Source organism: Flavobacterium sp. 9R (genome assembly GCF_902506345.1).
GTDB lineage: Bacteria > Bacteroidota > Bacteroidia > Flavobacteriales > Flavobacteriaceae > Flavobacterium.
In genome coordinates this window covers 3,360,353-3,418,023 of record NZ_LR733413.1, presented here as the reverse complement: position 1 = coordinate 3,418,023, position 57,671 = coordinate 3,360,353, and the positions used below count along the sequence as shown (strand labels likewise).

Genomic DNA, 57,671 nt, shown 5'->3' with positions numbered 1-57,671 from the left:
GCCTCCAGAGGATTTTTGACCATTCATGTCCGCAAGAATTGCTAATCGAACTCTGATAGTTGAATCTTTTACCCATTCTACGAAAGAACGGTATTCACTATTCGTAATTTCGGTTTCGTCCATATAAAACGAACGTACGGTAACGGTTTTAGTTGGTGCATCGTCAATAGCGGCAATATCATGCTCTGATTTACCCATAATAAAAGAACCTCCTGGAACTAATGTCATTCCGTAAGGTTTTTCTGGGTGCCACTTACCTCCTTTAACACCTACTAATTCTCCTTTATCGCTTGATTTACCACAGCTTATTAACAAAGTCAAAAAAGCCGTAAACACAATGATTTTCTTCATATAAATTTGGGGGGTTAACTATTCATCTTTTAAAGTTTGTAAACCTATTTATTATTTTTTAAATAAACAATTTTTACAAGTAACAAATCCGTTTTTTTTTTAACTACTTTTAAACACTGTTTTTACGCTGTGCTTTCCACCATCTCTCGGGCAACTCTTGATTACAAGCAGCCAAATACTCTTCATAAGAACATGGTAACAACGTATTTCTTTTTAATTTATTATTCCCATTAGTCAAAAAAGGAATTTCTATCCACCACCTGTCCGTTTTATTACTTTTATAGAACACTAACTCTTCTTCTTCTAAAGGTACAATATACTTAAGGTAATTATCTTTACTTCCAAATGGATACTCTCCTGAACGAAACTGATAACCTTCAATAAAATACCATATAATTTGCGCAATTAAAACCGCCTCTTGAGCTGTACTCGTATGATTGAATATTCCAAATAAAGATACTTTATCACTTATTCCTGCATATCGAGACAAAGAACATATCTCCTTACCATTAAATCCATTCGGCGCGAAAATATTAAAATTTCCCGAATCTGAAGACTTTACAGAAGTTAAATCTAAACTTACCACATCAGCATCCCTAAAAACAGGCTCTGCGAGCGCAATATTATTCGAAATTTCTCCTAATCTATAGGCATCAAAGTATAATTTCTCTATAATATCGATCTCTTCTTGAGAGTTATAATAGGTCTGATAACCAATATTACAATAGTTAAATAGATTATTAGGAGAATCGATAACCATTTTTGTTAAATACGAAGTGCTTGATAAGCGATCCGTTTCTTTACCAAAATCAAACTTATTATCTATCGCAACCAAATTAACCATTTGTTCCAACTCGTCATAAGCTCTATAAAGCGCATAAGTTAGGTCTTGAGAACCACCAATAACAATTGGAACAATTCCTTTTTTAATCAAACTAGCTACTACTTTTTTAACAGCAAAATAAGTATCCATTGTTGAATTACCAGCTAAGATATCTCCCAAATCAGCGATTCCCATTTTCCAGTTGCCCACAAACAACCCATAGAGCGACTTACGAACTGAAGTTAAATCCACAACAGTCGCTACTCCTTCATCTCCTCTATTCTCAAGCACTCCAATCAAAGCGATTTTAACCTCACTTAAATCAGGAAACGCATCATCAGTATGCAATGCCATAACACCACCAATGTGCTGAGAAGACAATTGGTTTTTATAATCTACGATTTCATTATCTATAGGTACAAGAAAATCAAACTCCATAGTTTACTTTTTTTTAGCTACTGCTTTTTTAGCAGGTGTAGATTTCTTTGCTGTTGCCTTTTTTGCAGGAGCTTTTTTCGCAGGTGTTTTCTTTGCAATCATTTCCTGAACTTCGGCTAAAGTCAGTTTCGACGCATCAACATCTTTACTTAATTCGATTTTTATCTTACCTTTAGTAATAACTGAACGTCCCCAGCGTGCTTTCTCAACTAAAATTCCTTCGTCTTCCCAATTGTGAATGACTTTATCAATATTCTTTTGTAATTTATCCTCAATTAGAAACTCAATATCCGCTTGAGACAAATTATCAAAATCAAATTTTTTCGAAACATTTATAAAAATGCCATTCCATTTGATAAAAGGTCCAAATCTTCCAGTTCCTTTTTGTACACTTTCTCCTTTATAAACAGCAATAGGCGCATCGGCTAAAGCTTTTTCATCAATTAATTCTTGCGCACGTACCAAAGAAACATCCAATGGGTCTTCACCTCTTGGCAAAGAAATAAAAACTGCTCCGTGACGAACATAAGGTCCAAAACGTCCGTTACTTACTTCAACTTCTTCTCCTTTATAGGTACCTAAATTCTTTGGTAATAAAAATAAATTCAGCGCTTCTTCTAAGGTAATGTTTCCGATATTTTGTTCGTTACGCAAACTAGCAAACTTTTTGTCTTCATCTTCAGCATCTCCTATTTGAGCCATTGGTCCAAACTTACCCAAACGAACCGAAACTGGCTTTCCTGAAGCGGGGTCGGTTCCTAAAATACGTTCTCCACTTTCTCTATCAGCATTTGCCTCAACATCTTTTACATTAGGATGAAATTTATCGTAGAACTCTTGCATCATTTTAGCCCATTCGATGTTGCCCTCAGCAATCTCATCGAAATCTTGCTCCACTTTTGCAGTAAAATTATAATCCAAAATAGAACCAAAATTTTTCACCAAGAAATCGGTTACTATGGTTCCAATATCTGTAGGTACTAATTTTCCTTTATCAGAACCTGTATTTTCTTTTAATTCTTTTTCAGCTATTTTTCCAGCTTGAAGCGTAAGTTGTGTGTAATTACGCTCTTGCCCTTCTAGTGTTCCTTTTTCTACATAATTTCTATTAATAATCGTAGAAATTGTTGGCGCATAAGTAGACGGACGACCAATACCAAGTTCCTCTAATTTCTTCACCAAAGAAGCCTCTGTATATCTTGCAGAAGGTCGAGAATAACGTTCTGTTGCAGTAATGAATGAGTTGGCTAATGGCTCATTAACTTTCAAAGCAGGCAACATCCCTTCTTGCTCTTCCTCATCATCATCATGTCCTTCTAAATATACTTTTAGAAACCCTTCAAAAAGTAACACTTCTCCAGAAGCCACAAAAACCTCACTGTGATTATTCGCTTCAATTTTTACATTGGTACGCTCTAATTCGGCATCACTCATTTGAGAAGCCAAAGTTCTTTTCCAAATCAAATCGTACAAACGCGCTTGGTCTCTATCTACATTTACGGTATGCAAAGACATATCTGTTGGACGAATCGCCTCGTGTGCTTCTTGTGCTCCTTTGCTTTTATTAGCAAAAGTTCGTGGCTTAGAAAATTCTTTTCCGTAAGACTTTATGATTTCGGCTTGAGCCGCTTCCATCGCTTCTTTGGACAAATTCACACTGTCCGTTCTCATATAAGTAATCAATCCCGCCTCATACAAACGTTGCGCTAACTGCATCGTGATTCCAACTGGCAAATACAATTTACGAGCCGCTTCTTGTTGTAAAGTTGAAGTCGTAAAAGGTGCAGTAGGTGATTTTTTAGTTGGTTTCGTTTCTAAATCTGAAACCTTATATAAGGAGTTGGTATTTTTATTTAAAAAATCTTGCGCTTCTTGTTTCGTGGCAAAATTTTTAGGCAACTTTGCTTTGACCGTTTTTCCTGCTTCGTTGGTAAACTCGGCAACAACTGAATAACTAGCTGTTGGCGTAAAATTCTGAATTTCTCTTTCACGTTCAACAATCAAACGAACTGAAACAGATTGTACACGTCCCGCAGAAAGCCCTCCTTTGATTTTTCTCCAAAGTACTGGAGACAACTCATACCCTACTAATCGGTCCAAAACACGACGAGCCTGTTGAGCATTCACTAAATTATAGTCAATCTCACGAGGATTATCAATTGCTTTTAGAATAGCATTCTTAGTAATTTCATGAAAAACGATACGTTTGGTTTTTTTAGCATCTAATTTTAATTCTTCCGCCAAGTGCCAAGAAATGGCTTCTCCCTCGCGGTCCTCATCGCTTGCTAACCAAACCATTTCGGCATTCTTAGAAAGTGTTCTTAGTTTACTCACCAAAGCCTTTTTGTCCGAGGAAACTTCATACTTGGGTTTGAATCCATTTTCAACATCTACCCCTATTTCTTTTGAAGGCAAGTCGGCAATATGCCCATAACTTGACTCTACTTGAAACTCACTTCCTAGAAATTTTTCGATTGTTTTGGCCTTTGCAGGTGACTCCACTATTACTAAATTCTTTGCCATATCCCGTTTGTTTATGTCGGCAAAAGTATATGATTTTTTTAAATTTTAAGATTATTACACTTTAAAAGTAAATTTTATAGTTGAATTACATATTCCTAAAACTATCAAAAGTCCCATTTTGGAGGCTTTCAAAAAACAATAAAACTATTTTTTAGCTTAATCAAATAAATAAAAAACACTGTCAGTCATTCGTTCTTTATCCCATTAAATCTTGATTCACAACATTAAGAAAACTCTAAAAACAATGTTAATTCTTGATCTGACATCTTGTCATATTCGTTAATTTTCACTTATATTTGCGCTTTTAAAATTCCCATGGAAAAGATCATTGAAGAAAGCAAACAAGGTGAAAGCCTTGTTCTAGAAAACAAACCCGAAAACACCAAAAAGCTCTTTATAGAAAGTTACGGTTGCGCTATGAATTTTTCAGACAGCGAAGTAGTAGCTTCTATTTTATCGAGCAATGGCTACAACACCACTCAAAAACTAGAAGAAGCTGATTTAGTTTTAGTAAATACTTGTTCAATTAGAGACAAAGCCGAACAAACGATTAGAAAGCGATTAGAAAAATACAATGCTGTAAAACGAATCAATCCAAAAATGAAGGTTGGCGTTTTAGGATGTATGGCTGAACGTCTAAAAAATCAATTTTTAGAAGAAGAAAAAATCGTAGACTTGGTTGTTGGACCAGATGCATACAAAGACTTACCAAACTTACTAAATGAGGTTGAAGAAGGTCGTGACGCTATTAATGTAATTCTATCCAAAGAAGAAACTTATGGTGACATTGCTCCGGTTCGATTAATGAGTAATGGAGTTACTGCTTTAGTTTCTATAACACGTGGTTGTGACAATATGTGCACGTTTTGTGTTGTTCCATTTACTCGAGGTCGAGAAAGAAGTCGTGAACCTCAAAGTATAATGAATGAGATTCAAGAATTACAAAACAACGGATATAAAGAAGTTACTCTTTTAGGACAAAACGTAGACAGTTATTTATGGTATGGTGGCGGATTGAAAAAGGACTTTGTCAATGCTTCTGAAATGCAAAAAGCAACAGCTGTAGATTTTGACCAATTACTCGAAATGGTTGCTGTAGGATATCCAAAAATGAGAATTCGTTTTTCGACTTCCAATCCGCAAGACATGCACGAAAGTATTTTGCACGTAATAGCAAAATACCCAAACATTTGTAAACACATCCATTTACCTGTTCAATCTGGAAGCAACCGAATTCTAAAAGAAATGAATCGCTTGCATACTCGAGAAGAATATATGGCACTTATTGACAAAATCAATGCAATTATTCCAAATTGCGCTATCTCTCAGGACATGATTGCGGGATTCCCAACCGAAACCGAGCAAGACCATCAAGATACGTTAAGCTTGATGGAATATGTAAAATACAATTTTGGATACATGTATTCCTATTCAGAACGCCCCGGAACATTGGCTGGAAGAAAAATGGAAGACGACGTTCCAGAAGAAACCAAAGCTCGAAGACTTCAAGAAATTGTAGACTTGCAACAAAAACATGCTTGGTACAGAAGCGAGGAATTCATTGGACAGACGGTTGAAGTTTTAGTTGAAAAAATCTCAAAAAAATCAACCGAAGAATTCTCAGGAAGAAATTCACAAAGCATTACTGTTGTTTTTCCTAAAGAGAACTATAAAATAGGTGATTTTGTAAATGTAAAAATTACAAGTTGCACCAGCGGTACTTTAAAAGGAGAAGCAATTGGGCTAAGCGAGATGAATTAAGAAAAAGTTTAATAGTTTAAAATGGTTAAAAACGTTCCCAAAACAACTTCAAACCATTAAACACTTAAACCTTTAAACAAAACTATATGGAAACAGTTCAAGCAATAAAACAACGTTTTGAAATTATTGGGAATGATCCCAAACTCAATCGCGCCATCGAAAAAGCGATTCAAGTGGCTCCAACAGATATTTCGGTGCTGGTTTCTGGTGAAAGTGGTGTGGGTAAAGAAAACATTCCTAGAATCATCCATTCTCTTTCACATAGAAAACACGGCAAATACATTGCTGTTAACTGCGGTGCTATCCCTGAAGGCACTATTGACAGTGAGCTTTTTGGTCACGAAAAAGGCGCTTTTACTGGAGCAACTAATACTAGAGAAGGCTATTTTGAAGTTGCTGATGGCGGAACCATATTTCTAGATGAAGTTGGAGAACTGCCATTAACTACTCAGGTGCGTTTGCTACGTATTCTTGAAAATGGTGAATTCCTAAAAGTGGGTTCGTCTCAAGTACAAAAAACGAACGTTCGAATTGTAGCTGCCACCAATGTCAATCTTTTTGATGCCATTGAAAAAGGAAAATTCAGAGAAGATTTGTACTATCGTTTGAGTACGGTAGACATTACTTTACCTCCTCTTCGCGACCGCAAAGACGATATTCATTTATTGTTTAGAAAATTTGCTGCTGATTTTGCTCATAAATATAAAATGCCTCCATTAAAGCTAGACGATAACGCCGTTCATATATTGCAAAAATTCCGTTGGAGTGGAAATATCAGACAGCTAAGAAACGTTGCAGAGCAAATTTCCGTTTTAGAAACCAATCGCGATATTAGTGCGGCAACTTTGCAATCCTATTTACCTGTAGAAAGTAGCAACTTGCCATCGGTTATTAAAGACAAGAAAAGCGAAAGTGATTTCAATACCGAAAGAGAAATTTTATACAAAGTTCTTTTTGATATGAAAAGCGACTTGCACGATTTAAAAAAACTGACGTTGGAATTAATGCAAAACGGAAGTTCAAAAGTGCAAGAAACCAATCAAAACCTAATTCAAAAGTTATATGGTTCAAAATCAGATAGCGAAATTGAATTTGAAGAAGAGCCAAGAACAGCAGTAATTACCACTCAAAATATTGATAACAATTATCAAGAACCTGAGGAAAATTATCTTTTTGCAGAAACGATTGAAGAAGAAGAGATTCTCAAACTAGAACAAAAAGAAATTGAGTTGATTAAAAAGTCGTTAGAAAAAAACAAAGGAAAACGAAAGGCTGCCGCTGATGAATTGGGAATTTCAGAACGTACTTTGTATCGAAAAATCAAACAATTCGATTTATAAAAATGAATACAATTCCAAATTACTATATTTGAATAAATTTGGAACTAAGAACTTAAAATGGTGTTCCTTTCACCACAACTTTATGAGAAATTTATTTTTTTTATTTGCAATCATTTGCCTTTTCACACTGAATAGCTGTGGCGTATACAACTTTACTGGTTCTGGTAAAATTGATGCAAAAACATTTCAAGTGAATTTTTTCCAAAACAATGCCGAATTGATTGAACCTGGAATAGACAGAACTTTCACCTTACAATTACAAGATTTAATTCAGAATCAAACCAATTTAAACTTGGTAAAAAATGGAGGTGATTTGGTATACGAAGGAGAAATTACCGATTATAGAATCAGCCCAATGACAGCAACGGCCGATCAGCGTGCCGCGCAAAACCGTTTGAAAATCAGAATTAATGTCCGTTTCACTAATAAAAACAAAGAAACCGATAACTTTGAAAAATCATTTGAGTTTTTCTATGATTATCCTGCCGACCAACAGTTAACAGGTTCGACATTGAGCGCTGGTCTAAAAGAAATTTTTGATAGAATTTCGCAAGACATTTTTAATGAATCACTGGCAAAGTGGTAATCCAATTAATCCTATCTTGATTATAAAATGAACGTTACTGATTATACCTTTTTAATAAACAAACCCGACACTATTAATAGTGCCTATACGGATGCACTTGGCAATATTCTGAATGAATTTCCATACTTTCAAAGCGCAAGAGCTTTACGTCTAAAAGGTCTTTTCAACCAAAATAGTTTCAAATACAATTATGCCTTAAAGGTTACAGCTGCGCATACCACAGACCGTTCGATACTATTTGATTTCATCACCTCAGAGCATTTTGATACTCTTCAAAATGACTTGTACGACAAAAAAAATCTCGAGCTTATGAATATGGAAGTGGTAGATAGTGAAATCGTACATCCAAAAACAATTTTGGAACAGCAACAAAAAGCACTAGAATTATCTATACTCACGTCTATAAAAGAAGCGACTAATAATAACGATACTATTTCCGATAACGAGTCGGAATCGGTTATTGAACTCGGCAAACCCATTGACTTTACACCAAATGAAAAGCACTCATTTCAGGAATGGTTACAATTATCGAGAACACAGCCTATCGACCGAAGCATAGACAACAATTCAAAAACCTTCGAAGATAGTATGGAAGAAGAGAGAAAGAAAAAAGCAGCATTGATTGATAAGTTCATCGAAACCAATCCTAAAATTGCGCCAATCAAACCTGGTACTGCTCCAGCCCCGCAATTTGAACTCAATTCTTCAGACAATACGCACTTAATGACAGAGACTTTAGCAAGAGTTTACTTGGAACAAAAAAAATATCAAAAAGCGATACAAGCTTATGAAATATTAATTTTGAAATATCCAGAAAAAAGTAGTTTCTTTGCAGACCATATATCAGAAATAAGGAATTTACAAAATAACAATAATTAAACAATGAGCACATTTTCAATTTTTTTAGTTTTAATAACTATAGTTTGTTTTTTACTAATCGTAGTAATTATGGTTCAAAACCCTAAAGGTGGCGGATTATCATCATCAATAGGAGGATCACAAATGTTGGGTGGTGTTCAAAAAACGACTGACTTCTTAGACAAAAGTACTTGGACATTAGCTACTATCTTGATTGCTTTAATTTTGCTTTCTAGCTTAAGCTTTTCAGGATCTATGAGTGATACAGATTCTAAAATCATCGAAAAAACTGAAACTGCTGCTCCACAAACAGCTCCAGTACAAAATGCACCTGCAACACCTGCTGCACCTGCTACAAAATAATAGAAACCTATACATTATAAAATGCCAGCCTGTCAAAGCTGGCATTTTTTTTAGGAAAAATTGTCAGTTTATAAGGCTTGGCACAATTTCTGAAATTCAAGAATCGATTAAAAATTAATTCAAAATAAAAAATAAAAACCATGGCATTAAACATTAAACCCCTATCGGATAGAGTTCTTATCGAACCTGTTGCCGCTGAAACAAAAACAGCTTCAGGGATTTTTATTCCTGATACCGCAAAAGAAAAACCTCAAAAAGGAACTGTAATTGCTGTTGGTAACGGAACCAAAGACCACGCAATGACAGTAAAAGTAGGCGATACCGTACTTTACGGTAAATATGCGGGTACAGAATTAAAATTAGAAGGAACCGATTATTTGATTATGCGCGAGGATGACATTCTTGCTATAATCTAAAAAATTAAACAGTACGGACAAGTCGCGACTTGTCCCTTCAATTTATTAATTATTCTAAAAAAATAAAAAAATGGCAAAAGATATTAAATTTGATATTGAAGCACGTGACGGTTTAAAACGTGGGGTAGACGCATTAGCTAATGCAGTAAAAGTAACACTTGGCCCAAAAGGACGTAATGTTATTATTGGAAAAGCTTTTGGAGGACCAAATGTAACGAAAGACGGTGTAACGGTAGCTAAAGAAATCGAATTGAAAGACCCATTAGAAAATATGGGAGCTCAAATGGTAAAAGAAGTAGCTTCAAAAACCAACGACTTAGCGGGTGATGGTACTACAACTGCAACTGTTTTAGCGCAAGCCATCGTAAAAGAAGGTTTAAAAAACGTAGCCGCTGGAGCCAATCCAATGGATTTAAAAAGAGGAATCGACAAAGCTGTTGAAGCTATTGTTGCCGACTTAGCAAAACAAGCTAAAGTAGTAGGAAGTGATTCTGAAAAAATCAAACAAATTGCTTCTATTTCTGCCAACAATGACGAAGTAATTGGTGAATTAATCGCTACTGCTTTCGCAAAAGTTGGAAAAGAAGGTGTAATCACTGTTGAAGAAGCCAAAGGAACTGAAACCTTTGTAGATGTTGTTGAAGGAATGCAATTCGACAGAGGATATTTATCTCCTTACTTCGTAACCAACCCTGAAAAAATGGAGGCTGAATTAGAGAATCCATTCATCCTTTTATACGACAAAAAAGTTTCTTCATTAAAAGAATTATTGCCAGTTTTAGAACCAGTAGCACAATCAGGAAAACCATTATTAATTATTGCAGAAGATGTTGATGGCGAAGCTTTATCAACATTGGTAGTAAACAAATTACGTGGTGCCTTGAAAATTGCTGCTGTAAAAGCACCTGGTTTTGGCGATAGAAGAAAAGCTATGCTAGAAGATATCGCTATCTTAACAGGAGGAACTGTAATCTCTGAAGAAAGAGGCTATACACTAGAAAACACTACTATCGATATGTTAGGAACTGCCAACAGAGTAACTATCGACAAAGACAATACTACTATTGTAAACGGTGCTGGAGATACGGAATTGATCAAAAACCGTGTGAACCAAATCAAAGGTCAAATGGAAACTACGACTTCTGATTATGATAAAGAAAAATTACAAGAGCGTTTGGCTAAACTAGCTGGAGGTGTTGCTGTTCTTTATGTAGGTGCTGCTTCTGAAGTAGAAATGAAAGAGAAAAAAGACAGAGTTGACGATGCTTTACATGCTACTCGTGCCGCTGTAGAAGAAGGTATTGTTGCTGGTGGTGGTGTAGCTTTGTTGAGAGCAAAAACTGTCCTTAGCACACTAAAAGCAGACAACGCTGATGAAGCTACTGGTATCCAAATCGTTTCTCGCGCAGTAGAAGCTCCATTGAGAACTATTGTAGAAAACGCTGGATTAGAAGGTTCTGTTGTAGTAGCAAAAGTAGCTGAAGCAACTGGAGATTTTGGTTACAATGCCAAAACTGACGAATATACTGATATGCTAAAAGCAGGTATTATCGATCCTAAAAAAGTAACTCGTGTGGCTTTAGAAAACGCAGCTTCTGTTTCAGGAATGATCTTAACTACAGAATGTGCTTTGATTGATATTAAAGAAGAAAATGCCGGAGGCGGAATGCCAATGGGAGGCGGAATGCCAGGAATGATGTAATAAACATAATTCCCAATACAAAAATTCCAAACTCCAAATTTGGAAACCATAAAAAAATCCGAAGCTTAAAGCTTCGGTTTTTTTGTTTGTATAATCAACTAAGGACTTATCACTATTTACAATGAACTAAATTATTCTGGTCTCTTTTTCAACATTTTCATAAAAACTGGAAAAGTAGAAACCAAAATAATCCCAATTACAATATATTCAATGTGTTTTTTCAAGTCGATACCGTATTCAAGAAAGATGCCATACAAATAATGCCCGGCAAAAATCAAAAGAAACGCCCACATAAACGAACTCAAAATATTAAAGAACATAAACTTCTTCTTATCCATCGAAACAATTCCTGCAACTATTGGTGCAAACGTTCTAAAAATAGGCAAGAATCTAGCATAGATAATGGCTTTTCCTCCATACTTTTCGAAGAAATCTTTCGATTGCAATAAATACTTTTTCTTAAACCAAAAGGTATCTTCTTTCTTGAACAAGTAATACCCACTTTTGGCGCCAAACCAATAACCTACCATATTCCCTAAAACTCCTGCGATAGCAACCATCATTGACAAGAAAGTCACGTTGATAAAATCACTTTCAACCACGAAAAGATTTTCAACTAAACTACGACTGTAAATTCCTGAAAGAAAAAGTAAACTATCACCTGGAAGAAAAAAACCTGCAAAAAGTCCTGTCTCGGCAAATACGATAAACAAAACCACATACAACCCAATTTGAACGCCACCTATACTTAATGTGATATAAAACTCAGGATTTAATAATTGGGTCCATTCAAAATTATTCATATTCGGGCTTAAATTTGGATTTATTAGTTGGTGAAAATAGGCATTTTTTAACAAAGGCGCAAAACAAACCCCTATTTTAAAGTTTTATTAACGGTTTAAAAAAACACCCAAAACGATTGTCTTGGGTGTTCTAAAAAATTATTCTTTTCTCTCGTACAAACAACATGAATGCAACTTGTCGTAATCTTCTTTTGTTGCTTTTACATCATCAGTATCATGACCCACTTTTGCAATTGCCTTTTTAACATCAAGAAGGGAACACTTTTCTTCATTGAGAATTAAAGATAATTGATGCGAAGGAATATCCCAAGTAGCTGACTTCACCCCTTCTACAGAAAGAGCAGCCTTTTGAATGCGTTTTTGACACAGCCCACAATTACCATTTACTTCGGTTACATGTTTAGCATTTTTGTTCTTTTTTTCTTGTGCTTGAGCAACAAAACCAACTAAAGCAACTAATACAACTAAAACTATTTTTTTCATAATTTCTATTTATTTAAAGTTTATTTTATTTTAAAACGTAGTCCTGCATAATACATTTGACCAAAGATTGGCGCATATACAATTGAAGCATCAAAAGTAGGCCCAAAAGGAGTTTCTGCTCCAAGTATTGCTTTGCTTTGCTTATAATTACCAATATTTTCTCCTCCAACATACACTTCGAAATTAGAAGAAAACACATGTGTTACTTGAGCATTAATCAAGTTATAAGAAGGTGAAAACTCAGGTAAACGATCTTGAGTAGGATTCGAAGCTGTCACTGGCAATTGCTGTTTGCCTAACCAGTTATAAGTTGCATCAAAACGCCATTGGCTTCCAGATTCACTTCGTCCTGTTTCGTATTCTAAATTCCCAAAAAAACGATGCTTCGCTTGCAAGGGTCTTTGGTAAACACCTGACAAATAGTGCGTTTGAATGTCATAATACTTATAAGCAGAACGCAAACTAAAACGATTCGCTAGTTCATAATTGAATTCGATTTGCAAACTCGTCGCATAGGACTTCCCTTTTAGATTATAAAACAAAACCTGCTGCGGCGATTGCATTACATCGACTACGGCTTGATTTTGAAAATCGGTTCTGTAAATATCAATTCCAGTATCACCGTTTCGGCCAAACAATTGAAATTTTTGATTAAAACTTAAACCATAATTCCAAGCAATTTCTGGATTCAAGCCATAGATTTTCCCATCGGTATCCAAAATAGAAAGCGTTCTAGAGCTAGCAAACAACGATTGATTTTCGGCAAAAATATTCGCCGCACGTTTTCCTCTTCCTGCCGAAAAACGAATCACCGTTTTCTCCCAAGGATTGTAACGAAGGTGCAAACGAGGCGTTACAAAAGTCCCCAATCGATTGTGATTATCGACTCTTCCGCCTAAAACCAAGCTGAAATTATCGTCGTTATCATACGTATATTCAAAAAAAGCACCTACTGAATTATCTACTCTTCCATAATCTGTCAACCCCACAAACTCATTGTAATTGTCGTACGCAAAGTTGATTCCAGTTGCAAACTTATGCTTTGTATTGTTAATGATAGAGTTGAAAATCAAATTCGAATAAAAGCTACTTTGCTTAATATCGTACAAATTCAAACCATAATACGAGTTTTGGTCATGCAACGTAAAAGCATTTTGAAAACCTATACTTTGAAACGGCATGTCTTTGAAGACATAGCCCACTTTCGTTGCCAAATCCAATCTTTGCGTATTGATTTCAGAACCCCAACGATTAGTGGTACCGCTGTCTGTATCGGGATCAAAATCAACCTCACCAGCTTGTTTTTTATCATTCATATACCTGAAATTGATAAAACTCACTAGTCCGTTTTCGGCATCATAATATTGGTAGCGATTCATAACATTGATTTGCTTTGCCAACGGATTATCCATAAAACCATCGTTGTTCTGGTCCATTTTAGACACACGAGTGTTACCGTGTACAAACAAACTACTACTCCATTTTTGAGACAATTGCGTGTTAAAATGCGTGTTCAACTCAAATCGAGAATCGGTAGAACCGTAGGCATTCAAAAAGAAAGGAATATCGTTAATAGGCTTAATCAATTCGGTGTTTATTTGACCCGAAATGCTCTCATAACCATTCACCACACTTCCCGCACCTTTGGTAATTTGAATACTTTCAACCCACGTTCCCGGTGTAAACGACAGTCCATAGGCTTGTGAGGCACCACGAACAGAAGGCACATTTTCCTCAGTAATCATCAGGTACGGACTCGTCAAACCTAACATTTTGATTTGCTTCGTGCCCGTCAAAGCATCCGAAAAATTCACATCGATAGAAGGATTGGTCTCGAAACTTTCGGCCAAATTACAACAAGCTGCTTTAAGCAACTCTTTGCTGGTTACCAAGGTAGTGTTGGTGGTAACCGTGAAGGATTTTTGCAATCCTTTTCGCTTTTTGGTCACCTTTACTTCGTCTAGATTTTCTTGTGAAAAAACCGGAAACGCCAGTAAAATGGTGGCAAAAAGCACTATTTTTTTATACATTGTTTAATCTGATTTATGCCGTCGTCCAACATATTTTGGGCGAAACCCCATTTAGTCAAGGGGGCAATAAAAGTAACGTGCTATTCGCCCCCTTGCCTAAATGCGGTCGGGCTATCCGCGCTACTTCGGTAGCCAGCTGCTATCCCTTACGCAAACCTGTGCACAAGGAAAAATAGGCTCAAACGACAACTGTTTATAAAATTTTCAAGAAATTAAATAAACAAAAATCAGGCGTAAAAAATGTATTGATGGTATAATTGGTAGAGCGGAGGCGCATTGATAGCGACATAAAAATCGTTGACTACCTTTTTTTGAAAATGAGGTGTTGTAGCAAAAACTGTAACTTGTTGCACAGGCACTAAGAAAGGAGCCGAAATAGCAAACAATACAATTTTTACAGTCGCATTATCCGACTTTTTTTCAAAATGCACCACTTTATCTTTACAGCAAGAATCTTTTTCGACAACTGCTGTTTTCTCACAACAACCATCAGGCTCTGTCAAAGATAAAAGTTCAGAATGCAAACTTATCGCAGCAATAGAGTCGCCACAATAATGCACATTAAAAGCCATTCCTATATTGGAAACCAATAATAGGAGTGCCAAAAATAAACTAGTGCTCTTCTTTACATTCATACTGCGAAATTACTCATTGGATTGTTGTAACAATTAAAATATTTGTTAAAATTACAAATCAAACGTTTGTCCCATCATTGGAACCACACAATCAAAGCCATATAGCTCTTGTATCTTAATGCGCAATTCATCAGCCGCTTGATTTTCACCGTGCACCAAAAACACTTTCTTAGGTTTATTTTCTAAAGCCGATAGCCAATGCAATAAATCTTTCTGATCACCGTGAGCAGACAAGCCTTCAATCTCTACAATATTGGCTTTGACCTCATAATATTTACCGCGAATTTTGATATCCTGAGCTCCTTCTAATAATTTTCTACCTCGAGTTCCTTCCGCCTGATATCCGATAATAATTACTGTTGTTTCTGGCAAACCAATATAGCGTTCTAAATAACTCAAGACTCTTCCTCCTGTTATCATTCCACTCGCAGCAATAACTACTTTTGGCTGTTTGTTATAAATTATCTCAATCGTTTCTTTATAATCAGAAACCATTGTAAACATTTTACACATTCCAACATACTGTTCTTGTGTTAATTTGTGCCATTTCGCATTATGCTCAAAAAGGTCAAGCATACTAATTCCCATTGGAGTATCAATAACATAGGGAATCGAAGGAATTCGTCCTTCTTCTTTCAATTGCCACAATAAAAACATCACGCTCTGAGCTCTTTCGACGGCAAAACTTGGCAAAATTACCGTTCCACCTTTGGCAATAGTGTTATTGATGTACATTTCCAACTCAAGTTTAGGGTCGGTGTCGGGGTGCAATCTGTTTCCATACGTACTCTCCAAAAACAGATAATCACCTCGATGAGGCAATGTTGGAGGAAATAGCAACACATCATTGTCGCGCCCAATATCACCTGAGAAAACCAAATACTGATTTTCTAAATGCAATTCGATACTACAAGCGCCTAGAATATGTCCTGCATTACTAAAAACCGCTTCAATCTCGGCATCCAAAGCGATAGCCGTTTTGGGCTGAATCACTCTAAAATGGGAAAACACTTGTTCGGCTTGAGCCACAGTATAAAGTGGTTCAGCAATTTGATGTTTCGAATACTTGCCTTCATTCGCTTTATTGGCTTCTTCTTCTTGAATTTTGGCGCTATCTAGTAAAATTAATTTGGCTATAGCAGCCGTGGGACTTGTGCAATAAATTTTTCCCTTAAAACCTTGATCGACTAATCTTGGCAACCAGCCACAATGATCTAAATGACCGTGAGTCAGCAAAACAAAATCAATGGTAGCAGGCAAAACAGGCAAAGGCTCCCAATTCAATTCCCGCAAGGGCTTGACACCTTGAAACTGTCCACAATCAATCAAAATCCGAATTCCGTTACTTTCTGCGAGGGTTTTAGAACCTGTAACGGTTCCTGCCCCTCCAATGCATACAATTTTCATAAGGAATGTTTTTAAATTAAAGTGCTAAGTAGTACACAATTCTCTTGCTTCTTTGAGTACATTTTGTATTCTATTTGAACTCAAACCAATCGTATTCAAAACCGATGAATGGGTCAAAATATCTTTAACCAACAACAAATCTTCTTGTAATAAATGTTCCTTTTCGGCCAGAGACAAAGTAGTCAAACAGGTAATAGGATATAATTTATTCTGGTCCGTTTTGGACTTCAAACAATTATTTTCGGGATAATTCCAACTCAAAAGTTGCAATCCTGAACAATTTGCAAAAGTGATGGCATCGGACGTAAATCGATTATTGGTTACTATCCAACACGAAATCAGAGGACTTTTGGAATCAAAAAAAGGATGCGATTTTGTTTTTAAATCATTAAATCTAGACAAAATATACATCGGCACTTTTACATCCGAAGCCACTTCTCTACCCGCGTGAAACTTGCATTCAACCATTCCCATTTCCGAGTCTTTTTGAATCAAAACATCTATTTCGTGGGTGACACATTTTCCTTGTAAAACTAAATTGGTTTTCGTCAGATAGCCTTCCGATTCAAAAAGGCGGGCAATATATTTTTCAAAATAAAAACCAGCTGGACCTAACATTCGTATGGCTTCACGCAAGTTGTAACGCGCTGCGTGTGCATTTGAATTTTTCTTTAGCAAGGCAAAAGCCATCTTGTAAATTTGCTTCGTCGCCATCCCATCAAAAAGTTGTGCACTTATGGTCGAAATGATTTGTTGGGCTTGCTCAGGATTGGCACCTGCTTTTAGTAGTGATTTCAATAACTTATTGGAATTAAAATCAACTGTATCCCCTGAATATTTGACAACTTTCATCACGCTTTAGTTTACATATTTTATATGCAGAAATCCAACTAAAGGTACGTATAAATTAGCTATTTAAGGCGCTTTTGATAATAAAATCCGGGAATGAAGAGCAGGATAAAAATAGGTTGAATCAAAAACCTTCGTACATAAAAAAGAAGCAAATAATTTTGATTCTGAAAAGAAAGAAGACAAAACAAGACAACTATTAGCAAAACAAAAAAAGCTACAAATAGTACACCCGAAAACTTAACCATATCCTTGTCTTCAAAAATAACATACAACAAAGCCAAGGATAGCAAAGAATTCAATCCGTATCTCAAAAGCAAGCCTAAAAACAATCGAAACGGCTCATATTTTGGCAAAGGCAAAGTAGCATACTCACCTTTAAAAAAAGCCAAAAAAGGGTCATAAAACAATTGCGTTTCAAATTCGCGAATTAGCGCAAAAAGAAAAACCAAGAGCAACCCAAGAATGATTTTGCTTTTATTTTGAAGTAGATTTTTTAGCATAAGTAGAAAAGTAGTTGACCCAGACAAACCAAAGAATAAAAACAACCCCATAAATAAATAGAGGAAAAATAACGCCGTGCAAAAGGTGCTCATAGGCTGGAAAACGATACAAGAGCAGACTCAAAATCGCAATTCTAATCACATTGAGCACATAAATCAATACACTTCCTCCAATCAAAAACAACAAAGTAGTCCTAAACCTTCCTGCAAAAGCAATCACAAAAGAAACAAAAAGTATCACAACACTTATAGCATTACATCCTTCAATGACGGTAGCCACTTCTTTCTGATGCATCAAAATACTGATTTTGGTATTTTGCTGATACATTACATCCGAATTCGAATCGAATGCTTGCAAGACTTTTTCAACGTGACAAGCCACAAGCCTGGTGATGCCATCCAATTGATTATTCTCATATCCAGACAAATACCACTGGTATAAAAAAGTAAGTAAGATATAAGAAAATAAAAAAGCCCCAATGAATTTCAAAAATGGCTTGTAAAGCGTCCAATAGTTTTTCAAAATTGATTTTTTTTTTCAAATTTATGTAATTTATAAGACTAGCATTAAATACTTTTGTATAAAAACAATTATAAAATGACATTTCAAGAATTACAACCAAAGGTAATTGCCATTACAAGCAACGATACTATTACTAGAGACGAGAAATTATTGGCCATTTGCCAACTTTTGAACGAATCGATTGAATACTACAATTGGGTAGGATTTTACTTTGCCAACCACGATACCAAAACCTTGCACTTAGGGCCTTATGTAGGAGCCGAAACAGAACACACTGTTATTCCCTTCGGAAAAGGAATTTGCGGACAAGTAGCTGAATCGAATGCGAACTTTGTAGTCCCAGATGTTGCAGCACAAGACAACTACATCGCCTGTAGCTTTACCGTAAAATCAGAAATTGTAGTGCCTCTATTTGTAAACGGGGTAAACATTGGCCAAATCGATATTGATAGTCACGTTATCGACCCTTTTACTGAAGCCGACGAACGATTCTTGGAGTTTGTGAATGAAGAAATTGCAAAACTATTTTAAATCATTTTTTATGAGTATAAAAAACTGTTTTATCTTATTTTTTCTATTAGCTTCCTCAAAGATTTATTCTCAAAACAGCACCAAGAAATTATTTCACATCGATAAATATCTAGTAACATCCAACGAAAAAAATTTTGAATACATAAAAGAAATCGAAGAGTATGACTCCGATAAAAAAAAATATCCAATAAAGATATACTACAAATCAGGCAAAATATATCTAATAGGAACTACTTTAAATAAGGACAAAGTTATCCTAGACGGTAATTGCTTATATTACTATGAAAATGGTAAAAGGAAACGACTAGCTAATTACGAAAACAACATCCTTATCAACAAACAGTATTATTATCATGAAAATGGAGTTCTCAAATTAGAATCAGAATTCGAAGTAAGCAAAAACAAAAAAGAGTCTACCCTGAAAATTCTTAACTATTTTGATGAAAATAATGTGCAAAAAGTAACCAATGGTGAGGGAGAATATGTAGAAGAGGGCTGGAACGATCAAACCTCAACTGGCACAATAAAAAACTTTTTGAAAGAAGGTATTTGGAGAGGACATTTAATAGGGAAAAAAGTCAGTTTTACCGAACAATACAATAAAGGCAAATTAGTTGTGGGCCATAGTCTTGACTCTTTGAATAACAAATTTACTTACAATGTCGTTAACGAAAGGGCCCTTCCCAAAAAAGGAATGAATGATTTTTATAATTATTTAAAAAAAAACGACATCATTCCAAAAAACATAAATGGTAAAATTACAGGCAAAATAATCATCAACATTGACATTAACGAAAACGGTAAATTAGAAAATGTTTCTGCATATACAGGAGACCAATATGGAATTACAGAGAATGCAATTCAATTAATTTCTCAATATGAAAATTGGATACCCGGAAAACATCGAGGGGTAAACGTTAAGACACATCTCACACTCCCAATTGTGTTTCAATAAATCATTGTAATAATTTAAACAGCTCACAACATCTAAATGCTAGTCAATTCCAAAAAGAAAGAAACGTTTCTTTTGTTCTAGTCAAATTTATTTTATACTTTTGCACGCGTCTTATAATAGCTGTAAGTCATACATAAAAATCATTTAAATAATATTAGCATGTATTTAACTAAAGAAGTAAAAGCGGAAATTTTCGCGAAACACGGAGGAAAAGCAGAAAACACTGGATCTGCAGAAGGACAAATCGCTTTATTCACACACAGAATTAGCCACCTAACTGAGCACTTGAAAAAAAATCGTCACGATTATAACACTGAGCGTTCTTTGGTACTATTAGTAGGTAAAAGAAGAGCTTTGTTGGATTACTTGAAGAAAAAAGAAATCAACAGATACCGTGAGATTATCAAAGTATTGAATATTAGAAAATAATCAATATAAAAAAGAGGTGCGAAAGTGCCTCTTTTTGTTTTTACATTTCAAGCATTTACAAGAAAAAAAGTTTGGTTTTTCATTGGGTTTTAGGAACAACAACTACTACAACAACTACTACAACACAACTAAAACCCATTGTATAACCAATTAAGGAAAAATTTATGATTCCACAATTATTTGTAGAAAAAATCGATTTAGGTGATGGCAGAAGCATCACAATCGAGACAGGACATTTAGCCAAACAAGCGGATGGTTCTGTAGTAGTTAGAATGGGCGACACGATGATACTTGCCACAGCAGTTTCAGCTCGTAGCGCTAACCCAGCGGTAGATTTCTTACCATTAACCGTAGATTACCGCGAAAAATTCGCAGCAGCAGGTCGTTTCCCAGGTGGTTTCTTCAAAAGAGAAGCACGTCCTAGCGACAGCGAAGTATTGACAATGCGTTTAGTAGACCGTGTTTTACGTCCACTTTTCCCAGACGATTACCATGCTGAAACACAAGTTATGATTCAGTTGATGTCTCATGATGAAGAAGTAATGCCAGATGCATTGGCAGGTTTAGCAGCATCTGCAGCATTAGCAGTATCTGATATTCCTTTTTACAATTTGATTTCAGAAGTACGTGTTGCACGTATTGATGGTAAATTTGTAATCAACCCAAGTAGAGAAGACTTAGCAAAATCAGACATCGACATGATGATTGGTGCTTCTATGGACTCTGTAGCTATGGTTGAAGGTGAGATGAAAGAAATCTCAGAAGCTGAAATGGTAGAAGCTATCAAATTTGCACACGAAGCAATTAAAGTTCAAATTGAAGCACAATATCGTTTACAAGCGGCTTTTGGTAAAAAAGAAACTCGTACTTACGAAGGAGAAAAAGAAAACGAAGAAATTTATAAAAAAGTAAAAGCTGCTGCTTACGATAAAATTTATGCTATCGCAAAAGTAGGGTCAGCTAAACACGAAAGAAGTGCTGCATTTGCTGAAGTAAAAGAAGAAGTAAAAGCTTTATTTACTGAAGAAGAATTAGCTGCTGATGGCGATTTAGTTTCTAAATATTTTTACAAAACTAACAAAGAAGCGGTTCGTAATGTCGTATTAGAATTAGGCGTACGTTTAGATGGTAGAAAAACAACTGATATTAGACCTATTTGGTGTGAAACAGATTATTTACCAAGAGTACACGGTTCTTCTTTATTTACTCGTGGAGAAACTCAAGCTTTGGCTACGGTAACTTTAGGAACTTCTAGAGAAGCGAACCAAATCGACTCTCCATCAGAACAAGGTGAAGAGAAATTCTATTTACACTACAACTTCCCTCCTTTCTCTACTGGTGAAGCAAAACCACTAAGAGGAACTTCAAGAAGAGAAGTAGGTCACGGAAACTTAGCACAACGTGCGTTAAAAAACATGATACCTGCTGATTGTCCTTATACTATTCGTATTGTTTCTGAAGTATTAGAATCAAATGGTTCTTCTTCAATGGCAACCGTTTGCGCAGGTACAATGGCCTTAATGGATGCTGGAGTTCAAATGGTAAAACCAGTTTCTGGAATTGCTATGGGATTGATTACTGACGGAGAAAAATTTGCGGTATTGTCTGATATTTTAGGTGACGAAGATCATTTAGGAGATATGGACTTTAAAGTAACTGGAACTGCTGACGGAATCACAGCTTGCCAAATGGATATTAAAATAGAAGGTTTACGTTACGATATCATGGAGCAAGCCTTGGCGCAAGCACGTGATGGACGTTTGCATATTTTAGGCAAATTGACTGAAACTATCGCTGCACCTAGAACTGATGTAAAAGCACACGCTCCAAAAATCATTACTAGAACTATTCCTGGTACTTATATTGGTGCCTTAATCGGACCTGGCGGAAAAGTAATTCAAGAATTACAAAAAGCTACAGGAACTACCATCGTAATCAACGAAGTAGACGAGCAAGGAGTTATCGAAATTTTAGGAACGGATCCTGCAGGAATCGAAGCTGTATTAGCAAAAATTGCTTCTATTACTTTCAAACCACAAATGGGAGAAGCGTATGAAGTTAAAGTAATCAAAATGCTTGACTTTGGTGCTGTGGTAGAATATACTTCTGCTCCAGGAAACGAAGTATTATTACACGTTTCTGAATTAGCTTGGGAAAGAACAGAAAATGTAGCCGATGTAGTAAAAATGGGCGATGTTTTCCAAGTGAAATACTTAGGTATCGATCCTAAAACTCGTAAAGAGAAGGTTTCTAAAAAAGCATTAGTACCTAGACCTCCACGCGAAGAGAAAAAAGAATAACGATTCAAATAAAGGTTATATTCAAAAACCCCTTATTCATTTTGAGTAAGGGGTTTTTCTTTGCATAAAAAACAATCCAAGTCCAAAGTTATTTATGAATTTCACAATAAAAATCAAAAAAAGTTAAACCACTTTACATTTAATTCATATAAAAAAAATACCTTTAACCTTATTAACCTTATAAACCAGTAATAGACATGGCATTTACAGTTATTCAAAACACAAAAATTAACACAACACCTTTTACTTTTACGAGCCCTGACACCGTAACCTATCCTGTTGCTCCTTTGGTTTCGGCAAAATTCTACACCCCAGCAGGTGGCGCCTTAACCCTAAAAATTAGAGCTACTTTATACATGAACTCTGAGGACACTATCCCACCAACAGTGCAAACGCCAATAGAAAACGGAAACGTTCTAACCATGAATTACGATTATAATTTCTCGGAAGAAACCCCAGAAACTTGTGATGTGTATTATATAGAAGTGGATTATACTTCGGAGACTGTTGCCGACATAACTACGATTATGTCTTATATGATAAATTTAGACCCAGAAGGTTCAAGAGGAACTGAAACCGTTGTAATAAAGTAATTCAATACAGTAACCCATTTAAAAGAAACATTGTTTTATAAAAATAGCTTTATCAAACAATGTTTTTTTATTTCCAGAATACAAACAACAACAAAAATGAATAAGATAAAACCTATTTTAATATTAAATTGTTTACTTATTTACTATCCAATATTATTTTTTTCTCAATCAAATAATAATATTTTCCATAAAGAACTGCTCAGAAAAAAAAATCATTTTTCAAATGAAATAAATTTTAAAAAAGCCTACTACTTTTTTAATAAAAAAAAATGGGACTCAACATTAGTATATTCTATGAAACAATTAAATTCTAATAAGAATAAAAATATAACTGATTATTGTCATTATTTCAGAGGCTATTCCTTTTTACAAATTCGGCTATACAAAGAAGCCCAAAATGAATTAAACCTCATTTCCAAAGAATTTAAATTTCATCCTTTAGTAACGAAAAATTTAGGAGATGCATCTCTGGAATTAAAAGAGTTTCAAAAAGCAATTTATTTCTTTAAAGAGTCTGAAAAAAATTTCGCATTAAACAAACATGAATTAGATCTAAGTGCGATTTATTCAAACATTGGCTCGTGCTATTTTCACACTAAGCAATTTAACAAAGCAGAAGAATATTTCATTAAAAGTCTTCGATTAATCGAAAAAGACAAAGACAAGGCTTCCGTTTTTGCATTAACCATGAATCTAGCTTCTTTATACTATGATCAATACAAAGACAAACAAGCAATTTTATATTTTAAAAAAGGCTATAATATATCAAAAGAAATAAAAGATTTTGACACTAAGAGGATTGCCTCCAAAAACATGGCTGTAGTCGAAGAAAACCGCGGCAATTTCAAACAAGCCCTAGCCTACCGCAAAGAATCTGAACAATGGAATGATTCCCTCAATAATCAAAACAAAGTCTGGGCACTCGCAGACTACGAGAAAAAATATGCGGTGGCTCAAAAACAAAAACAAATCTCGGTACTCAAAGTAGAAAATGAATTAAAAAACACGCAACGCAATACCATGTTTTTTTCTACCATAGGTTTACTGCTTCTTTTAACCGGTGGTGTTTATGTTTATGGACAAAAGGTTAAAAATGCTAAAATTATTTTAAGCCAAAAAGAAAAACTAGACGAGCTCAACGCAACCAAAGACCAACTGTTTTCTATTGTAAGTCACGATTTGCGTTCGTCAGTCAATGCACTCAAAACCAGCAACACCAAACTCACCAGTTCCCTAGAATCCAAAAACTACGACGAACTCGACAAACTCCTGCATCAAAACAGCGCGATTGCCAATGGCGCCTATAGTCTACTAGACAATTTGTTGCATTGGGCGTTATTGCAAACTCAACAATTATATTTTCATAAAGATTCGGTGCATTTGTTTTCTATTGTACAGCAAATAGAATACAGCTACAAACCCTTACTGTTAGAAAAAACAATTGTCTTTGAAAACGAAGTATCCAAAAACTGTTTTATCTTCGTGGATCTCGATTCGTTAAAAATCATTTTGCGCAACTTGCTGGATAATGCTATTAAATTCTCTCCAGAAAACAGCAGCATTCGTTTTTACAGCCTAGACACCCCATCCGAGTTCCATCAATTGACTATTGAAGATCAAGGCATCGGGATGAGCCCAGAAACCATAGCCGAGTTATTAGAAGACAATGAACTATTGGCCAAGAAAAGCAATTCAGAAATCATAGGAACGGGACTTGGAATGCAATTATGCAAACAAATGATCAAGAAAAATGGCGGCACACTCGCCATAGAAAGTGAACTCAACAAAGGCACTAAGATGATTTTATCATTCCCAAAAACGGTATAATATGGACACCATCAACATTCTAATCATAGAAGATACGCCAGAAGAAAGCAACGCCTTGAGCAAAGTACTTTTGGAAAACAACTACAACATCGTTGGCGTAGCAAGAACATTTAAAGAAGCCTTAACGCTGTTTTATAATGAAAAGATAGATATTGCCATTATAGATGTTTTTTTGGATGGAAAACCCGACGGCATCGCTTTTGCCGAGGCGATTAGTATAGTTCCCAATACTGTAAAGCCTTTTGTGTTTTTGACCAGTTCGCAAGACCGTCAAATCTTCGAAAGAGCCAAACTCACCAAACCGTTTAGTTTCTTAATGAAACCTTTCAATCCATTAGAGATTTTATATGCTATTGAAATGGCAGTAGAAAAATTTTACGCTCAAAGCCAAGTCTTTCAAAGCGAAGAACAAGATACCGTGGTAAGTAATGAGTATTTGTTCATCAAGAAAAAAAATGCCTTAAAAAAAGTCGCTCTAAAAGACATTCTCTACATCGAAGTAGAGGAACGGTATTGCAACATCATTACCGAAAAAGAAAAATTTGTGATTATGATTTCGCTCACCAAAATTAGCGGTTTACTCAACCCCAATGAATTCATAAAAACCCATCGCAATTACTTGGTCAATGTAAACAAAATCGAAGAAATCATCCTTGCCGACAATTTAATCATCGTCCAAGGCGGACACAAAGTCAACCTAAGCGACACCTACAAAGACTTCATTAAGAAAATGAATATTCTCTCCTAAAAATACACTACAAATAAATAAGTCTCCCAAGTGGAGATTTTTTTTTTGATGTCAACTCAAAAAGATGCTTTTATAACAAAAAAAAGGAGCCTCATAACAATGCCTTTACTAAATCTTTATAACAAAGGTATTTTTATAACATAATTAATAAAGCAACTAAAATGAGTATAGCAGCCAAAAACCTATTTGAGATGAAACTTTTGAAACAACTTTTAACTGCCAAACTAAACCCATGGCTTGGGATTTTAGTTTCATTGCTGATCATAGTACCAAGTTTGTATCAAATTTTAGATGATGTAACTGTTTTAAGAAAAGAATATCTTTTTTTAGCTGTAGGATTTCCACTTTATGTCAAATCTTTGAAAAATCTTTTTGACGAGATGTTAAAAACTCCTGACGACCTATAAATCAAAGATCTAAAACCCTGAAAGTTTTTATTTTATCTATAACTCACCCCATCTTTCAGAGTAAAGTTGGGGTATTTTATTTTTTTATCGAAAAAAAATGATAATTATGTAACTTTTTTGAAACACTACTCGTATAAACATTTGTACACTTAAACAATAAGGAGACAAATACCATGAGACAACTTAAAATCACCAAGCAGGTAACCAATCGTGAAACTGCATCATTAGACAAGTACTTACAAGAAATTGGAAAGGTAGATTTAATTACTGCCGATGAAGAAGTAGAATTAGCACAAAAAATCAAAGCCGGTGATCAAAGAGCCTTAGAAAAACTTACTAAAGCCAATTTACGTTTCGTAGTCTCTGTTGCTAAGCAATATCAAAATCAAGGATTAACATTACCCGATTTGATCAATGAAGGAAACTTAGGATTGATTAAAGCAGCACAACGTTTTGATGAAACTCGTGGTTTCAAATTCATTTCGTATGCAGTATGGTGGATTCGTCAATCGATTCTTCAAGCTTTAGCAGAACAATCTCGTATCGTTCGTTTGCCATTAAATAAAATTGGCTCTATCAATAAAATCAACAAAATGTACGCCTTATTAGAGCAATCTAATGAGCGCCCACCTTCTGCAGAAGAAATTGCAAAAGAGTTAGATATGACTGTAAATGACGTTAAAGAGTCTATGAAAAACTCTGGTCGTCACTTATCGATGGACGCCCCTTTAGTTGAAGGAGAAGATTCTAACCTTTATGACGTTTTACGTTCAGGGGAATCTCCAAACCCAGATAGAGAATTAATTCACGAATCATTGCGTACAGAAATTGAGCGTTCTTTAGAAACGCTTACTCCAAGAGAAGCAGATGTAGTTCGTTTGTATTTTGGTTTAGGTGATCAACACCCAATGACTTTAGAAGAAATTGGTGAAACATTTGACTTAACTCGTGAGCGTGTACGTCAAATTAAAGAAAAAGCTATCCGTAGATTAAAACACACTTCTAGAAGTAAAATCTTAAAAACCTATTTAGGATAAAATATAAATTCCAAAAATGTTATATTTGGAACTTTACCACAAACAACAGTCTGATTAACTGTTCGTTTTTTGATTGATGATTGAAAACTCCGGCTGATTACCGGAGTTTTGTTTTTTGCAGGGCAAACAAAACACCGGTCAGTTCGCTTCGCTCGGGTTTCCGGAGTTTTGTTTTTTGCAGGGCAAACAAAACCAAGACTTTTGCTAGAATAATTTGTGTTTTAAAACTTGCTTGAATCCCTATAAATTCTTTGCAATCATTGTACTTAAAAAAATTATCTTTGCAAAAAAATAACACAACACAACGATGAGTAAAAACACAATTATAGCACCTTCTGTTCTTGCAGCCGATTTTGCTAATTTACAGCGCGATGTAGAGATGATTAATAATAGCCAAGCTGATTGGTTTCATATTGACATTATGGATGGCGTATTTGTACCTAACATTTCGTTTGGTATGCCCGTACTAGAAGCAATTGCAAAACATGCTACCAAAACAATTGATGTCCATTTAATGATTGTAGATCCTGATCGCTATATCAAAACGTTTGCTGACTTGGGTGCAAATGTACTAACCGTTCATTATGAAGCTTGTAATCACCTTCATCGTACTTTACAAGCTATCAAAGCGGAAGGAATGCTTGCTGGTGTCGCTATCAACCCACACACTTCTATTGACTTATTAGAAGATGTAATCAATGATATCGATTTGGTATGTATTATGAGTGTAAATCCCGGATTTGGCGGACAATCGTTTATCGAGAATACGTACAATAAAGTAACCAAATTGAAAGATTTAATTATTCAAAAAGGAGCCAACACCATAATTGAAATTGATGGTGGGGTTACGAATAAAAATGCGAGAGCATTAGTAGAAGCCGGAGCAGATGTTTTAGTTGCTGGAAGCTTCGTTTTCAAAGCTGAAAACCCAACAGCTACTATCGAGGATTTGAAAAAAATCACCACTATCTAAAAAACAAACAAGAGGCTGTATCATTTTATACAGCCTCTTGTTTTAATACTGGTCTATTAAATACTGAATTAAATCGGTTGTAGTAACAATACCTACTAGCAAATCTCCTTCGCAAACTGGCAAGGCATGAAAATCATTGTGAGTCAAAATCTCAGCTGCCGCCTTTATGCTTGTATCTGGCGAAACCGTAGTTACTTTTTTAACCATAACTTGCTCTACAGAAAACATATTATACACTGTAGTATCAATCACTTCTTCATCATCATCTATTGCATCTGCAAACGAGATACGCAACAAATCAGTATAGCTCAAAATACCTAAAATCTTATTTCCATTAACAACTGGAATATGTCTAATTTTATGATGTTTAAACAAACTTTCAGCTTTGGTCAAATCGTCATTCAAATGCAATTTTACCAAATGTTTGGACATTATTTTTGAAACGGGGACATTACTTTTCATAACCCTAACTTTTAAATATATTCAAATTTAGAACAAAAAAAAAGCAAGAAACCTGATGATTATCAGTTAGAAAAACAATTATTATTGTTATTTTATAACAACTTGTTAATTTCGAATTTTTATAAATTTTAAATAAAATAGTTCTCGTTAAAATTAATCATTCGCTTCACATGAGTATACAATTGAGGATGTATCGTCTTAAAGTCATTCGGGCTTTCAAAAAAATGTTCTAACAAAACCGAAATAAATTCAAATTGATTTTCATAAGCATATAAACGAAAATAAGCTTTATCGTTAATTTGCTGAATCAATTCAGGAGAAGTATAAATTGCTACTATTTCTGCATATTCATCCTGAAAAATTGCAGCATTTACATCTCTACTTTTCAAACAATGAAAATGCATAACATGGGTAAACTCATGTAACCCCAAGTTAATATTATCTGTAGCTACTCCATGACCAGACAAAAAATCTTCCCATGAAAAAACAACAGTCTTCATCCTTGGATTAAATTCTCCCTTGTGATACAGCTCGTTCAGAGTTGAATAATACACCGTTGGATAAATCAAAATTTTTTGAAACAAGTCGCTTAAATAGTTCCTCATACCAAAAGTCAACATAACATAAGTCCCTGAGATAAGCACAAGTATTTCGTCAGTAATCTCAATTTCATGGCCTATAAATTCATATTTATCGACAAACTTATTTATCCTGTGTTCAAAATAACGCTTCTTACTAGGAGACAATTTATTATAAAAGGGAAAGTTTTGCGTCAAAATATTTCTCTGCTCATCAGAAATACGAATTGGAAACAAATGCCAGTGAACCACTATAGGCTTGTTATAGAAAAACACGTAAATCGGCTCAATTATATTGAAGAAAATAAACCCCAATCCTAATAATACCAATAAAAATTGCAATAAAAATAACTCCATTTATACAATACTTATAGCGATTATCACATAAAAAAAGGACGAGAAACATATCATTCCTCATCCTTTCACGTGACCACGGCAGGGTTCGAACCTGCAACCCTCAGAGTCGAAATCTGATATTCTATCCAGTTGAACTACGCAGTCAATATCTATAAATTTTAAAATTCCAAACTCCAAGAAAAATGGAATTTGGAATAAAAAAATTAAGACAATAATTTTTTAACTATGGTTGAAATCGTCTTACCATCAGCTTTTCCAGCTAACTCAGCAGACGCCAATCCCATTACTTTACCCATTGCTGCCATTCTAGTAGCGTCATTGTCTGCAATGATTTTAGCAACCACAGCTTCTACTTCAGCTTCACTCAATTGAGCAGGTAAAAACTTCTCAATAACTGCCGCTTGCAACAACTCTGGCTCAGCCAAATCAGCTCTTCCTTGTTGTGTATAAATAGCCGCACTATCTTTTCTTTGTTTAACCAAACGTTGTAATAATTTGATTTCTTCTTCTGCAGCAATTTCTTCTTTTGCTCCACTTTCTGTCTGTGCTAAAAGTATAGCCGATTTAACCGCTCTTAAGGCCTCTAGAGCCAAAGTATCTTTTGCTCTCATGGCGTTTTTTATTTCGTCCATGATACGTACTGATAAACTCATTATTATATATATTTAATTTATTTTTTGAAAATTACAACGCTCTATTTGCCTTTCAAAACAAATAAAAGCACTGCAAATTTAGAACATTTAAGTCGCATTAACAACTCGGTAAATGTTTCCTTCTTTTAATAAAAATCCAAAAAAAATAGCCTGAAATAGATTTTCAGGCTATTCATTAATTTATTTCAAAAGTTAATCTACGTTATCGTGCAAATAAGAATTGTTAGAACGAAATTGTAAGTCATTATTACTATCTGTACTAACTGATATTCTTGAGTTTTGACTAGTAGCTTGATTAGTCAAATCTACACCTAGACGTTTATAGGCTGGTTCACGTTCTAATTCATCAATTCTAGTCACATTATTATGAAACTTATAATTGAATTCTTTTAGTTTTTTTCTTCTTTCTTCAGCTCTAAAACGAAGTGTCTCTTCAATAGTCATATCCATTGGAGAAACTGATTCTGCAGCTACTTCATTAACTTCGATTGGAGCAACTTGCTTCATAGTTATATTTAACTCTGCAGGAACCTCTTCTTGTTTTACTTGTGGTTTCGATTGTACAAAATCATTTTCAACCTCCATGTACTCTTCTAGAGAATATTTAATAATCCCGTTGTCTGTTAATTCCGTAACAGGAACAAATTGAATTGGCTGAACCACATTAATATTATGCGCTTCATTTGACAAATCAAAAACTATTTTCTCCTCAACTACAGGAGCTGAAGGAGCTACAAAAGTTGGTTTTGGTGTTACAGGCAAATCAAAAGAGAAAGCGGTTTGTTTTTGCTCCTCAATGATATTAGCTTGTGGAATTTGAACTTCTTCTTTTGAAGGTAGTGAAATGTTAAAATCAAAATCTTCAATTGGAGAAACGATTTCAAAAGTCACGTCTAAATTTTTGATAAATTCAGACATTACAATCAATTCATCGTTGTTCATTACAGGCTTTTTCACTTCCAAAACAACAGGCGCTTCTTCTTCAATTTCCTCTTCTAGTTCAAACACTACACGCTCTGCGGTAACATCTGAAGGAGATTCATTCAAATTGAAAGTAGTTACTGGTGTATTAATCAAATTATGAACACTTCTTTGCTCTTCTTCTAAAGTGTGTATGATTTTCTTTGGCTCTGTATTTACGATTTCATTTTGTTGTTCAACATCAAAACCTGTAGCAATTATGGTAACAGAAATGGCATCACCTAGTGTTTCATCTTCTCCTACCCCCATAATTATGTTAGCATTATTACCTGCTTCATTTTGAATATGGTCATTGATTTCTCCAATTTCATCAATAGTAATTTCATTAGTTCCAGAAACGATAAGCAACAATACGTTTTTAGCCCCAGTAATTTTATTATCATTCAATAAAGGAGAATCTAATGCAGCAATAATGGCTTCTTTTGCTCTGTTTTCACCAAAAGCTGTAGCAGAACCCATAATAGCAGTACCACTATTGTACAAAACTGTTTTAGCATCGCGTAAATCGATATTTTGTGTATAGTGATGTGTAATTACTTCAGCAATTCCTCTAGAAGCGGTTGCCAAAACTTCATCGGCTTTAGAGAAACCAGCTTTGAAACCTAAATTACCATATACTTCTCTTAATTTATTATTATTGATTACAATCAAGGAATCAACTTGCTTACGCAATTTTTCAATTCCTATAATAGCTTGTTCTTGTCGAACTTTACCTTCAAATAGAAATGGTAAAGTAACAATCCCAACTGTTAAGATATCTCTTTCTTTAGCTAATTGAGCAATAACTGGCGCAGCACCTGTACCCGTTCCACCACCCATTCCTGCAGTGATGAAAACCATTTTGGTATTGCTGTCTAACATTTTTTCGATTTCACCGATACTCTCAATAGCTGATTGATGTCCAACATCTGGGTTGGCACCTGCTCCAAGTCCTTCGGTTAAATTTACTCCCAATTGAATTTTGTTGGGTACTGAACTATTTTGCAAAGCTTGAGAATCTGTGTTACAAACTATAAAGTCAACACCGTTTATTCCTTGCTTAAACATGTGATTTATGGCATTACTACCTCCACCACCTACTCCAATAACTTTAATTACATTTGATTGGTTTTTTGGTAAATCAAATGAAATGCTTCCAAATTCTGAGTTGCTTGTCATCTTATTGGGTTTTTGAAATTCTTATTTATATTTTTTGCTCTTTTGTTTGGGACAAAAAGGGCTTTACTTATTTTATTTACTCTGCGTTATCTAAAAATTCTTTAATCTTATCTACATATTTATCAAGAAAAGATCTTCTAATTTTAGTTTCAGTAGACTCTGGGCTTGGCACATGTCTATCTTCTTTCACCTCTAAATCGACAACTAAAGGTTTTTCGATTTCAGGTACTGGCATAGTTTCTACCAGATGTTCTCTATAATATGGCGTTCTTTCTAGAACAGGACTTTTATCAATTTTGACAGCACTTTGTGTTTTTTTCTCAATACTATTCATTACTAATCCAACTGCAGTAGCATATAATGGACTTGAAATTTCCTCATCCGAATTACCTGCTAAATGCTCATTTGGATAACCTATTCTGGTATCGATTCCAGTAATGTATTCCACTAATTGCTTGATGTGCTTTAATTGAGCACCACCACCTGTTAATACAATTCCCGCGATTAGTTTTTTACGTGGGTCTTCGTGACCATATAATTTGATTTCTGCAAAAACTTGTTCGATAATTTCCACAACTCTTGCGTGGATAATTTTAGATAAATTTTTCAAAGAAATCTCTTTAGGCTCTCTACCTCTGATACCAGGGATGGAAACAATTTCATTGTCTTTATTTTCCCCTGGCCAAGCAGAACCAAATTTTACTTTCAATAATTCAGCTTGTTTTTCAACAATAGAACACCCTTCTTTGATATCATCAGTGATAACATTACCGCCAAAAGGAATTACAGCTGTATGTCTAATAATTCCATCTTTAAAAATTGCCAAATCTGTAGTTCCACCACCTATGTCAATCAAAGCAACTCCTGCTTCTTTTTCTTCTTGACTCAATACTGCATCAGATGAAGCTAAAGGCTCTAAAGTCAAACCAGACAACTCAATTCCTGAACTCTGGATACATCTTCCTACGTTTCTTATCGATGAAGCTTGTCCTACTACAATATGAAAACTACTTTCTAATCTTCCTCCGTACATCCCAACAGGCTCTTTGATATCAGATTGCCCATCAATTTTAAATTCTTGTGGTAGTACATGTATAATTTCTTCTCCAGGTAACATCGCTAATTTATGAACTTGACTAATCAATAAATCAATATCACAATCACCTATTACTTCTTCTGGATTATTTCTGCTAATATAATCGCTGTGCTGAATGCTTCTGATATGCTGACCCGCAATACCAACAACTACATCTTTAATTTTATAACCTGAATTATTTTCTGCTTCAAAAATAGCTTGTTGAATGGATTGAATAGTTTGAGTAATGTTATTTACAACACCTCTAGCCACACCCAAACTTTTGGATTTTCCCACCCCCAAAATTTCTAACTTCCCGTATTCATTTTTTTTGCCAATCATGGCAACTATTTTGGTTGTTCCAATATCTAGACCTACCGCAATATTCTCTTTTTCCATTTTCTATTATTTAGTACACACTACTTGTTCCGCAAATCGAAGATCAATTTTATTATATTTAGCAATTGAGCTATCTAAAACTACTTTTTGAAAAAACGCTTTATAATTCTTGAATTTCTGTTCAACGTTTATCAATTGACCAAAATCAATTTTAAAATTATAATTTCTATTGAGCATTAAAACGCTACCATTTGGCATAACTTGCATTCCAATGATGTTTTTTTTCAAAAAAACATCGTCGTAAATTACACGAAATAGCTTAGCTAAATCTTCCTTATTTTTATCGTTTATTTCCCCCGAAACAAGAAGAACTCGTGCTGTATAGTTTTCAGACAAAGGCATTTTATTTCCCTTGTAATCAATATAAAAAGATTCTCCCTTTCCATTAATTCTTGCTATTGGAGTCTTTTGTTTTACAACAGCTTTTAGAACACCATCTACACTCACAGACACTTCAGACTTGTCAATCAAAGGGTGTGAATCGATAGTTTTCTCGAGTTTATTCAAATCTAAGGCATCTATAGCAATAGTTTTAGGGTCCTGTCTATTTTCTATTAACAATTTATTAACCGCTTGTTGTTTAACAAAAAGTTGGTTTTCTCCTACAAAAACAACCTCTGCTTTCGTTACTTTTCGATTCAAATTCCGTTTTCCAGTAAACGAATACAAAAAGATCACTAATGCAAACATTAAAAGCAATCGGATTGTTTGCCAATTAAAACGTTTCATCTAATGCCTTTTTTATTGATGGAACCATTTCTCCTAAATCACCAGCACCTATGGTTACAATAACCTTGGCATCTGAAGACTGAATAGACGCAATTAAATGTTCTTTTTCAACTAATCGCTTATTATCATTTGTCATTTTATCCATTAACCATTGTGAGGTAACACCTTCCATTGGAAGTTCACGTGCAGGATAAATATCTAACAATAAAATTTCGTCAAAATTAGATAAGCTAGCAGCAAAGTCATCAGCAAAATCTTTGGTTCTACTAAACAAATGCGGTTGAAAAACAGCCAATACTTTTTGACCAGGATACAACTCTCTTACCGCTTGATGCACCGCATTAATTTCGGTTGGATGATGTGCATAGTCGTCTATGTAAATCAAATCCGAACGTTTAATTTGATAAGAAAAACGTCTTCTTATCCCTCTAAATGTTGATAAAGCACTAGCAATTGCCTCAGTTGGGGTGCCGTAAGTTTTAGCCATTGCCAATGCCATCAACGCATTCATTAAATTATGTCGTCCTGGTAAACCAAAACGTAAATTCGTAATGAGTTCTGTTGGTGTCTGCACATCAAACACATAGCTAGAATCCTCGACTCTTACATTAAATGCTTTAAATTGAGCATCATTATTTATTGCACAAACCATTCCTTCTAGCGGTAAGCCTTGGGCAATAAACAATTTCGATTTATCTTCAACTTTGTTTGCAAACTCTACAAAAGAAGCTTCTATAGCCTCACTTGTTCCGTAGATATCTAAATGATCCGCATCCATAGAGGTTACACAAGCAATATTTGGATGTAAGTGCAAGAATGAGCGATCGAATTCGTCTGCTTCAACTACAGTAACTGTTTTGCCTAAACCAATTAAATTGGAATTGTAATTTTCAACTATTCCTCCAATAAAAGCAGTAACATCTGCACCACTTTCATAAAGAATATGCCCAAGAATACTTGAAGTAGTAGTTTTTCCGTGTGTACCTGCTACAGCAAAGCTAAAAGTGTCTTTGGTTATTATCCCTAGTACTTCGGCACGTTTTTTTACTTCATAGTTTTGGGCTAAGAAATAATTCCACTCCAAATGTGATTTTGGAACTGCTGGCGTGATAATTACCAAAGTGTTCTCTGGTTTAAAACTAGCTGGAATTAAAGCTACATTATCTTCAAAATGAATATCAATTCCGCTCTCGATAAGTTCGTTTGTCAACATCGACGGCGTTTTATCATAACCACAAACTTGTTTTCCAATATTTTTGAAATAACGAGCCAAAGCACTCATTCCGATGCCTCCAATGCCAACAAAATAGACGTTATGTATTTGATTTAAGTTCATTTTTCAATTTTAAAAATTAACAAAATAGTGTCTCTATTTTTTTAATAACTTTTCAATTTCATCAACGATTTGGATCGTTGCTTGAGGTAAAGCCAACTTTTTTATGTTATCGCCCAAGAGTTGTTGTTTTCCTTCATCTTTCAACAAAGCTTCTAGAACAATACTAAATTCATCCTCTAATGCAGATTCTTTAATCATTATTGCTCCTTTCTTATCTACTATTGCTTGTGCATTCTTCGTCTGATGATCTTCTGCAACATTTGGAGAAGGGATAAAAATCACTGGTTTTCCAACTATACATAATTCAGAAACCGACGACGCTCCAGCTCTAGAAATAACTACATCTGCAGCTGCATAAACAAGATCCATACGCTCGATAAAAGCAACTACTTGCACTTGAGCTGAATTGTATTTAGAATAGTCGTCTAAATAAAGTTTACCGCATTGCCATATAATTTGAACTTTTTGCGACAAAAGACCTTGCAATTCTTTTTCAATCAATTGATTGATTCTTCTAGCACCTAAACTTCCTCCTAAAACCAATAGTGTTTTTTTCTTTGGATCTAGTTTAAAAAAAGTAATTGCCTCTTCCCTTTTACTAGAAACATCAATTAAATCTTGACGAACGGGATTTCCTGTCAAAATCATTTTTTCTTTAGGAAAAAATCGTTCTAAGTTTTCATAAGCAACACAAATTTTTGCTGCCTTTTTACTCAATAACTTATTTGTAATTCCTGGATATGAATTTTGCTCTTGTATTAATGTTAGAATATTTAAACTATTGGCGACATTCAACAAAGGACCACTTGCAAAACCTCCCGTACCAATAACTACGTCAGGCTTGAAGCTTTTAAGTATTTTTCTTGACTCCCACAAACTACTTAATAGCTTGAAGGGAAATAATGCATTTTGCAGTGTCAGTTTTCTTTGTAAACCGGCTATCCAAAGCCCTTTAATAGCGTAACCGGCTTGAGGTACTTTTTGCATTTCCATTTTGTCTTTGGCGCCCACAAAAAGAAACTCTGCTTCTGGAAATCGCTTCTTTAGCTCATTTGCAATAGCAATTGCTGGATAGATATGACCACCAGTACCACCACCACTCAATATGAATTTTAATTTTGACATCTTAAAAAATTTAGAACAAATAAACAATTTACTACTATCAGATACTATCGGTTAAGTACCGCATTCATTGGATTAGCATGATCTTCTATAGAATATTCTTCTTCTTTTTCTTGAGCATCAGATTCGAGTTGCGCATCAATCAACTTTTGCAAAGCTTCTTCTCGAATTTGTTTTTCTTTTAATTCTTGAGCAATTTCTTCTTCTTTTTTGGTGACACTCAAAATAACACCAAGTGCAAAACAAGTCATCCAAATGGAGCTACCTCCACTACTTATTAATGGCAATGTTTGACCTGTAACTGGCAATAACTCTACTGCTACAGCCATATTAATCATCGCCTGAAAAATCATTGGAAAACCAAGAGCAATTACAATTAATTTTCCAAATAATGTATTGGCCTTATGAGATGCGATTACAAAACGAAACATCAACAACAAATACAATCCAAGTACAGAAAGACCACCAATCAATCCCCACTCTTCTACTATAATGGCAAAGATAAAATCAGAGGAGGATTGAGGTAGAAAATTTTTCTGAACACTTTTGCCTGGGCCTAAACCATAGAGTCCACCAGAGGCTATGGCAGTTTTTGCTTTTTCAATTTGATAGTTATCTTCATCGGCTTTATCAGAAGTGAATCGTTCAATACGACTTTCCCATGTTGAAACCCTACTAAAAAACCTGGAATCTGGGAAAGCTTTTGCAATCAACACAAAAAACAACAACATCACTACACCAGAACCAATAACAAACCCTATATATTTCATTGGATATTTTCCAATAAAAACCAACATTAAAACCATTGAAAAAATCAAAGCAGTGGTAGAAAAGTTAGAGGGCAAAATAAAAATTAATGTTATGAATACAGGTAGCCACAATTCGATTAAAGAAGATTTAAAATCTATAGGTGTTTCCCTTTTTTTGGACAAATAACGGGCAACAAACACAAACAACACAATAGCAGCCATAGTTGAAGGCTGAAACGTAATTTTGATAAAAGGAATCTGAATCCAACGACTAGCATTGGCTCCAGCGATAACAGTACCTTTAATCAAAGCATAGGCCAACATCACCCAAACTACAGGTAATGCTGCTTTTGAAATGGCTCTAAAATACAAATACGGGACTTTATGAATCCAATAAATAATCAAAAAGCCTATGCCAATATGGGCAAGATGTTTCAACAAATACCCAAGAGTATTCCCTTTACCTAAACCGATATAAGCTAAGTTACTACTAGCACTAAAAACAGGCATAAACGAAAACAAAGCCAATAAGGCCACGAATGACCAAATTACTCTATCTCCTTTTAGCTTGTTTACTAGTTCCTTCATTGCTTACTATTTTAAACTTATTTATATTATTTACAGATTATAAACTGCTTGTTTGAATTGACGTCCACGATCTTCATAGTTTTCGAATAAATCAAAACTTGCGCAAGCTGGTGACAATAAAACAGCATCCCCTTTTTCAGTATAACGTTGAGCCATTCTTACAGCATCATTCATTGTATTTACTTCAATTAAATCATCAACTACGCTACCAAAGGCAGCAATAATCTTAGAATTATCAATTCCCAAGCAAATAATCGCTTTTACTTTTTCGCGTACCAAAGACATTAATTCATTATAATCATTTCCTTTATCAACACCACCAACTATCCAAACAGTTGGAACATTCATACTATCCAAAGCAAAATAGGTTGCATTAACATTGGTAGCTTTAGAATCATTTATGTATTGCACATTTTGAATTTTTAGCACTTTTTCTAAACGGTGCTCAACGCCTTGAAAATTCGATAAACTCTCACGGATAGTAGCATTTCGAATTTGCATTAATTTTGCTACTGATGTTGCTGCCATTGCGTTCTTCATATTATGTTTTCCTTCTAATGCAATGTATTCGGTCTCCATTGAAAATTCTTCTTGATTCATTTTAACTTCCATATTGTTGTCTTTTAAAAATGCTCCTAAATCCAGTGTTTGAGAAATAGAAAAAGGTATTAATTGTGCTTTTGTTGTATTGTGTTTTAACCATTCTTGAGTTGCTTCGTCATCAGCATCATAAATCAAATAATCTGAGGCTGTTTGGTTCATTGTAATCCTAAATTTCGAAGCAATATAATTTTCGTATTTGTATTCATATCGATCCAAATGATCTGGGCTAATATTGGTTAAAATGGCGATATGTGGCTTATAATTGATAATTCCATCCAATTGAAAACTACTTAACTCTAAAACATACACATCATAATTATGCTCTGCCACTTGCCACGCAAAACTCTTTCCAATATTTCCTCCCAAGGCTACATTCAAACCTGCATTCTTTAACAAATGATAGGTAAGCATAGTAGTAGTAGTTTTTCCATTACTACCTGTAATCCCTATAGTTATTGCATTTGTAAAAGGAGCGGTAAACTCAATTTCTGAAATAACGGATATTCCTTTCTCAACTAATTTCTTCACAATTGGCGCTTTGTCAGGAATACCAGGGCTTTTCATAACCACTGTAGCATTTAGAATTAACGCGTCTGTATGCTGCTCTTCTTCCCAAGGAATTCCATACTTATCAAGAACGTCTTTATAGCTTTGCTTTATTTTTCCAAAATCAGAAACAAATACTTCATAGCCTTGCTTTTGTCCTAAAATAGCGGTTCCAACTCCACTTTCGCCTCCACCTAAAACAACTAATCTCATCTTATCTTAATTTTAGTGTTACGATAGATAAAATAGCCAACATAATTGCTACAATCCAAAAACGAGTTACTATTTTGCTCTCGTGATAGCCTTTCTTTTGATAATGGTGATGCAAAGGCGACATTAAAAATATTCGTCTTCCCTCACCAAATCGTTTTTTGGTATACTTAAAATAACTTACTTGTAACACCACCGAAAAGTTTTCTACTAAGAAAATCCCACAAAGAAGCGGAATCAACATTTCTTTTCTTACCGCAATGGCCAAAACCGCAATAATCCCTCCAATAGTTAAACTTCCGGTATCGCCCATAAACACAGATGCAGGATAGGAATTGTACCAAAGAAAACCAATTAGCGCCCCTACAAACGAGAAAATAAATACCGTCATTTCTCCAGAATGGGGGATATACATAATATTGAGATAGTTTGAGAAAATAATATTTCCTGAAACGAATGTGAATATACCGAGGGCAAAAACAGACACTGCCGATGTTCCTGCGGCTAAGCCATCGATTCCATCAGTTAAATTAGCTCCATTAGATACTGCGGTAATAATAAAAATCACAACTGGGATAAAGATTAACCAAGCCCATTTTTCATAACCGTCTCCAGTCCAAGCTAACAATTCGGCATAATCAAATTCGTTATTTTTGAAAAAAGGAATGGTAGTAGCAGTAGACTTTTCCTCAATTGGCGCAGGAAGAATAACTGTTTGAGTAGCTGATTTAAAAACATCAATTTTACCTGTATCAGTTCTTACAGTAACTGCTGGACTAAAATAAAGCACTGAACCTACTATTAAGCCCAAACCAACTTGACCAAATACTTTAAAAATACCTTTTAAACCTTGTTTATCTTTTTTGAAAATTTTGATATAATCATCCACAAAACCAATAGTTCCCATCCAAAGAGTAGTTACAATTAGCAAAACGATATAGATGTTTTGAAGTCTTGCAAACAAAAGTACAGGGACTAAAGTTGCAAAAATAATGATGAGTCCTCCCATAGTAGGTGTACCCGCTTTTTCGTTTTGCCCCGCTAATCCTAGTTCACGCACAGTTTCTCCTACTTGTTGTCTACGCAAAAAACCAATAATTCGTTTACCGTAAATAGTTGAAAGCAACAATGACAACATAAAAGCCAATGCCGATCTAAAAGTGATGTACTGAAAAACCCCTGTTCCTGGCACATCCAAAGTTTTGTTTAAATATTCAAATAAGTAGTACAGCATATTTTTCTATTTTAAAAATTTAAATTCAAATTCTAAAATTCTGCTTAAATAATGGTTTAAGGAATTTAGATTTGATCTTTGTTATTTTCCTAATTGTTCTAATGTTTCTTTTACTATTTTCATATCATCAAAGTCCTGACGAACTCCTTTGATTTCTTGATAGGTTTCATGTCCTTTTCCAGCAATTAAAATAATATCATTGGGTTGCGCCAACTGACAAGCCGCTTTTATGGCCTGTTTTCTATCTGTAATTACTAAAACTTTTTTAAAGTTTTGTGGAGCTACACCAGTCTCCATTTCTTCAATTATAGTTTCTGGTTCTTCATCACGAGGATTATCCGAAGTTAGAATTGCCTTATCGCTTTTATCAGACGCAATACCTCCCATAATTGGACGCTTGGCTTTATCTCTATTTCCACCGCATCCAACAACCGTAATCAACTGTTCGTTTTGAGTTCGTACATCGTTAATCGTATTCAAAACATTATCTAGGGCATCCGGCGTATGTGCATAATCAACAATAGCAGTTATATTTTGAGCCGAAACAATAAATTGAAATCTACCAGAAACACTTTCTAATTCAGACAACAATCTAAGCACTTCTAGGCTCTCAAGGCCTAATTCTATGGCAGTACCGTAAATGGCTAATAAATTATAGGCGTTAAATGTTCCAATCAATTTGACCCAAACTTCATTATCATTAATCTTTAACAACAAACCCGATAATTGATTTTCGAGAATTATTGCTTTGTAATCTGCATAAGATTTAAGTGCATACGTTCGTTTGGTCGCAGTAGTATTTTGCAGCATAACTGCTCCATTTTTATCATCTCCGTTTGACAAAGCAAATGCTGTTTTTGGCAAAAAGTCAAAAAATGATTTTTTCACATCACGATATTCTGCAAAAGTTGGGTGATAATCCAAATGATCATGCGAAAGATTCGTAAAAACTCCGCCCACAAAATGAAGCCCTTCCGTTCTTTTTTGATGAATTCCATGAGAACTAACCTCCATAAAACAATATTCTACACCAGCCTCATTCATTGCTGCCAAATAGTGGTTTATGGTCAAAGAATCTGGAGTAGTATGCGTTGCTTTAAATTCTTCATCATTAACCAAAATTTTAACTGTAGATATCAAGCCAACCTTAAAACCTGCTTTTTTAAATAATTGATACAGTAATGATGCAATTGTTGTTTTACCATTTGTTCCAGTTATTCCAACTAATTTTAATTTTTGAGAAGGATTGTCATAAAAATTAGCCGCCATAAATGCCAAAGCAGCGTTAGTATCTTTTACTAAAACATAGGTAACATTTTTTTGCAATTCTGAAGGAAACACATCACAAACAATTGTAGTAGCCCCTAAAGCAATTGCTTTATCAATGAAGTTATGCCCGTCTGAAACCGCACCTCTTATTGCAACAAAAACATCATTAACTTCTATTTTTCTAGAATCAAAATGCAAATGATTGACAGCATTATCAGTAGACCCGTTTAATGCTTCTATTGCTACTTTATACAGTATGTCTTTTAGTATTTTCATGACAATTCTAATATTATAGTTGCATTTTTATTTATATTCTCACCTGCTTGAAGTGATTGTTTCTTTACTTTTCCAATACCGATTGCTTTCACCTTTAGCCCTAAATTCTCAAGTAATGCAACAGCATCCATACCCGCCATTCCTCTTACATTAGGAATCGCTTTGAATTTCTTTTGAGCTTTTGCATAATAAGAATTATAATTGCCCTCTTGCTTTTGAATTTTTCTATTCAAATTTTTAATCTCATTGGTTGTTGGCGAGTCGGTAAATATCTTTTGAGCGATACGCTTAAAAACTGGACCTGCCACATCAGCTCCGTAATAATTATTATTGGTTGTATTGGGTTTGTGAACCACTACAATACAAGAATATTTTGGATGATCTGCTGGAAAATACCCTACGAATGAAGACGCATAGTATTTTTCGGCACCGCCAGATTTTGCATAATTAACTTGAGCCGTACCTGTTTTTCCTGCCATAGAAAAATCTTTGGAATACAACTTAGAACCTGTACCTTTTTTGACCACATTTTCCAAAACTGCCTTGAGTTTTTTTATAGTCTCTTGCGAGCAAATTCTAGGATTCAAAACCACTTTATCATATTTTTTGATGGTTTTGTTCCATTCTTTAATTTCGGAAACAAACAATGGTTTTACCATTTCTCCATTATTTGCTACAGCATTATAATAAGATAATGTTTGTAAAGGAGTTACAGAAACGCCATATCCATAGGCCATCCATGGCAGTGATAATTTAGACCAACTTCTATCAGAAGGCTGAGGAATATAAGGCGCGCCTTCTCCATTAAAACCAATCCCTAATTTTCTATTCAAACCATAAGCATTGATATGATTCACAAATTGCGTTGGATTAGACTTGTAATTGTTATATACAGCTTGAACCATTACAGTATTAGATGAAACTTCAAATCCTCTTGCCAAAGAAATTTTACCATAACCTCCTTTGTGTGAATCACGCACAGATTTACCAAAGTATTTTATTTCACCACCTTTGCTATCAAAAACAGCACTTGTATCTACTAATTTATCTTCTAACAAAGCCATTAAATCAACCAATTTAAAAGTTGAACCAGGCTCATGAGACTCTCTAACTGCATAATTCAATCGTTCAGAATACATGCCTGTTTTTTCATTTCTTCCTAGATTAGAAATTGCTTTTACATAGCCTGTTTGTGTTTCCATTACCACCACACAACCATGATCTGCTTGGTATTCTTCTAATTGTTTTAACAAAGCATGATGCGCTATATCTTGAATAAACACATCTATAGTTGAAATAACATCATAGCCATCTTGAGGCTCCACCTGATTGACATCACTAATTGGTTTCCATTGCCCTTTGGCTATTTTTTGTTTTAAAATACGACCATTTTTTCCATTTAGGTATTTACTGTAAGCCCCTTCTACACCAACAGGATTAATATGACCGTTCACATCTCTTCCTATATAACCAATTGTTCTCTCTGCGATTTTACCAATTGGATGCTCACGAACTGTTTCTTGCTCTACAATCATACCTCCTTTGTATGGTCCTAAGTTGAACAATGGAAAACTTTTAATTGCAACATATTCCGTATAGCTCAAATCACGAGCTACCAAAAAGTAGCGGCTTTTATTCACCCTAGCTCTTCTTAACTCTCTTTCAAAAGTATCGGAAGATTTATTCAAAAGTTTACCCAAAGAATCTGCTAATTGCTTAATATTCTTTTCGAAGACTTCCGTTTTTGGTGCAACAGCATCAAAACGAATCTCATAATTAGGTATCGAAGTCGCTAATAAGCTTCCATCAGCCGAATAAATATTTCCTTTATTGGCAGGTATAACAAAATTCTTAACCGTTCTTTCTTTGGCTAACTTTCTATAATAATTACCTTCAACCCACTGAATATTCGTTAACTTCACAGCAATAGCCACAGCCATTATGAAGAGGAAAAATGCCACTAGATAAATACGATACGATATGTTTTTATCTTCTACTGCCATAATTTTTCGAATATATTCGGGTCTTCTTCTTTTTTAACTTTAATTTTTACTGGAGGTACTGTTGATGGAAAAATTTGTTTCGTTTCCATTTTTTTGGATACGGTCGACTCCATTTTCAACTTCATCAATTCAGATCTTTTATCTACAAATTCAGATCGAAGCTCTTTTACTTGATTATTCAATTCATTTATTTCAAAAACCTTTTGCTCAAAACGTTGTGTATTGGCAATCATTAAAATCACAAGTACTACCAAAAAAACTATAAAACGCCAATTTTTAATCGCGTCATCATGAATCAAATATTTAGCTTTTAATATGGCATAAACTCCTTGTTTCATAATTCTTTATTTCTTTTCTGCAATACGCAATTTTGCACTTCGTGCTCTATTATTACTTTTTATTTCTTCATCAGAGGGAACAACCAACTTACCTATAGTTTTGAAAGGAACAGAAAAGTTTCCAAAAAAATCACGTTCAGGTTCCCCTTCAAACATGCCATTCTTGATAAATCTTTTTACTAATCTATCCTCAAGTGAATGATAAGAAATTACACTTAATCTTCCTTCTGGATTTAAAATCTCTAATGATTGTTCCAAAAACTCTTTTAAAACATCCATTTCTTGATTTACCTCAATACGAATGGCTTGGTATATTTGAGCTAATACTTTATTACGAACTTTCTCTGGTAAGTATTTAGCCAAAATCAACTTCAATTCATCTGTTGTTTTAATAGGATGCTTTTCTCTCGCTTCTATAATAGTTCTAGACAAAGCAGGAGCATTTTTTAATTCTCCATAGTCCCAAAAAACTCTTCTCAAATTCGCATCATCATATTCATTGACTACTCTATAGGCGCTCAAATCATTTTTTTGACTCATACGCATGTCTAATTCTGCATCAAAACGAGTAGAAAAACCTCTTTCAGCCACATCAAACTGATGAGATGAAACACCTAAATCTGCCAAAATTCCATCAACCCCTTTTACTCCATAAAAACGTAAGAAGCGTTTGATAAACCTGAAATTTTCATTAATTAAAGTAAAGCGCTCATCAGGCAAGGCATTTGCCAAAGCATCTTCATCTTGATCAAAAGCAAACAATTTCCCATCAGGTCCCAATCTTCTAAGAATTTCTGCTGAGTGTCCTCCTCCACCAAATGTCACATCTACATACACTCCGTCTGGTTTGATATTCAAACCATCTACCGTTTCTTTTAACAATACAGGATTATGATATTCCATTGTCGCTATTATTTATATTTCCCATTACTTCCTCTGCCAAATCGGCAAAATCAAGATCCTCTCCACTTATAGATTTTTCATACAAGTCTTTATCCCAGATTTCAACAATTGTTACCGCAGAAGAAAAGACAACATCTTTGGCTATACTTGCAAAACCAACCAAGTCTTTCGGAATCAACATTCTACCCAATGCATCAATTTCTACCACTTTAACACCTGCAGTAAAACGACGGATAAAGTCATTATTTTTTTTCACAAACCGATTCAATCCGTTCACCTTTTGCATCATCACATTCCACTCCTTCATAGGATACAATTCTAGACAAGGTTGGAACACGGAGCGCTTCAAAACGAAACCGTCTTGAAGAGAAGTAGCCAACTGCTTTTTCAAAGGAGAAGGCAACATTACCCTTCCTTTAGCATCTACTTTACACTCATATGTACCAATAATTGCGTCCACAAAATTTGCATTAGATTGTATTAAGCAAAAATATATAAATTTTTACCACAATTTACCACTTTATACCACTTTGTTGATAAGTTTACCCACTCTTAACCAAAAAGCTTTAATTTATAGTCTATCAGACAGTTAGCAAATATTTTTTTTTATTAAGATAAAGTTGATATCTATATTAAAATTAAAAATAATTCTTACAAAAAAAATTTTGCTTTTTTATGCCTAATCTTACTTTTTGCAAAATGAAAATCACTCATTTTAAAACGAATAAACCCATGAAAAAGAATAAAATCAGTAAAAAGCAACCCTAACAATTTATTTTAATTTAATAAATCCTATATTTGTCGAAATTGAAACCGAGTCACATATTACATGGAAAAATACTATAAAATAGAAGGTAAGTATAGCTATTATGAAGCTGGAGAAGGAACCCCAATCGTAATTCTTCACGGACTTATGGGAGGATTAAGTAACTTTGATGCTGTAGCAAGTTATTTTTCTGAAAGAGGGTACAAAATTATTATTCCAGATCTACCTATCTATACGCAAAACATTTTAAAGACTAACGTTAAAAGCTTTGCAGTTTATGTGAAAAACTTTATCACTTATAAAGGACTGGATCGTGTTATCCTTTTGGGCAACTCGTTGGGAGGTCACATCGCATTATACCACACAAAAATGTATCCAGAAAAAGTTGCTGGGCTAGTTATTACAGGTAGCTCTGGACTTTATGAAAGTGCGATGGGCGATAGCTATCCTAAAAGAGGCGACTATGAATACATCAAGAAAAAAGCTGAAGATGTTTTTTATGACCCAAAAATTGCTACACCAGAACTAATCGATGAAGTTTTTGCAACCGTAAACGATCGAATCAAATTAATCAAAACGCTAACGATTGCAAAAAGTGCAATTAGACACAATATGGCTAAAGATTTGCCAAAAATGCATGTACAAACTTGTATTATTTGGGGAAAAAATGACAAAGTAACTCCTCCGGATGTTGCAGAAGAATTTCATAAACTAATGCCAAACTCAAGTTTGTATTGGATTGACAAATGCGGACACGCCGCAATGATGGAACATCCAGACGAATTCAACAGAGTTTTAGAAGATTGGTTAACTCATACTCACTTAGCTGCACATTAATCAAAACGATTAGAAAATGAAAATCAATACTGCCGAATTTGTTATTAGCAATTCTGATGTAAGCAAATGTCCCAAGGACTTCTTGCCCGAGTATGCTTTTATTGGTCGTTCTAATGTAGGTAAATCTTCATTGATCAATATGCTGACCAATCATAAGAAATTAGCAAAAACATCTGCAAGACCAGGAAAAACGCAGTTAATCAATCATTTTTTAATCAATAGCAATTGGTTTTTAGTTGATTTACCTGGTTACGGATATGCCAAAGTTTCAAAAAAAACCAAATCAATATTCCAAGAGTTTATCACAGACTATTTTGAATCTAGAGAACAATTAGTATGTGCTTTTGTACTGATTGATATTCGCCACGAAGCACAAACTATAGATATTGAATTCATGTCTTATATGGGAGAAAGCGAAATCCCTTTTTGCATTATTTTTACTAAAGCAGACAAAATCAGTAAGGTAAAAATTGACTCACATATAGCTGCATACAAAAAGAAAATGCTAGCTAACAATTGGGCTGAAATGCCTCATTATTTTGTTACTTCTTCTACAGAGTCTACCGGAAAAGAAGAATTGTTGAACTACATAGACGAGGTTAACCAAGAAGTCTTTAAAAACAACAATTCATTTTAAATACAAAATCCAAATCCCAATTATAATTCTTGGAATTTGGATTTTTTTTTGAGATTAAAGCAACCTATTTTTTCAATTCAAGCTTTTCGGCAAAATAATCACAAAAATCCATCATTGTATCTGCCATTTTTTCGTCATTAGTAGCTCTTTTAAATGTTTCTGACATAGCCACTAGCGTTTGATGGAAAAAAATTTTCATTTCATCTACAGGCATATCTTTCGTCCACAAATCAATTCTCATACTTTCTTTGTGATTGCTATCCCAAATAGAAAGCATAATCGCTTTAGCTTCTTCTGCTGTCACGCCACCATCTTCTGCAGACCAAAATAGTTTTTCTGGCACTCTATTTTCATCTAATTCAACTTGAAACTTAATTTCTGAGGTATGTATGTTTGACATTATTTCTTAGGTTTATATTTTGACTGTTCAAAAATTTCTTTTGCTTTTTTATTCATTAATTCGTTGATAGTAACATCATTATTCTTCATATATGACCTTACTATTTGCCAACCAATCCAGGCACCTACTTGTCCTGGCGAATCATTATCTATCTCTAAATAAAATTTAGAAAATGGAGCTGGACTCAAAAATCTAGGAATTAATTTAGCGTCTACACTATATAGCATTTCTTTATCAATAAAGTAACGCCAAATATAACCCTCGTTTTCAGTACACCATTTAATTTGCTCAGGAGTATATCCTATTCTAGCGGCATCAGTATATTCCGGCAACAACAATTCTTTTAGATACAATTCTTTTCCCAAGTAAATCATTTGAGATAAGAATGTCTTATCCGTATCTGGAACCATTTTTGCTTGAAGAAAACTTGAAGCAATATCTGGAACGATTTGAGTTGGTTCAAAATTTTGTTTGATGTATTCAGGAAATTGATAAAATTTATGATTTTTACCTAAATACAGCTCTAAAGACACAATTACCAAACTATCCGCGTAAATCGTTTTGGTATTATAATCCATTTCAGAGATTAAAGTAACAACCTTTGGCGTTTTAGTTTTAGGAAAATAAAACTTAATATGCTTAAATAACGTTTCTATTTCTTGATTAATAGTTGAAAAATCAGCATACTTTTTTTGCACTTCTCCATACAATTCTCTCCATTGAGGATGCTGCATTTTTTCAATCCAAATTGCATCATCCGTTCCTGCAGGAAAAAAATAAGGGTATTTTTGTTTTAACTGATTTAAGTCCTCAGGCTTAGTTTCAAAAAAAGCTTTATCAAATCTATCAACTTTGATTTCAACTGGAATTTCTTCTACAGCTTTTTCAATCTTATTTTTCTTTTCGCATGAAAGCAAAAAGAAGCAAATGGCAAGTGGTAAAAGATAGATTTTCATGAGTTATAAATTATTTGAGACATTCAATGCTTTAATCACGTTACTTCCCTTCTAGTTTATGGTTCGGAACTATGGCGATTTAATATTTATTATTTAATTTAGCTTTTAAATATTTTCGGAATAAATTCCCTTTTTGAAAAGATTTTGCAAATATACATTCCTGCTTTTTAAAACGTAAACTATTATGATTAAAAAAACAACCTTATCACCAGAAAAAGTAAATACTCAAATTATAAAATGGCTCGCCGATTATGCCAAAAATGCTAAATCTAATGGATTTGTGATTGGTATTTCTGGAGGTGTGGACTCTGCTGTAACCTCAACACTTTGTGCACAAACAGGTATGGAAGTACTTTGCATAGAAATGCCAATTCATCAAGCTCCATCGCATGTTAGTCGAGCACAAGAGCATATCAAACAACTAAAAGAACGTTTCCCAAACGTAAAAAGTGCTGCTTCTGATTTGACTTCTGTATTTGAAGCATTCAAAAAAGTAGTACCAGAGCACGAAGATACCGCTAAAATGAACTTGTCTTTAGCCAACACAAGAGCGCGTTTAAGAATGAGCACTTTGTATTACTATGCAGGTATTCATGGACTACTAGTTGCTGGAACAGGAAATAAGGTAGAAGATTTTGGTGTGGGTTTTTATACTAAATATGGTGATGGCGGAGTAGACCTAAGTCCAATTGCAGATTTATTAAAATCAGATGTATACGCATTAGGAGAATATTTGAAAGTTCCAAATTCAATTCTTATTGCAGCTCCTACAGATGGTCTTTTTGGAGATGACCGTTCAGACGAGGACCAACTTGGTGCAAGTTATGACGAATTGGAATGGGCTATGTTGCAAGACGAAATTGGGAAAACGATTTCGGACTTTGAGGGTAGAGAAAAGGACGTTTTTACCACCTACAAACGACTAAATAATGCTAACCAACACAAAATGAACCCAATACCAGTCTGTATTATTGATAAAAATTAAAAAAAATTAACATTCCTGGTATTTATTGTATTTTTTTTACTACATTTATGCTATCATTTTGATAGACAACTCTTAAAAAATAAATACCATGATTAAAGTTTGTTTAGCAGATAACTATCCTGTAACCCATTTTGGAGTTAAATCGTACTTTAAAGACCACGATGAAATCTCTATTGTAGCCAATGTTGGTAATTTTTCGATGGTTCGAGACATCCTCCAAAACAAGGAAATCGATGTATTGGTAATCGACTTAGAACTAGAGGGATTGGCGAGTATTTTTGAAATTAAGGCGATGTTGAAAAACTTCCCTAAAACGAAGATTATTATTTTTAGTAGTCTTTCGGAACAAATTTATGCTCCCAATGCAATTAAAGCAGGAGTTTCTGGCTATGTTCACAAATCCGAGAAACTAGAAACATTAGGTCAATCTATTGTAAAAGTGCATCAAGGCAAAATTATTGTGAACGAAAATGTTCGTAAAAATATGGCTTTGATAGCCAAACAAAGTAAAAGCGAACGTTTGTATCGTAAATTATCTAACCGAGAAATTGAAGTCTTGCGCTATTTGAGCGATGGTAAGAAAAACCACGAAATAGCTGACATTCTTTCTCTAAACGAAAAAACAATTAGTACTTACAAATTGCGTTTATTAACCAAATTAAATGTAACCAATTTGGTTGACTTGGTTAACAAAGCTAAAACATTAGAAATCGTTTAATTCGATTTTTGATTTACTAATTTTCGCAAAAAATAAAAAAGGAAGTCTATTTTAGACTTCCTTTTTTTTATATGTAAGTAGAACGAATTCGACCAATTGCTCCCGTCAAATTGACTTTGAGCTTATTATAATCATTAATCATTACTTTCAACTCTTCTACATCTGCTTCAGGGTTTGAAGTGAATTCGTTCATTAAATCCATAATTAGTTTATTGATTAGGTATTCGCGAATGGATATAATAGTTTCCGAAGTATGTTGACTTACTGTTTCTGTTTTTTGTTTCACAAAAATGTTTTGCCCTTCCCAATTATGAAGCACGATTTGTTCTTCTTCCATCAAAATATCCGTAACTTCTTGTGCAAACTCAGGTTTTAAATTTTTTAGATAATTATCAATTCCTTCTGTTTCATTTTGAAGATAATATGAAATCAAATCATTAAAAATAGCCCTAAAATGGGGATGCGCAAGCTCTACCTCATCTTCTTGTAAACTCAAATAGATTCTCTGAAAAACTTTGTACTCCTTTTTTTCAACTACGTGAACAATCTCCCCATCTGGATTCGCTTTTAAAAGTACATCTTCAAAAACTTCATCTTTATTTCCGTAGAGCAATAAAATTTCGATTATCTTTCTTTCTAAACGATATAAAACATCAACTTTCTCTGTTTGAACGGGATTTTCATTCTTTACAATTTCAAATGCTTTTTGCTCTTGCTTTTGTTTTTTCCCTACTTCGGTAATGTCTTTTTGGACTAATTGTGCCAAAGTACTCACCAAAACCTGCTCAGAAATATCCATAATCCTTGAACATTCTTGCAAATATATTTCTCGTTGAATACGGTCTGGAATCTTAGAAATACTCGTTACCATATCCCGAATCAAATCGGCTTTCTTTATTGGGTCGTTCTTAGCTTCGTTCATTAAAAGAGAAGCTTTGAACTGAATAAAATCCTTTGCGTTATTCTCTAAGTAAGCTACTAAATCATCATAAGATGTCTTTTTAGCAAAACTATCTGGGTCGTCGCCATCAGGAAAAGTACACACTTTTACGTTCATCCCTTCTTCCAAAATCAAATCGATTCCTCGAATGGAAGCACGAAGCCCCGCAGCATCACCATCAAAAAGTACGGTAATGTTTTTGGTCAATCTATTGATTAATCGGATTTGGTCGGGTGTTAAAGCCGTACCTGATGAAGCCACAACATTTTCGATTCCCGCCTGATGAAATTGAATTACGTCGGTATATCCTTCAACCAAATAACAATTATTTTGTTTGGCAATGGCTTGTTTGGCTTGGAAAATTCCGTACAAGACTTTGCTCTTATGATAAATTTCGCTCTCGGGAGAGTTTAAATATTTGGCCGCTTTTTTATCATTGGTTAAGATGCGCCCTCCAAAACCTAAGGTTCTACCCGACATACTTTGGATAGGGAACATCACCCTTCCTTTGAATCTATCAAAAGGACGGTCGTCTTTTGGAATGGTTAAACCCGTACTTTCTAGATATTGTAATTGATATCCTTTCCCAAGTGCTTCTTTCGTTAGAGCGTCCCAAGTTTCTGGAGAATAACCCAGTCCGAATTTTTTTATGATTTCGTTGGTGAAACCTCTTTCTTTGAAATACGAATAGCCTATCGCCTTCCCTTCTTCGGTATTTAATAGTGTGGAATGAAAATAATTTTTCGCAAATTCAGACACCAAAAACATACTTTCTCGAACATCAGTATTGGCTTTTTCAGCATCGGTTTGTTCTGTTTCTTCGATTTCGATATTGTATTTTTTGGCCAAATATCGAATCGCTTCGGGATAGGTAAAATGCTCGTGCTCCATTAAAAAAGCCACTGCATTGCCGCCTTTTCCTGAGCTAAAATCTTTCCAGATTCCTTTGGCTGGTGACACCATAAAAGAAGGAGAACGTTCGTCTGAGAAAGGACTCAAGCCTTTGAAATTGCTCCCAGCGCGTTTTAATTGCACAAAATCGCCAATAACCTCCTCTACACGAGCGGTTTCGAAAACGGTATCTATGGTTGCTTTTGAAATCAATTTATTAAGGAATAAAGTTGGAAAAGGTCAAAGATACAAAGTTAATTTTGGATAATTAAACTTAGCATTATTACGCTATAGATTCGTCTATAAAGGCTTTAGCCACGAATGCACTGATTTAAGACAAATTAGCGTGAAATTTTAACCGCAAGGTTCGCAAAGGAAAAATCGCAAAGTTCGCAAAGTTTTGGCTTTGTGGTTCAATTGAAAAAAGTCTTAGTGAATCTACTAAATAAATGCACGCATTATGGCACGCAGATTTCGCGGATTTTAGTAGATAGGTGGTGCGAAGTGCTTCAAAAAAAATAGTAACTTTCAATTGGCTCCAGCTTTAGCTGGAGTTATGGGGATTGATTTCATTGGCTTTAGCCAAATAAAAGCAGCTGGTTTTGGCTAAAGCCTTTAAAACTTTCAAATTTCATCCCTCCAACTAAAGTTGGAGGCAATTAATATCCAAAAAAATACCTGGATAGTTATAAAATGTAATTTATCATTCACCCGTATTACAAAATTTCTTCCAAGGAAAAAACCTTGCTAATCGTATAGCCCCGACAGAAGGGAAAAACCTCGTGAGCTGGGGTTCAGCTCACGAGGTTTAGGAATGATGGCGGGAACGATGTGGCCTGAAAAAGCCTTATGATTCGCTCCTTATTTTAATTAAAATCGAAACGGATTCCCATTGAAATATTGTTTTGGTCTACTGCATTGCTTGTAAACAATGGATTCAAATCGTATTTTACATACAAACTCGTTTCCTTGTACCCGATGTATGAACTCAAACCATAAATGAAGTTACTGGTGTTGAAATCCGCTTTGTTTTTGGCGTAAATTTTATCACCATTTTCACGATATTCTATCTTTTGTTTGGATTTTAAATTGATTCCTGCGTAACCTCCTAACCCAAAACGAAAGGATTTGTGGGTTCTGAATTGACGCTTGTCATCGTTCATTGTACTTCCAGAAAAATCGAATTCTAAATGCATAGGAACCACTAAATAAACGTTTCTGAAACGGGATTCTTTCAAGTCTTTGGAATACACTTCTAGGTTGGTTTGGTCTCCGTTTACTACAAAAGTGCGGTTATTGGTTGGGCGTAAATTATTGTACATTACGGACATACCGTATTTGAAATGCAATAAATTATTGTCTTTCAAAATCCTAGTATTATAGGTAGTTCCCCACTCATAAAAATGAGAACCCATAAATTTGAAATCTTTGTCTTGTAATTTGCCGTCAACCATAAGGTTGTTCAAACCTGCAGCAAAAACAAATTGACTCGTGGTTCTTTTTTCACCAAATTTCTTTTCTTTCTTTTTATTTCTGAAGTCAAAATCGTCGTCCCAGTGAATCACTAAAGTTCGAGAAGAATCGCTTTCTTTGATTTTTCCGTCTACTTTTAGCTGTACCAATTCATTTAATTGTTCTTGTTCTTTGGCTACTCGGGCTTCGATATTGATGGCTCTGGCTTCGGCGAGGACTTTCTTTTTCTCGTCTGCTTTTTCTTTGGTAATTGTTCCTGCTTGCTGCTGAAGATTTACGGCTTCAATTTCCTCTTTTAGTGCTGCTTTTTCTTCTTTGGTGATTTTTTCAATGCGTGTTGCAATTTCCTTAGCTCTTTTTTCGAAGGATTCTTGCCCTATCATTTTGCTGGCAAAAATACAGAATAGGGCGGCTAGATAAATGGTAAAATTTCTCATGATTACTAGTTTTTAAAAAATTTGATTGATGATTGATTGTTTTTATTCTTGATTGTTTCGGTTGGCCAAAGCCACTTTTACGGTTTGATAATTTTTATTCACTTTAGCAATTACTTTTTCTCTAAAAGAGAGTTCCAATTCTCCATCGACTTGTGATAATAAAGAAGATGGGTCGACTTGTATTTTTTGTTTTTTTTGGATTAGTGTGGGTGCTACTTGAACATTTTCATCTATCGCGGCAATTGCTTGATGTGTTGTGTTGTTTTCGGTAGTAGTACTAATTTGATTGTTGATGGTTGTGATTTGATTGTTGATTGAAAGCTCCTGATGCGTATTTTTTGTGGTTGTAATTTGATTATTGGTAACCTTAGAGACATTCGTTGCTACAGCGGATTTAGGCTGAACACTAACTTCGTTTTTTGATTCAATAAAAGGCTGTGTCGTAACCGAATCTTTATCTTCAGTAGAAGTCACCACGATTTCTTGAGATGGCATTATAACATTACTTTCTTTTGATGTGTTAAAAAAGAGTGTTCCTACCAATAAAAGTCCTGTAACACTAGCTGCAACATACCACCAATTGATTTTTTTCTTTGGCTTTTCTTGGATAGACAACATCGCGTCTAATCGATCCCAAGCTTGAGCTGAGGGAGTAATTTCTCGATTGGAGAGCTTCTCTTTGGCTTGTTGTTCAAAATTATTTCGTTCCATTTTGCTTATTTTTTAAGCAGTTGATCTGCTGTTGTAACATTTTTCTAGCGTGCGATAATTGTGATTTTGAAGTACCTTCAGAAATACCAAGCAATTGAGCAATTTCCTGATGTTTGTATCCTTCTATCGCATATAAATTAAAGACCATTTTATAGCCTTCTGGAAGTGTATCAATTAAGGTTTGAATTTCTTCTACGGAGAACTGATCTCCAATGGCATCAAAACTTTCTTCTACAAAAAACTCGTCTTCGGTATATTTCATTTTTTTATTTACTCTCAAAAAAGAAATACATTCATTGACCATAATTCTACGAATCCAACCTTCGAAACTTCCTTTGTGTTCAAAATTTCTTAGATTCACAAAAACCTTCATAAATGCGGTAATCATTACATCTTCGGCTTGATGAATATCTTTTATATACTGTCTGCAAACTCCTAACATTTTTGAAGAAAATTTAGAATACAACTGTTGTTGCGCCTGCCTATTCTTTTCAATGGCAAGTTGAATCAACTTTTGTTCTTCATGATGTAATGGAATTACTTTCATATAATAAAGCGTGTTGGTCAGCAGTTGTTGTTTTTGTAAAACCGACTTCTATTAGCATAGACGAGGCAAGCAACAAAAAGGTTGCATGTAGTTGTTTTGTTTTTGATAAAAAAATAGAAACACCAATGATTACGGCACTTTACAGACGAAAAAAAATTATTTTTTTCTTTCGATTACATAATTGACCATTAAGGTCAAGGCCGATTTATAATCTGAAGTGGGGAAATTTTCAAGAATAGCTAATGCTTCTTGTTGAAAGTCAATCATTTTTTGTTCGGCATAAGAAAGTCCACCATTGTTAACTACAAAAGCAATGACTTCTTTTACTCGCTTTTTGTCTTTGTTATGGTTTTTGATGGAATTAATTAACCAACTTTTTTCTTTTGTAGTACAGGTATTTAGAATATGGATTAAAGGCAAAGTCATTTTTTGCTCTTTGATATCAATTCCTGTAGGTTTTCCGATGGCTTCTTCAGTATAATCGAACAAATCATCTTTAATTTGAAAAGCCATACCTATAAGTTCTCCAAACTTTCGCATTTGTTCAACTACGACTTCATTATCACTAACAGATCTAGCACCTAAAGCACAGCAAGCCGCAATTAGTGTAGCTGTTTTTTTTCGGATAATTTCGTAATATACCTCTTCTGTAATATCGAGTCTTCTGGCTTTTTCTATTTGCAATAATTCTCCTTCGCTCATTTCGCGAACAGCTACTGATATGATTCGTAACAAATCAAAATCGCCGTGGTCAATGGATAACAATAAACCTTTGGACAACAAATAATCACCAACTAAAACCGCGATTTTATTTTTCCATAAAGCGTTGATGGAGAAAAAACCTCTTCGACGATTGCTATCGTCTACAACATCATCATGTACTAAAGTAGCAGTATGAATCAGCTCAATCACACAAGCACCTCGATAAGTACGCTCTTCTACTGTTCCTCCAGAAATCATCTTTGCAGTAAGAAAAACAAACATCGGACGCATTTGTTTTCCTTTTCTGTTTACTATATAATAAGTAATTCGATTGAGTAAGGCTACTTTTGAAGACATTGATTCATAGAACTTTTTCTCGAAAAGTTCCATTTCATCAAAGATGGGTTGTTTTATTTGTGAGGTGATATTCATTTAGGATTCAAATATAGCATATAAAATAAAAAAAGACATAAATAGTACTAGTTTAAATTTACATGATTATGTTTCAATTGTTACGCTTCTTTATTTGCCAATTGGCCGCAAGCAGCATCAATGTCTTTTCCTCTACTTCTTCTCACTTTGACAACGACGCCAATAGCCTGCAAGCCTTTAATATAAGCGGCTATCGCCTCTTCAGATGCTTGCTGAAACTCACCATCATCAATAGGATTGTATTCTATAAGATTGACTTTACAAGGCACATATTTGCAAAATTTCACCAAGGCATCAATTGACGCTTTATCATCATTGATTCCTTTCCAAACAACGTATTCATAGGACACCTTGCTTTTGGTTTTACGGTACCAATACTCTAGAGATTCTCGTAATTCTTTCAAAGGAAAATTGGCACTAAAAGGCATAATTCTAGCCCGAGTTTCGTCTATTGCAGAATGAAGTGATACTGCTAA

At 34.6% G+C, this 57,671-nt stretch carries 56 protein-coding genes and 1 tRNA gene (2 of these 57 running past the window's edge); 21 read left to right on the top strand and 36 right to left on the bottom strand.

Translation table 11 applies throughout. The features are described from left to right. The 3 genes from gldK to topA all read right to left on the bottom strand — a co-directional run. Positions 1–351 carry the 5' end (the start) of a gliding motility lipoprotein GldK gene (gene gldK, locus FLAVO9AF_RS15085; protein WP_159690755.1) on the bottom strand. It extends 1,050 nt beyond the left edge of the window, so the window shows 351 of its 1,401 coding nt (coding positions 1–351); its start codon is at positions 349–351; the stop codon falls past the left edge of the window. 109 nt (positions 352–460) lie between these two features. Continuing rightward, entirely contained in the window at positions 461–1,612 is a 1,152-nt protein-coding gene (locus FLAVO9AF_RS15080; RefSeq protein ID WP_159690752.1) for a formimidoylglutamase, read from the bottom strand. A 3-nt stretch (positions 1,613–1,615) separates the two neighbouring features. Continuing rightward, positions 1,616–4,135, bottom strand: a complete 2,520-nt coding sequence (topA, locus tag FLAVO9AF_RS15075; protein ID WP_159690749.1) for a type I DNA topoisomerase — start codon at positions 4,133–4,135, stop codon at positions 1,616–1,618. Positions 4,136–4,450: 315 nt separating this feature from the next. On the opposite strand from topA, the gene miaB reads away from it, so the two are divergent. From miaB to groL, 7 genes are all read left to right on the top strand, one after another. Then, positions 4,451–5,896, top strand: a complete 1,446-nt coding sequence (miaB, locus tag FLAVO9AF_RS15070) for a tRNA (N6-isopentenyl adenosine(37)-C2)-methylthiotransferase MiaB (RefSeq protein WP_159690746.1) — start codon at positions 4,451–4,453, stop codon at positions 5,894–5,896. An 86-nt stretch (positions 5,897–5,982) separates the two neighbouring features. Next, entirely contained in the window at positions 5,983–7,236 is a 1,254-nt protein-coding gene (locus FLAVO9AF_RS15065; RefSeq protein ID WP_159690743.1) for a sigma-54-dependent Fis family transcriptional regulator, read from the top strand. An 82-nt stretch (positions 7,237–7,318) separates the two neighbouring features. Next, on the top strand, positions 7,319–7,822 hold the full coding sequence (locus FLAVO9AF_RS15060; protein WP_159690740.1) for an LptE family protein: 504 nt from the start codon (positions 7,319–7,321) through the stop codon (positions 7,820–7,822). Between the two features lie 27 nt (positions 7,823–7,849). After that, the gene (locus FLAVO9AF_RS15055; RefSeq protein WP_159690737.1) at positions 7,850–8,701 is read left to right on the top strand and encodes a tetratricopeptide repeat protein; all 852 of its coding nucleotides are present in this window, start codon (positions 7,850–7,852) and stop codon (positions 8,699–8,701) included. A gap of 3 nt (positions 8,702–8,704) precedes the next feature. After that, positions 8,705–9,043, top strand: a complete 339-nt coding sequence (gene secG / locus FLAVO9AF_RS15050) for a preprotein translocase subunit SecG (RefSeq protein WP_159690734.1) — start codon at positions 8,705–8,707, stop codon at positions 9,041–9,043. Between the two features lie 140 nt (positions 9,044–9,183). Continuing rightward, positions 9,184–9,459: a co-chaperone GroES gene (groES, locus tag FLAVO9AF_RS15045; protein ID WP_024982279.1), complete on the top strand. Its 276-nt coding sequence runs from the start codon at positions 9,184–9,186 to the stop codon at positions 9,457–9,459. A gap of 70 nt (positions 9,460–9,529) precedes the next feature. Beyond that, positions 9,530–11,161, top strand: coding sequence for a chaperonin GroEL (gene groL / locus FLAVO9AF_RS15040; RefSeq protein ID WP_064716469.1), 1,632 nt, complete (start codon positions 9,530–9,532; stop codon positions 11,159–11,161). A 131-nt stretch (positions 11,162–11,292) separates the two neighbouring features. Here the strand turns inward: groL and FLAVO9AF_RS15035 are convergent, their stop codons facing one another. The 8 genes from FLAVO9AF_RS15035 to xrtF all read right to left on the bottom strand — a co-directional run bounded on the left by FLAVO9AF_RS15035 (position 11,293) and on the right by xrtF (position 18,394). After that, a complete protein-coding gene (locus tag FLAVO9AF_RS15035) occupies positions 11,293–11,964 on the bottom strand; it encodes a DedA family protein (protein ID WP_159690731.1) in 672 nt (223 codons plus the stop codon). Between the two features lie 138 nt (positions 11,965–12,102). Beyond that, a complete protein-coding gene (locus tag FLAVO9AF_RS15030; RefSeq protein WP_159690728.1) occupies positions 12,103–12,447 on the bottom strand; it encodes a heavy-metal-associated domain-containing protein in 345 nt (114 codons plus the stop codon). Between the two features lie 20 nt (positions 12,448–12,467). After that, positions 12,468–14,477 (bottom strand): TonB-dependent siderophore receptor, encoded by a 2,010-nt coding sequence (locus FLAVO9AF_RS15025; protein ID WP_159690725.1) that lies wholly within the window; start codon positions 14,475–14,477, stop codon positions 12,468–12,470. Between the two features lie 227 nt (positions 14,478–14,704). After that, complete coding sequence (locus FLAVO9AF_RS15020) at positions 14,705–15,112, bottom strand: hypothetical protein (RefSeq protein WP_159690722.1); 408 nt, start codon at positions 15,110–15,112, stop codon at positions 14,705–14,707. 51 nt (positions 15,113–15,163) lie between these two features. After that, positions 15,164–16,519 carry an MBL fold metallo-hydrolase RNA specificity domain-containing protein gene (locus FLAVO9AF_RS15015; protein ID WP_159690719.1) on the bottom strand — a complete coding sequence of 452 codons (1,356 nt, stop codon included), beginning with the start codon at positions 16,517–16,519 and terminating at the stop codon, positions 15,164–15,166. A gap of 24 nt (positions 16,520–16,543) precedes the next feature. Next, positions 16,544–17,371 (bottom strand): ATP cone domain-containing protein, encoded by an 828-nt coding sequence (locus tag FLAVO9AF_RS15010; protein ID WP_159690716.1) that lies wholly within the window; start codon positions 17,369–17,371, stop codon positions 16,544–16,546. Positions 17,372–17,430: 59 nt separating this feature from the next. Next, complete coding sequence (locus tag FLAVO9AF_RS15005; protein ID WP_159690714.1) at positions 17,431–17,871, bottom strand: exosortase F system-associated protein; 441 nt, start codon at positions 17,869–17,871, stop codon at positions 17,431–17,433. Further along, complete coding sequence (gene xrtF / locus FLAVO9AF_RS15000; protein WP_159690711.1) at positions 17,846–18,394, bottom strand: exosortase family protein XrtF; 549 nt, start codon at positions 18,392–18,394, stop codon at positions 17,846–17,848. The genes FLAVO9AF_RS15005 and xrtF overlap by 26 nt, the downstream gene beginning before the upstream one ends. Positions 18,395–18,469: 75 nt before the next feature. On the opposite strand from xrtF, the gene FLAVO9AF_RS14995 reads away from it, so the two are divergent. From FLAVO9AF_RS14995 to rpe, 10 genes are all read left to right on the top strand, one after another. Beyond that, complete coding sequence (locus tag FLAVO9AF_RS14995) at positions 18,470–18,925, top strand: GAF domain-containing protein (protein WP_159690708.1); 456 nt, start codon at positions 18,470–18,472, stop codon at positions 18,923–18,925. 10 nt (positions 18,926–18,935) lie between these two features. Continuing rightward, positions 18,936–19,880 (top strand): energy transducer TonB, encoded by a 945-nt coding sequence (locus tag FLAVO9AF_RS14990; RefSeq protein WP_159690705.1) that lies wholly within the window; start codon positions 18,936–18,938, stop codon positions 19,878–19,880. A 159-nt stretch (positions 19,881–20,039) separates the two neighbouring features. Next, positions 20,040–20,309 carry a 30S ribosomal protein S15 gene (gene rpsO, locus FLAVO9AF_RS14985; protein ID WP_064716460.1) on the top strand — a complete coding sequence of 90 codons (270 nt, stop codon included), beginning with the start codon at positions 20,040–20,042 and terminating at the stop codon, positions 20,307–20,309. Positions 20,310–20,473: 164 nt separating this feature from the next. Continuing rightward, positions 20,474–22,609, top strand: a complete 2,136-nt coding sequence (locus tag FLAVO9AF_RS14980) for a polyribonucleotide nucleotidyltransferase (protein WP_159690701.1) — start codon at positions 20,474–20,476, stop codon at positions 22,607–22,609. A 197-nt stretch (positions 22,610–22,806) separates the two neighbouring features. Continuing rightward, complete coding sequence (locus FLAVO9AF_RS14975; RefSeq protein WP_159690698.1) at positions 22,807–23,202, top strand: hypothetical protein; 396 nt, start codon at positions 22,807–22,809, stop codon at positions 23,200–23,202. A gap of 294 nt (positions 23,203–23,496) precedes the next feature. Beyond that, positions 23,497–25,029, top strand: a complete 1,533-nt coding sequence (locus FLAVO9AF_RS14970) for a tetratricopeptide repeat-containing sensor histidine kinase (protein WP_236552332.1) — start codon at positions 23,497–23,499, stop codon at positions 25,027–25,029. A 1-nt stretch (position 25,030) separates the two neighbouring features. Continuing rightward, positions 25,031–25,777, top strand: a complete 747-nt coding sequence (locus tag FLAVO9AF_RS14965) for a LytTR family DNA-binding domain-containing protein (protein WP_159690690.1) — start codon at positions 25,031–25,033, stop codon at positions 25,775–25,777. Between the two features lie 161 nt (positions 25,778–25,938). Continuing rightward, positions 25,939–26,184, top strand: coding sequence for a hypothetical protein (locus FLAVO9AF_RS14960; RefSeq protein WP_159690687.1), 246 nt, complete (start codon positions 25,939–25,941; stop codon positions 26,182–26,184). A gap of 173 nt (positions 26,185–26,357) precedes the next feature. Continuing rightward, positions 26,358–27,221 (top strand): RNA polymerase sigma factor RpoD/SigA, encoded by an 864-nt coding sequence (locus FLAVO9AF_RS14955; RefSeq protein WP_026707723.1) that lies wholly within the window; start codon positions 26,358–26,360, stop codon positions 27,219–27,221. 307 nt (positions 27,222–27,528) lie between these two features. Then, positions 27,529–28,194 carry a ribulose-phosphate 3-epimerase gene (rpe, locus tag FLAVO9AF_RS14950; RefSeq protein ID WP_159690683.1) on the top strand — a complete coding sequence of 222 codons (666 nt, stop codon included), beginning with the start codon at positions 27,529–27,531 and terminating at the stop codon, positions 28,192–28,194. Positions 28,195–28,236: 42 nt separating this feature from the next. Here rpe and FLAVO9AF_RS14945 read toward each other — a convergent pair whose 3' ends face one another. The 17 genes from FLAVO9AF_RS14945 to FLAVO9AF_RS14865 form a co-directional block, all read right to left on the bottom strand. Continuing rightward, positions 28,237–28,656: a CBS domain-containing protein gene (locus FLAVO9AF_RS14945; protein ID WP_159690680.1), complete on the bottom strand. Its 420-nt coding sequence runs from the start codon at positions 28,654–28,656 to the stop codon at positions 28,237–28,239. 128 nt (positions 28,657–28,784) lie between these two features. Beyond that, the gene (locus tag FLAVO9AF_RS14940; protein ID WP_159690677.1) at positions 28,785–29,591 is read right to left on the bottom strand and encodes a zinc-dependent peptidase; all 807 of its coding nucleotides are present in this window, start codon (positions 29,589–29,591) and stop codon (positions 28,785–28,787) included. A 70-nt stretch (positions 29,592–29,661) separates the two neighbouring features. Then, positions 29,662–29,735 (bottom strand) — tRNA-Arg (locus FLAVO9AF_RS14935). A 59-nt stretch (positions 29,736–29,794) separates the two neighbouring features. Continuing rightward, a complete protein-coding gene (locus FLAVO9AF_RS14930; protein ID WP_159690673.1) occupies positions 29,795–30,244 on the bottom strand; it encodes a GatB/YqeY domain-containing protein in 450 nt (149 codons plus the stop codon). 192 nt (positions 30,245–30,436) lie between these two features. Next, complete coding sequence (gene ftsZ, locus FLAVO9AF_RS14925) at positions 30,437–32,383, bottom strand: cell division protein FtsZ (RefSeq protein WP_159690670.1); 1,947 nt, start codon at positions 32,381–32,383, stop codon at positions 30,437–30,439. A gap of 76 nt (positions 32,384–32,459) precedes the next feature. After that, on the bottom strand, positions 32,460–33,857 hold the full coding sequence (ftsA, locus tag FLAVO9AF_RS14920) for a cell division protein FtsA (protein ID WP_159690667.1): 1,398 nt from the start codon (positions 33,855–33,857) through the stop codon (positions 32,460–32,462). Positions 33,858–33,863: 6 nt separating this feature from the next. Next, on the bottom strand, positions 33,864–34,586 hold the full coding sequence (locus tag FLAVO9AF_RS14915) for a cell division protein FtsQ/DivIB (RefSeq protein WP_159690662.1): 723 nt from the start codon (positions 34,584–34,586) through the stop codon (positions 33,864–33,866). Beyond that, positions 34,573–35,922 carry a UDP-N-acetylmuramate--L-alanine ligase gene (murC, locus tag FLAVO9AF_RS14910; protein ID WP_159690659.1) on the bottom strand — a complete coding sequence of 450 codons (1,350 nt, stop codon included), beginning with the start codon at positions 35,920–35,922 and terminating at the stop codon, positions 34,573–34,575. Before murC ends, FLAVO9AF_RS14915 begins: the two co-directional genes overlap by 14 nt. 33 nt (positions 35,923–35,955) lie before the next feature. Continuing rightward, complete coding sequence (gene murG / locus FLAVO9AF_RS14905; RefSeq protein WP_159690654.1) at positions 35,956–37,047, bottom strand: undecaprenyldiphospho-muramoylpentapeptide beta-N-acetylglucosaminyltransferase; 1,092 nt, start codon at positions 37,045–37,047, stop codon at positions 35,956–35,958. Between the two features lie 44 nt (positions 37,048–37,091). Then, positions 37,092–38,381 carry an FtsW/RodA/SpoVE family cell cycle protein gene (locus tag FLAVO9AF_RS14900; protein WP_159690651.1) on the bottom strand — a complete coding sequence of 430 codons (1,290 nt, stop codon included), beginning with the start codon at positions 38,379–38,381 and terminating at the stop codon, positions 37,092–37,094. A 30-nt stretch (positions 38,382–38,411) separates the two neighbouring features. Further along, positions 38,412–39,743 carry a UDP-N-acetylmuramoyl-L-alanine--D-glutamate ligase gene (gene murD / locus FLAVO9AF_RS14895; RefSeq protein ID WP_159690648.1) on the bottom strand — a complete coding sequence of 444 codons (1,332 nt, stop codon included), beginning with the start codon at positions 39,741–39,743 and terminating at the stop codon, positions 38,412–38,414. Position 39,744: 1 nt separating this feature from the next. Beyond that, complete coding sequence (gene mraY / locus FLAVO9AF_RS14890) at positions 39,745–40,974, bottom strand: phospho-N-acetylmuramoyl-pentapeptide-transferase (RefSeq protein ID WP_159690644.1); 1,230 nt, start codon at positions 40,972–40,974, stop codon at positions 39,745–39,747. Positions 40,975–41,055: 81 nt separating this feature from the next. Further along, positions 41,056–42,519 carry a UDP-N-acetylmuramoyl-L-alanyl-D-glutamate--2,6-diaminopimelate ligase gene (locus tag FLAVO9AF_RS14885; protein WP_159690641.1) on the bottom strand — a complete coding sequence of 488 codons (1,464 nt, stop codon included), beginning with the start codon at positions 42,517–42,519 and terminating at the stop codon, positions 41,056–41,058. After that, the gene (locus FLAVO9AF_RS14880) at positions 42,516–44,522 is read right to left on the bottom strand and encodes a penicillin-binding protein (protein WP_159690638.1); all 2,007 of its coding nucleotides are present in this window, start codon (positions 44,520–44,522) and stop codon (positions 42,516–42,518) included. Before FLAVO9AF_RS14880 ends, FLAVO9AF_RS14885 begins: the two co-directional genes overlap by 4 nt. Then, positions 44,513–44,860 carry an FtsL-like putative cell division protein gene (locus FLAVO9AF_RS14875; protein WP_159690633.1) on the bottom strand — a complete coding sequence of 116 codons (348 nt, stop codon included), beginning with the start codon at positions 44,858–44,860 and terminating at the stop codon, positions 44,513–44,515. Before FLAVO9AF_RS14875 ends, FLAVO9AF_RS14880 begins: the two co-directional genes overlap by 10 nt. Before the next feature lie 6 nt (positions 44,861–44,866). Beyond that, a complete protein-coding gene (gene rsmH, locus FLAVO9AF_RS14870) occupies positions 44,867–45,775 on the bottom strand; it encodes a 16S rRNA (cytosine(1402)-N(4))-methyltransferase RsmH (protein ID WP_201296310.1) in 909 nt (302 codons plus the stop codon). Then, on the bottom strand, positions 45,750–46,223 hold the full coding sequence (locus FLAVO9AF_RS14865) for a division/cell wall cluster transcriptional repressor MraZ (protein WP_159690627.1): 474 nt from the start codon (positions 46,221–46,223) through the stop codon (positions 45,750–45,752). The genes rsmH and FLAVO9AF_RS14865 overlap by 26 nt, the downstream gene beginning before the upstream one ends. 369 nt (positions 46,224–46,592) lie before the next feature. Between FLAVO9AF_RS14865 and FLAVO9AF_RS14860 the strand changes: the two genes are divergently transcribed. Then, positions 46,593–47,366: an alpha/beta fold hydrolase gene (locus FLAVO9AF_RS14860; protein WP_159690622.1), complete on the top strand. Its 774-nt coding sequence runs from the start codon at positions 46,593–46,595 to the stop codon at positions 47,364–47,366. Positions 47,367–47,382: 16 nt separating this feature from the next. Continuing rightward, a complete protein-coding gene (gene yihA / locus FLAVO9AF_RS14855; protein WP_159690619.1) occupies positions 47,383–48,003 on the top strand; it encodes a ribosome biogenesis GTP-binding protein YihA/YsxC in 621 nt (206 codons plus the stop codon). A gap of 64 nt (positions 48,004–48,067) precedes the next feature. On the opposite strand, the gene gldC is transcribed toward yihA, so the two are convergent. Both gldC and gldB read right to left on the bottom strand, forming a co-directional pair. After that, a complete protein-coding gene (gene gldC / locus FLAVO9AF_RS14850; protein ID WP_159690616.1) occupies positions 48,068–48,403 on the bottom strand; it encodes a gliding motility protein GldC in 336 nt (111 codons plus the stop codon). After that, positions 48,403–49,359, bottom strand: coding sequence for a gliding motility lipoprotein GldB (gldB, locus tag FLAVO9AF_RS14845; RefSeq protein ID WP_159690614.1), 957 nt, complete (start codon positions 49,357–49,359; stop codon positions 48,403–48,405). The genes gldC and gldB overlap by 1 nt, the downstream gene beginning before the upstream one ends. 184 nt (positions 49,360–49,543) lie before the next feature. Between gldB and nadE the strand changes: the two genes are divergently transcribed. Together nadE and FLAVO9AF_RS14835 are read left to right on the top strand one after the other, a co-directional pair. Next, positions 49,544–50,344: an NAD(+) synthase gene (gene nadE / locus FLAVO9AF_RS14840; protein WP_159690611.1), complete on the top strand. Its 801-nt coding sequence runs from the start codon at positions 49,544–49,546 to the stop codon at positions 50,342–50,344. Between the two features lie 88 nt (positions 50,345–50,432). After that, a complete protein-coding gene (locus FLAVO9AF_RS14835; protein ID WP_159690608.1) occupies positions 50,433–51,062 on the top strand; it encodes a response regulator transcription factor in 630 nt (209 codons plus the stop codon). Between the two features lie 67 nt (positions 51,063–51,129). Here FLAVO9AF_RS14835 and dnaG read toward each other — a convergent pair whose 3' ends face one another. The 6 genes from dnaG to rlmN form a co-directional block, all read right to left on the bottom strand. Beyond that, positions 51,130–53,106 carry a DNA primase gene (gene dnaG / locus FLAVO9AF_RS14830; protein ID WP_159690606.1) on the bottom strand — a complete coding sequence of 659 codons (1,977 nt, stop codon included), beginning with the start codon at positions 53,104–53,106 and terminating at the stop codon, positions 51,130–51,132. A gap of 653 nt (positions 53,107–53,759) precedes the next feature. Then, entirely contained in the window at positions 53,760–54,803 is a 1,044-nt protein-coding gene (locus FLAVO9AF_RS14825; RefSeq protein WP_159690603.1) for a hypothetical protein, read from the bottom strand. Between the two features lie 42 nt (positions 54,804–54,845). Continuing rightward, positions 54,846–55,514: a hypothetical protein gene (locus FLAVO9AF_RS14820; protein WP_159690599.1), complete on the bottom strand. Its 669-nt coding sequence runs from the start codon at positions 55,512–55,514 to the stop codon at positions 54,846–54,848. Beyond that, positions 55,501–56,061, bottom strand: a complete 561-nt coding sequence (locus FLAVO9AF_RS14815) for an RNA polymerase sigma factor (protein WP_159690595.1) — start codon at positions 56,059–56,061, stop codon at positions 55,501–55,503. Before FLAVO9AF_RS14815 ends, FLAVO9AF_RS14820 begins: the two co-directional genes overlap by 14 nt. A gap of 156 nt (positions 56,062–56,217) precedes the next feature. Then, positions 56,218–57,195 (bottom strand): polyprenyl synthetase family protein, encoded by a 978-nt coding sequence (locus tag FLAVO9AF_RS14810; RefSeq protein WP_159690592.1) that lies wholly within the window; start codon positions 57,193–57,195, stop codon positions 56,218–56,220. An 80-nt stretch (positions 57,196–57,275) separates the two neighbouring features. Beyond that, a protein-coding gene (gene rlmN, locus FLAVO9AF_RS14805) for a 23S rRNA (adenine(2503)-C(2))-methyltransferase RlmN (RefSeq protein ID WP_159690587.1) crosses the window boundary here: on the bottom strand, positions 57,276–57,671 show its 3' end. 648 nt of this gene lie beyond the right edge of the window; 396 of the gene's 1,044 nt are visible here — the last part of the coding sequence; its start codon lies beyond the right edge, outside the window — the gene reads right to left on this strand; its stop codon occupies positions 57,276–57,278.

Bases quoted from the DNA above. Each gene is read 5' to 3' on its own strand.
- secG (WP_159690734.1), top strand. From the start codon at position 8,705: ATGAGCACATTTTCAATTTTTTTAGTTTTAATAACTATAGTTTGTTTT.
- FLAVO9AF_RS14915 (WP_159690662.1), bottom strand. From the start codon at position 34,586: ATGAAACGTTTTAATTGGCAAACAATCCGATTGCTTTTAATGTTTGCA.
- FLAVO9AF_RS14885 (WP_159690641.1), bottom strand. From the start codon at position 42,519: ATGAAAATACTAAAAGACATACTGTATAAAGTAGCAATAGAAGCATTA.
- FLAVO9AF_RS14980 (WP_159690701.1), top strand. From the start codon at position 20,474: ATGATTCCACAATTATTTGTAGAAAAAATCGATTTAGGTGATGGCAGA.
- FLAVO9AF_RS14810 (WP_159690592.1), bottom strand. From the start codon at position 57,195: ATGAATATCACCTCACAAATAAAACAACCCATCTTTGATGAAATGGAA.
- FLAVO9AF_RS14970 (WP_236552332.1), top strand. From the start codon at position 23,497: ATGAAACAATTAAATTCTAATAAGAATAAAAATATAACTGATTATTGT.
- FLAVO9AF_RS15005 (WP_159690714.1), bottom strand. From the start codon at position 17,871: ATGCTAAAAAATCTACTTCAAAATAAAAGCAAAATCATTCTTGGGTTG.
- FLAVO9AF_RS15030 (WP_159690728.1), bottom strand. From the start codon at position 12,447: ATGAAAAAAATAGTTTTAGTTGTATTAGTTGCTTTAGTTGGTTTTGTT.
- murG (WP_159690654.1), bottom strand. From the start codon at position 37,047: ATGTCAAAATTAAAATTCATATTGAGTGGTGGTGGTACTGGTGGTCAT.
- FLAVO9AF_RS15055 (WP_159690737.1), top strand. From the start codon at position 7,850: ATGAACGTTACTGATTATACCTTTTTAATAAACAAACCCGACACTATT.
- FLAVO9AF_RS14880 (WP_159690638.1), bottom strand. From the start codon at position 44,522: ATGGCAGTAGAAGATAAAAACATATCGTATCGTATTTATCTAGTGGCA.
- gldC (WP_159690616.1), bottom strand. From the start codon at position 48,403: ATGTCAAACATACATACCTCAGAAATTAAGTTTCAAGTTGAATTAGAT.
- groES (WP_024982279.1), top strand. From the start codon at position 9,184: ATGGCATTAAACATTAAACCCCTATCGGATAGAGTTCTTATCGAACCT.
- FLAVO9AF_RS15010 (WP_159690716.1), bottom strand. From the start codon at position 17,371: ATGAAAGTTGTCAAATATTCAGGGGATACAGTTGATTTTAATTCCAAT.
- groL (WP_064716469.1), top strand. From the start codon at position 9,530: ATGGCAAAAGATATTAAATTTGATATTGAAGCACGTGACGGTTTAAAA.
- FLAVO9AF_RS14900 (WP_159690651.1), bottom strand. From the start codon at position 38,381: ATGAAGGAACTAGTAAACAAGCTAAAAGGAGATAGAGTAATTTGGTCA.
- mraY (WP_159690644.1), bottom strand. From the start codon at position 40,974: ATGCTGTACTACTTATTTGAATATTTAAACAAAACTTTGGATGTGCCA.
- FLAVO9AF_RS15080 (WP_159690752.1), bottom strand. From the start codon at position 1,612: ATGGAGTTTGATTTTCTTGTACCTATAGATAATGAAATCGTAGATTAT.
- rpsO (WP_064716460.1), top strand. From the start codon at position 20,040: ATGTATTTAACTAAAGAAGTAAAAGCGGAAATTTTCGCGAAACACGGA.
- FLAVO9AF_RS14995 (WP_159690708.1), top strand. From the start codon at position 18,470: ATGACATTTCAAGAATTACAACCAAAGGTAATTGCCATTACAAGCAAC.
- FLAVO9AF_RS14825 (WP_159690603.1), bottom strand. From the start codon at position 54,803: ATGAGAAATTTTACCATTTATCTAGCCGCCCTATTCTGTATTTTTGCC.
- FLAVO9AF_RS14975 (WP_159690698.1), top strand. From the start codon at position 22,807: ATGGCATTTACAGTTATTCAAAACACAAAAATTAACACAACACCTTTT.
- FLAVO9AF_RS15020 (WP_159690722.1), bottom strand. From the start codon at position 15,112: ATGAATGTAAAGAAGAGCACTAGTTTATTTTTGGCACTCCTATTATTG.
- FLAVO9AF_RS15060 (WP_159690740.1), top strand. From the start codon at position 7,319: ATGAGAAATTTATTTTTTTTATTTGCAATCATTTGCCTTTTCACACTG.
- FLAVO9AF_RS14960 (WP_159690687.1), top strand. From the start codon at position 25,939: ATGAGTATAGCAGCCAAAAACCTATTTGAGATGAAACTTTTGAAACAA.
- FLAVO9AF_RS15035 (WP_159690731.1), bottom strand. From the start codon at position 11,964: ATGAATAATTTTGAATGGACCCAATTATTAAATCCTGAGTTTTATATC.
- FLAVO9AF_RS14990 (WP_159690705.1), top strand. From the start codon at position 18,936: ATGAGTATAAAAAACTGTTTTATCTTATTTTTTCTATTAGCTTCCTCA.
- FLAVO9AF_RS14945 (WP_159690680.1), bottom strand. From the start codon at position 28,656: ATGAAAAGTAATGTCCCCGTTTCAAAAATAATGTCCAAACATTTGGTA.
- FLAVO9AF_RS14930 (WP_159690673.1), bottom strand. From the start codon at position 30,244: ATGAGTTTATCAGTACGTATCATGGACGAAATAAAAAACGCCATGAGA.
- FLAVO9AF_RS14835 (WP_159690608.1), top strand. From the start codon at position 50,433: ATGATTAAAGTTTGTTTAGCAGATAACTATCCTGTAACCCATTTTGGA.
- FLAVO9AF_RS15065 (WP_159690743.1), top strand. From the start codon at position 5,983: ATGGAAACAGTTCAAGCAATAAAACAACGTTTTGAAATTATTGGGAAT.
- FLAVO9AF_RS14965 (WP_159690690.1), top strand. From the start codon at position 25,031: ATGGACACCATCAACATTCTAATCATAGAAGATACGCCAGAAGAAAGC.
- topA (WP_159690749.1), bottom strand. From the start codon at position 4,135: ATGGCAAAGAATTTAGTAATAGTGGAGTCACCTGCAAAGGCCAAAACA.
- ftsZ (WP_159690670.1), bottom strand. From the start codon at position 32,383: ATGACAAGCAACTCAGAATTTGGAAGCATTTCATTTGATTTACCAAAA.
- FLAVO9AF_RS14815 (WP_159690595.1), bottom strand. From the start codon at position 56,061: ATGAAAGTAATTCCATTACATCATGAAGAACAAAAGTTGATTCAACTT.
- FLAVO9AF_RS15015 (WP_159690719.1), bottom strand. From the start codon at position 16,519: ATGAAAATTGTATGCATTGGAGGGGCAGGAACCGTTACAGGTTCTAAA.
- murC (WP_159690659.1), bottom strand. From the start codon at position 35,922: ATGAACTTAAATCAAATACATAACGTCTATTTTGTTGGCATTGGAGGC.
- gldB (WP_159690614.1), bottom strand. From the start codon at position 49,359: ATGAAAATCTATCTTTTACCACTTGCCATTTGCTTCTTTTTGCTTTCA.
- ftsA (WP_159690667.1), bottom strand. From the start codon at position 33,857: ATGGAAAAAGAGAATATTGCGGTAGGTCTAGATATTGGAACAACCAAA.
- murD (WP_159690648.1), bottom strand. From the start codon at position 39,743: ATGAGATTAGTTGTTTTAGGTGGAGGCGAAAGTGGAGTTGGAACCGCT.
- FLAVO9AF_RS14955 (WP_026707723.1), top strand. From the start codon at position 26,358: ATGAGACAACTTAAAATCACCAAGCAGGTAACCAATCGTGAAACTGCA.
- FLAVO9AF_RS14875 (WP_159690633.1), bottom strand. From the start codon at position 44,860: ATGAAACAAGGAGTTTATGCCATATTAAAAGCTAAATATTTGATTCAT.
- FLAVO9AF_RS14940 (WP_159690677.1), bottom strand. From the start codon at position 29,591: ATGGAGTTATTTTTATTGCAATTTTTATTGGTATTATTAGGATTGGGG.
- rpe (WP_159690683.1), top strand. From the start codon at position 27,529: ATGAGTAAAAACACAATTATAGCACCTTCTGTTCTTGCAGCCGATTTT.
- yihA (WP_159690619.1), top strand. From the start codon at position 47,383: ATGAAAATCAATACTGCCGAATTTGTTATTAGCAATTCTGATGTAAGC.
- miaB (WP_159690746.1), top strand. From the start codon at position 4,451: ATGGAAAAGATCATTGAAGAAAGCAAACAAGGTGAAAGCCTTGTTCTA.
- FLAVO9AF_RS15025 (WP_159690725.1), bottom strand. From the start codon at position 14,477: ATGTATAAAAAAATAGTGCTTTTTGCCACCATTTTACTGGCGTTTCCG.
- FLAVO9AF_RS14860 (WP_159690622.1), top strand. From the start codon at position 46,593: ATGGAAAAATACTATAAAATAGAAGGTAAGTATAGCTATTATGAAGCT.
- nadE (WP_159690611.1), top strand. From the start codon at position 49,544: ATGATTAAAAAAACAACCTTATCACCAGAAAAAGTAAATACTCAAATT.
- FLAVO9AF_RS14820 (WP_159690599.1), bottom strand. From the start codon at position 55,514: ATGGAACGAAATAATTTTGAACAACAAGCCAAAGAGAAGCTCTCCAAT.